The organism is Streptomyces sp. NPDC048269 (assembly GCF_040652395.1).
GTDB lineage: Bacteria > Actinomycetota > Actinomycetes > Streptomycetales > Streptomycetaceae > Streptomyces.
Genome location: NZ_JBEZLW010000033.1, coordinates 1 through 55,583, shown reverse-complemented (window position 1 = coordinate 55,583; position 55,583 = coordinate 1). Strand labels below are relative to the sequence as shown.

52 protein-coding genes and 4 pseudogenes (1 of these 56 running past the window's edge) are annotated in these 55,583 nt (G+C 73.0%); 21 read left to right on the top strand and 35 right to left on the bottom strand.

Features of this window, described 5'->3' with window-relative positions; genetic code table 11:
• The 5 genes and pseudogenes from AB0D48_RS27795 to AB0D48_RS27775 all read right to left on the bottom strand — a co-directional run.
• Nucleotides 1-920, bottom strand: partial view of an AAA family ATPase gene (locus AB0D48_RS27795; RefSeq protein WP_362402564.1) — the 5' portion only. It extends 280 nt beyond the left edge of the window; only the first 920 of its 1,200 coding nucleotides appear in the window; it begins with the start codon at nt 918-920; its stop codon lies beyond the left edge, outside the window.
• Entirely contained in the window at nt 917-2,599 is a 1,683-nt protein-coding gene (locus tag AB0D48_RS27790; RefSeq protein WP_362402561.1) for an ankyrin repeat domain-containing protein, read from the bottom strand. Before AB0D48_RS27790 ends, AB0D48_RS27795 begins: the two co-directional genes overlap by 4 nt.
• On the bottom strand, nt 2,596-3,741 hold the full coding sequence (locus AB0D48_RS27785) for a gala protein (RefSeq protein WP_362402558.1): 1,146 nt from the start codon (nt 3,739-3,741) through the stop codon (nt 2,596-2,598). Before AB0D48_RS27785 ends, AB0D48_RS27790 begins: the two co-directional genes overlap by 4 nt.
• Before the next feature lie 93 nt (nt 3,742-3,834).
• A pseudogene (locus tag AB0D48_RS27780) lies at nt 3,835-3,907 on the bottom strand.
• 80 nt (nt 3,908-3,987) lie between these two features.
• Nucleotides 3,988-5,109: a hypothetical protein gene (locus tag AB0D48_RS27775; RefSeq protein WP_362402555.1), complete on the bottom strand. Its 1,122-nt coding sequence runs from the start codon at nt 5,107-5,109 to the stop codon at nt 3,988-3,990.
• Between the two features lie 226 nt (nt 5,110-5,335).
• Here AB0D48_RS27775 and AB0D48_RS27770 point away from each other — a divergent pair, with 226 nt between their 5' ends.
• A complete protein-coding gene (locus tag AB0D48_RS27770; RefSeq protein ID WP_362402552.1) occupies nt 5,336-6,148 on the top strand; it encodes a glutamate ABC transporter substrate-binding protein in 813 nt (270 codons plus the stop codon).
• On the opposite strand, the gene AB0D48_RS27765 is transcribed toward AB0D48_RS27770, so the two are convergent.
• Nucleotides 6,132-7,154: a superoxide dismutase gene (locus AB0D48_RS27765; protein ID WP_362402550.1), complete on the bottom strand. Its 1,023-nt coding sequence runs from the start codon at nt 7,152-7,154 to the stop codon at nt 6,132-6,134. The genes AB0D48_RS27770 and AB0D48_RS27765 overlap by 17 nt on opposite strands.
• 168 nt (nt 7,155-7,322) lie before the next feature.
• Complete coding sequence (locus tag AB0D48_RS27760) at nt 7,323-7,889, bottom strand: DJ-1/PfpI family protein (protein WP_362402547.1); 567 nt, start codon at nt 7,887-7,889, stop codon at nt 7,323-7,325.
• Nucleotides 7,890-8,104: 215 nt separating this feature from the next.
• Between AB0D48_RS27760 and AB0D48_RS27755 the strand changes: the two genes are divergently transcribed.
• Together AB0D48_RS27755 and AB0D48_RS27750 are read left to right on the top strand one after the other, a co-directional pair.
• On the top strand, nt 8,105-8,947 hold the full coding sequence (locus AB0D48_RS27755) for an endonuclease (protein ID WP_362402544.1): 843 nt from the start codon (nt 8,105-8,107) through the stop codon (nt 8,945-8,947).
• 114 nt (nt 8,948-9,061) lie between these two features.
• The gene (locus AB0D48_RS27750; protein ID WP_362402541.1) at nt 9,062-9,361 is read left to right on the top strand and encodes a DUF3040 domain-containing protein; all 300 of its coding nucleotides are present in this window, start codon (nt 9,062-9,064) and stop codon (nt 9,359-9,361) included.
• A gap of 96 nt (nt 9,362-9,457) precedes the next feature.
• Here the strand turns inward: AB0D48_RS27750 and AB0D48_RS27745 are convergent.
• From AB0D48_RS27745 to AB0D48_RS27735, 3 genes and pseudogenes are all read right to left on the bottom strand, one after another.
• Nucleotides 9,458-10,069, bottom strand: a pseudogene (locus tag AB0D48_RS27745) (alkene reductase); the annotation flags it as partial.
• Between the two features lie 95 nt (nt 10,070-10,164).
• Entirely contained in the window at nt 10,165-11,778 is a 1,614-nt protein-coding gene (locus tag AB0D48_RS27740; protein ID WP_362402538.1) for a family 20 glycosylhydrolase, read from the bottom strand.
• Between the two features lie 98 nt (nt 11,779-11,876).
• Nucleotides 11,877-13,139: an MFS transporter gene (locus AB0D48_RS27735; protein ID WP_362402534.1), complete on the bottom strand. Its 1,263-nt coding sequence runs from the start codon at nt 13,137-13,139 to the stop codon at nt 11,877-11,879.
• Nucleotides 13,140-13,330: 191 nt separating this feature from the next.
• Between AB0D48_RS27735 and AB0D48_RS27730 the strand changes: the two genes are divergently transcribed.
• Both AB0D48_RS27730 and AB0D48_RS27725 read left to right on the top strand, forming a co-directional pair.
• On the top strand, nt 13,331-13,786 hold the full coding sequence (locus tag AB0D48_RS27730) for a MarR family transcriptional regulator (RefSeq protein ID WP_362402531.1): 456 nt from the start codon (nt 13,331-13,333) through the stop codon (nt 13,784-13,786).
• Nucleotides 13,787-13,996: 210 nt separating this feature from the next.
• The gene (locus AB0D48_RS27725; protein WP_362402528.1) at nt 13,997-14,239 is read left to right on the top strand and encodes a hypothetical protein; all 243 of its coding nucleotides are present in this window, start codon (nt 13,997-13,999) and stop codon (nt 14,237-14,239) included.
• Nucleotides 14,240-14,438: 199 nt separating this feature from the next.
• Here AB0D48_RS27725 and AB0D48_RS27720 read toward each other — a convergent pair whose 3' ends face one another.
• The 3 genes from AB0D48_RS27720 to AB0D48_RS27710 form a co-directional block, all read right to left on the bottom strand.
• Complete coding sequence (locus tag AB0D48_RS27720; protein ID WP_362402525.1) at nt 14,439-15,089, bottom strand: SigE family RNA polymerase sigma factor; 651 nt, start codon at nt 15,087-15,089, stop codon at nt 14,439-14,441.
• 8 nt (nt 15,090-15,097) lie between these two features.
• Nucleotides 15,098-15,541 carry an LAETG motif-containing sortase-dependent surface protein gene (locus AB0D48_RS27715; protein WP_362402522.1) on the bottom strand — a complete coding sequence of 148 codons (444 nt, stop codon included), beginning with the start codon at nt 15,539-15,541 and terminating at the stop codon, nt 15,098-15,100.
• 114 nt (nt 15,542-15,655) lie between these two features.
• The gene (locus AB0D48_RS27710; protein ID WP_362402519.1) at nt 15,656-17,128 is read right to left on the bottom strand and encodes a PLP-dependent aminotransferase family protein; all 1,473 of its coding nucleotides are present in this window, start codon (nt 17,126-17,128) and stop codon (nt 15,656-15,658) included.
• Between the two features lie 29 nt (nt 17,129-17,157).
• On the opposite strand from AB0D48_RS27710, the gene AB0D48_RS27705 reads away from it, so the two are divergent.
• Together AB0D48_RS27705 and AB0D48_RS27700 are read left to right on the top strand one after the other, a co-directional pair.
• Nucleotides 17,158-18,078: a DMT family transporter gene (locus AB0D48_RS27705; RefSeq protein ID WP_362402516.1), complete on the top strand. Its 921-nt coding sequence runs from the start codon at nt 17,158-17,160 to the stop codon at nt 18,076-18,078.
• Between the two features lie 32 nt (nt 18,079-18,110).
• Nucleotides 18,111-18,953, top strand: a complete 843-nt coding sequence (locus AB0D48_RS27700; protein ID WP_362402513.1) for an AraC family transcriptional regulator — start codon at nt 18,111-18,113, stop codon at nt 18,951-18,953.
• 11 nt (nt 18,954-18,964) lie between these two features.
• Here the strand turns inward: AB0D48_RS27700 and AB0D48_RS27695 are convergent, their stop codons facing one another.
• On the bottom strand, nt 18,965-19,591 hold the full coding sequence (locus tag AB0D48_RS27695) for a class I SAM-dependent methyltransferase (protein ID WP_362402510.1): 627 nt from the start codon (nt 19,589-19,591) through the stop codon (nt 18,965-18,967).
• Between the two features lie 121 nt (nt 19,592-19,712).
• Between AB0D48_RS27695 and AB0D48_RS27690 the strand changes: the two are divergent.
• Nucleotides 19,713-19,858: pseudogene (locus AB0D48_RS27690) on the top strand (IS5/IS1182 family transposase); the annotation flags it as partial.
• A gap of 89 nt (nt 19,859-19,947) precedes the next feature.
• Here the strand turns inward: AB0D48_RS27690 and AB0D48_RS27685 are convergent.
• The 7 genes from AB0D48_RS27685 to AB0D48_RS27655 form a co-directional block, all read right to left on the bottom strand.
• Nucleotides 19,948-20,688 (bottom strand): class I SAM-dependent methyltransferase, encoded by a 741-nt coding sequence (locus AB0D48_RS27685; protein ID WP_362402507.1) that lies wholly within the window; start codon nt 20,686-20,688, stop codon nt 19,948-19,950.
• A 180-nt stretch (nt 20,689-20,868) separates the two neighbouring features.
• Nucleotides 20,869-24,309 carry an endo-alpha-N-acetylgalactosaminidase family protein gene (locus AB0D48_RS27680; protein WP_362402504.1) on the bottom strand — a complete coding sequence of 1,147 codons (3,441 nt, stop codon included), beginning with the start codon at nt 24,307-24,309 and terminating at the stop codon, nt 20,869-20,871.
• Nucleotides 24,310-24,482: 173 nt separating this feature from the next.
• Nucleotides 24,483-24,857 carry a YbjQ family protein gene (locus AB0D48_RS27675; protein ID WP_362402501.1) on the bottom strand — a complete coding sequence of 125 codons (375 nt, stop codon included), beginning with the start codon at nt 24,855-24,857 and terminating at the stop codon, nt 24,483-24,485.
• A 52-nt stretch (nt 24,858-24,909) separates the two neighbouring features.
• A complete protein-coding gene (locus AB0D48_RS27670; RefSeq protein WP_362402498.1) occupies nt 24,910-25,581 on the bottom strand; it encodes a response regulator transcription factor in 672 nt (223 codons plus the stop codon).
• A complete protein-coding gene (locus tag AB0D48_RS27665; protein WP_362402494.1) occupies nt 25,556-26,782 on the bottom strand; it encodes a sensor histidine kinase in 1,227 nt (408 codons plus the stop codon). Before AB0D48_RS27665 ends, AB0D48_RS27670 begins: the two co-directional genes overlap by 26 nt.
• 220 nt (nt 26,783-27,002) lie before the next feature.
• Complete coding sequence (locus tag AB0D48_RS27660; RefSeq protein ID WP_362402491.1) at nt 27,003-29,174, bottom strand: bifunctional serine/threonine-protein kinase/ABC transporter substrate-binding protein; 2,172 nt, start codon at nt 29,172-29,174, stop codon at nt 27,003-27,005.
• Nucleotides 29,174-29,968 carry a hypothetical protein gene (locus AB0D48_RS27655; protein WP_362402488.1) on the bottom strand — a complete coding sequence of 265 codons (795 nt, stop codon included), beginning with the start codon at nt 29,966-29,968 and terminating at the stop codon, nt 29,174-29,176. Before AB0D48_RS27655 ends, AB0D48_RS27660 begins: the two co-directional genes overlap by 1 nt.
• 289 nt (nt 29,969-30,257) lie before the next feature.
• On the opposite strand from AB0D48_RS27655, the gene AB0D48_RS27650 reads away from it, so the two are divergent.
• A complete protein-coding gene (locus AB0D48_RS27650) occupies nt 30,258-30,722 on the top strand; it encodes an SH3 domain-containing protein (RefSeq protein ID WP_362402485.1) in 465 nt (154 codons plus the stop codon).
• Between the two features lie 100 nt (nt 30,723-30,822).
• Here the strand turns inward: AB0D48_RS27650 and AB0D48_RS27645 are convergent, their stop codons facing one another.
• The 6 genes from AB0D48_RS27645 to AB0D48_RS27620 all read right to left on the bottom strand — a co-directional run bounded on the left by AB0D48_RS27645 (nt 30,823) and on the right by AB0D48_RS27620 (nt 35,757).
• Nucleotides 30,823-31,173, bottom strand: a complete 351-nt coding sequence (locus AB0D48_RS27645; protein WP_362402482.1) for an NTP pyrophosphohydrolase — start codon at nt 31,171-31,173, stop codon at nt 30,823-30,825.
• Nucleotides 31,174-31,186: 13 nt separating this feature from the next.
• A complete protein-coding gene (locus AB0D48_RS27640) occupies nt 31,187-33,451 on the bottom strand; it encodes an AAA family ATPase (protein WP_362402479.1) in 2,265 nt (754 codons plus the stop codon).
• Nucleotides 33,452-33,513: 62 nt separating this feature from the next.
• Nucleotides 33,514-34,197 carry an epimerase gene (locus tag AB0D48_RS27635; protein WP_362402476.1) on the bottom strand — a complete coding sequence of 228 codons (684 nt, stop codon included), beginning with the start codon at nt 34,195-34,197 and terminating at the stop codon, nt 33,514-33,516.
• A complete protein-coding gene (locus tag AB0D48_RS27630) occupies nt 34,194-34,643 on the bottom strand; it encodes a VOC family protein (protein ID WP_362402473.1) in 450 nt (149 codons plus the stop codon). The genes AB0D48_RS27635 and AB0D48_RS27630 overlap by 4 nt, the downstream gene beginning before the upstream one ends.
• Before the next feature lie 9 nt (nt 34,644-34,652).
• Nucleotides 34,653-34,784: a hypothetical protein gene (locus AB0D48_RS27625; RefSeq protein ID WP_362402470.1), complete on the bottom strand. Its 132-nt coding sequence runs from the start codon at nt 34,782-34,784 to the stop codon at nt 34,653-34,655.
• Nucleotides 34,785-34,788: 4 nt separating this feature from the next.
• Nucleotides 34,789-35,757: a tellurite resistance/C4-dicarboxylate transporter family protein gene (locus tag AB0D48_RS27620; protein ID WP_362402467.1), complete on the bottom strand. Its 969-nt coding sequence runs from the start codon at nt 35,755-35,757 to the stop codon at nt 34,789-34,791.
• A 376-nt stretch (nt 35,758-36,133) separates the two neighbouring features.
• On the opposite strand from AB0D48_RS27620, the gene AB0D48_RS27615 reads away from it, so the two are divergent.
• On the top strand, nt 36,134-36,586 hold the full coding sequence (locus tag AB0D48_RS27615; RefSeq protein WP_362402464.1) for a DoxX family protein: 453 nt from the start codon (nt 36,134-36,136) through the stop codon (nt 36,584-36,586).
• Between the two features lie 4 nt (nt 36,587-36,590).
• Here the strand turns inward: AB0D48_RS27615 and AB0D48_RS27610 are convergent, their stop codons facing one another.
• Both AB0D48_RS27610 and AB0D48_RS27605 read right to left on the bottom strand, forming a co-directional pair.
• Entirely contained in the window at nt 36,591-37,307 is a 717-nt protein-coding gene (locus AB0D48_RS27610) for a response regulator transcription factor (RefSeq protein ID WP_362402461.1), read from the bottom strand.
• A complete protein-coding gene (locus AB0D48_RS27605; protein WP_362402458.1) occupies nt 37,304-38,527 on the bottom strand; it encodes a histidine kinase in 1,224 nt (407 codons plus the stop codon). The genes AB0D48_RS27610 and AB0D48_RS27605 overlap by 4 nt, the downstream gene beginning before the upstream one ends.
• Before the next feature lie 159 nt (nt 38,528-38,686).
• Between AB0D48_RS27605 and AB0D48_RS27600 the strand changes: the two genes are divergently transcribed.
• Complete coding sequence (locus tag AB0D48_RS27600) at nt 38,687-38,842, top strand: hypothetical protein (RefSeq protein ID WP_362402455.1); 156 nt, start codon at nt 38,687-38,689, stop codon at nt 38,840-38,842.
• Between the two features lie 131 nt (nt 38,843-38,973).
• On the opposite strand, the gene AB0D48_RS27595 is transcribed toward AB0D48_RS27600, so the two are convergent.
• On the bottom strand, nt 38,974-39,399 hold the full coding sequence (locus AB0D48_RS27595; RefSeq protein ID WP_362402452.1) for a DUF5997 family protein: 426 nt from the start codon (nt 39,397-39,399) through the stop codon (nt 38,974-38,976).
• A 58-nt stretch (nt 39,400-39,457) separates the two neighbouring features.
• Between AB0D48_RS27595 and AB0D48_RS27590 the strand changes: the two genes are divergently transcribed.
• From AB0D48_RS27590 to AB0D48_RS27580, 3 genes and pseudogenes are all read left to right on the top strand, one after another.
• On the top strand, nt 39,458-40,255 hold the full coding sequence (locus AB0D48_RS27590) for a LysR substrate-binding domain-containing protein (protein ID WP_362402449.1): 798 nt from the start codon (nt 39,458-39,460) through the stop codon (nt 40,253-40,255).
• 94 nt (nt 40,256-40,349) lie between these two features.
• Nucleotides 40,350-40,584 (top strand): annotated as a pseudogene (locus AB0D48_RS27585) (SpoIIE family protein phosphatase); the annotation flags it as partial.
• A 22-nt stretch (nt 40,585-40,606) separates the two neighbouring features.
• Entirely contained in the window at nt 40,607-40,978 is a 372-nt protein-coding gene (locus AB0D48_RS27580) for a VOC family protein (protein WP_362402445.1), read from the top strand.
• A 19-nt stretch (nt 40,979-40,997) separates the two neighbouring features.
• Here AB0D48_RS27580 and AB0D48_RS27575 read toward each other — a convergent pair whose 3' ends face one another.
• Nucleotides 40,998-41,363 (bottom strand): hypothetical protein, encoded by a 366-nt coding sequence (locus AB0D48_RS27575; RefSeq protein WP_362402442.1) that lies wholly within the window; start codon nt 41,361-41,363, stop codon nt 40,998-41,000.
• Nucleotides 41,364-41,533: 170 nt separating this feature from the next.
• On the opposite strand from AB0D48_RS27575, the gene AB0D48_RS27570 reads away from it, so the two are divergent.
• Complete coding sequence (locus tag AB0D48_RS27570) at nt 41,534-43,015, top strand: cellulose binding domain-containing protein (protein WP_362402439.1); 1,482 nt, start codon at nt 41,534-41,536, stop codon at nt 43,013-43,015.
• 30 nt (nt 43,016-43,045) lie between these two features.
• On the opposite strand, the gene AB0D48_RS27565 is transcribed toward AB0D48_RS27570, so the two are convergent.
• Both AB0D48_RS27565 and AB0D48_RS27560 read right to left on the bottom strand, forming a co-directional pair.
• On the bottom strand, nt 43,046-43,696 hold the full coding sequence (locus AB0D48_RS27565) for a hypothetical protein (RefSeq protein ID WP_362402436.1): 651 nt from the start codon (nt 43,694-43,696) through the stop codon (nt 43,046-43,048).
• Nucleotides 43,697-43,814: 118 nt separating this feature from the next.
• Nucleotides 43,815-45,896: a SpoIIE family protein phosphatase gene (locus AB0D48_RS27560; RefSeq protein WP_362402433.1), complete on the bottom strand. Its 2,082-nt coding sequence runs from the start codon at nt 45,894-45,896 to the stop codon at nt 43,815-43,817.
• Nucleotides 45,897-46,148: 252 nt separating this feature from the next.
• Here AB0D48_RS27560 and AB0D48_RS27555 point away from each other — a divergent pair, with 252 nt between their 5' ends.
• Together AB0D48_RS27555 and AB0D48_RS27550 are read left to right on the top strand one after the other, a co-directional pair.
• Entirely contained in the window at nt 46,149-47,402 is a 1,254-nt protein-coding gene (locus AB0D48_RS27555; protein ID WP_362402623.1) for a serine hydrolase domain-containing protein, read from the top strand.
• Nucleotides 47,403-47,519: 117 nt separating this feature from the next.
• Nucleotides 47,520-49,157, top strand: coding sequence for an AMP-binding protein (locus AB0D48_RS27550; protein WP_362402430.1), 1,638 nt, complete (start codon nt 47,520-47,522; stop codon nt 49,155-49,157).
• A 66-nt stretch (nt 49,158-49,223) separates the two neighbouring features.
• Here AB0D48_RS27550 and AB0D48_RS27545 read toward each other — a convergent pair whose 3' ends face one another.
• Nucleotides 49,224-49,871: a DUF305 domain-containing protein gene (locus tag AB0D48_RS27545; protein WP_362402427.1), complete on the bottom strand. Its 648-nt coding sequence runs from the start codon at nt 49,869-49,871 to the stop codon at nt 49,224-49,226.
• 72 nt (nt 49,872-49,943) lie between these two features.
• Nucleotides 49,944-50,357 carry a DUF6153 family protein gene (locus tag AB0D48_RS27540; RefSeq protein ID WP_362402424.1) on the bottom strand — a complete coding sequence of 138 codons (414 nt, stop codon included), beginning with the start codon at nt 50,355-50,357 and terminating at the stop codon, nt 49,944-49,946.
• A 179-nt stretch (nt 50,358-50,536) separates the two neighbouring features.
• Here AB0D48_RS27540 and AB0D48_RS27535 point away from each other — a divergent pair, with 179 nt between their 5' ends.
• From AB0D48_RS27535 to AB0D48_RS27520, 4 genes are all read left to right on the top strand, one after another.
• A complete protein-coding gene (locus tag AB0D48_RS27535) occupies nt 50,537-51,277 on the top strand; it encodes a carbonic anhydrase (RefSeq protein WP_362402421.1) in 741 nt (246 codons plus the stop codon).
• Between the two features lie 139 nt (nt 51,278-51,416).
• Nucleotides 51,417-52,526 carry an alpha/beta hydrolase-fold protein gene (locus AB0D48_RS27530; protein WP_362402418.1) on the top strand — a complete coding sequence of 370 codons (1,110 nt, stop codon included), beginning with the start codon at nt 51,417-51,419 and terminating at the stop codon, nt 52,524-52,526.
• Nucleotides 52,527-52,681: 155 nt separating this feature from the next.
• Nucleotides 52,682-53,737: a M4 family metallopeptidase gene (locus tag AB0D48_RS27525; protein ID WP_362402415.1), complete on the top strand. Its 1,056-nt coding sequence runs from the start codon at nt 52,682-52,684 to the stop codon at nt 53,735-53,737.
• 280 nt (nt 53,738-54,017) lie between these two features.
• On the top strand, nt 54,018-55,520 hold the full coding sequence (locus AB0D48_RS27520; RefSeq protein WP_362402619.1) for a M4 family metallopeptidase: 1,503 nt from the start codon (nt 54,018-54,020) through the stop codon (nt 55,518-55,520).
• Nucleotides 55,521-55,583: the final 63 nt, after the last annotated feature.

Genomic DNA, 55,583 nt, shown 5'->3' with positions numbered 1-55,583 from the left:
AGCACCCGGTCCGGGTCGGGCAGGTCGAGGTGTTCGAGGTACGAGAGCAGCTCGATCCCGGCGGCTTCGCCCACGGCGCCGGTGAGCGCGGCGGCCAGGGCCTCCCGGCCCGTCGAAGCCGCGTACCCGGTGGCCAGCAGCCGCAGGGCCATCTCCCAGGTACGCGGGGAGGGCCAGCCACGGCCGCGGGAGGCGGCCTCGGCGGGGATGTGGTGGACCAGGCCCGGCCGGGCGGTGAGGAAGCCGGAGACCACGCCGCGGGCGCGGGCGGCCGAGCCGGAGGCCTTGGCGGGATCGACTGCCGGGATCGCCACCTCCGGCCAGGTGCCGGCCATGCCGCGGGCCACGGTGCGGGGGTTGTGCGTCCAGTCGAGGTGGACGAAGCGGTTGGCAAGCGGGGGGCTGAGGTGCCAGCCGTCGGCCGCGCTGGCGGGCGGGTTGGCCGCGGCGACGATCCGTACCGCCGGGGGGAGTTCGAGGCTGCCGACCCGGCGTTCCAGGACCACGCGCAGCAGGGCCGCCTGCACGGCGGGCGGGGCGGAGGACAACTCGTCGAAGAAGAGCAGGCCGTGGCCGGTGCGGGCGAGGCGCACCGCCCAGTCCGGCGGGGCCATCGGGACGCCGGTGGTGGCGGGGTCGTCGCCGACGACGGGCAGCCCGGAGAAGTCGGACGGCTCGTGGACACTGGCGATGACGGTCTCCAGCTCCACCCCGAGCGCGGTGGCGAGCTGCCGCATGCCGGCGGACTTTCCGATGCCGGGCTCACCCCACAGCAGGACGGGCTGATTGGCCGTCACGGCCAGGGCCAGCGCCTCGAGTTGGGGGTCGGTGGCGGGTTCGCTCCGGGTGGTGCTCAGCCGCTTGCCCAGGGCGTCGGCGGCGGCCAGGGCCGGGGAGGGCTGATGCTGCCGGGTGCTCATGCCTCGTCGTCCTCGTCGTCCTCGTCGTCCTCGAATTCCTCGCGGTCCTCCACGTACTCGTCCCACCAGTCGGCACCGATGTCCGGGAACTCCTCGTCGACGCGCTGCCGCAGGAAGTCCAGGTCGGTGCGCTTGTAGCGGAGGATCTCCTGGGACAGCGACAGTTCCATCTCGTCGATGACGTCGATCCGGGAACCGGCCGCCAGCAGGGCCCTGACCAGGTCAGGCGAGCCGCCCCAGTGCACCGCCGACAGCAGCGGGGTGCGCTCGTGGCTGTCCCTCGCCTCCAGGTCGAGTCCGGCCGCGAGCAGCCGGGGCAGCAGCACTTCGTGGTCGAGGAGGTGGAGTTCGTGCAGCAGGCCGCGGCCGCGGGCGTCCCGGATCCGGGGGTCCGTGCCCGCGTCCAGCAGCGCCACCACACCCGGGGTGTCCCCGTGCTGGGCGCGCAGGAACAGCTCCCGCCGCTGGGCCCGCAGGGCGCGGGGCAGCCGGCCCTCGCCCGTGATCCAGGTCTGCTGCACGGCGAAGCACCCGGCGACCGCGCCGCCGAACGCCCGCATGGCTCGCTCCCGCTGCTGTTCCTCAGGGGTGTGCGGCAGATCGAGTACGCCGCCTCGCGAGCGCACCTCGTGCCACTCACCGCAGCAGCGCACCTTGACGGGCCCTGCGTCGGCGGGGCCGGGCGGGCCCACGGCCGGTCCGGCGCCGGGGAACAGTGCGGCGGCGACCAGCGGGTGCAGCTCACGCGGGGTGATCCGGCCGGTGCGCACCAGTTCGAGGTCGGGCAGCGGCTGCCAGACGTACCGCGGCAGGGGCGGGACGGCGAGTGCCTCGTCAAGCTCCATGAAGCGGGCCCGGAGCCGGTCGGGGCCGCCGGGTTCCAGCAGGAGGTAGGTGCGCCAGTCGGCCGTGATCCGGTACCTGTCCCCCGCGCCTGACGCCACGAGCCGCCCCACCTCCGGCACGAGCCGGGTGAGGTCGACCCGGACCTGCCCGAAGAGGGTCTCGGGGTCCACCGGACGCTGGTACGACTGGGGGGTGGGCACGGTCAGGTCCCGCTCGATGCCCGCGGCCTCGTACGCCGCGGCGACGTCCCCCCGCGCGTGCAGCAGGGCGATCCGCTCGGCGCGGCCGTCCGGGTCACCGAAGCGCTCGCCCAGCTCGGAAGCGCACCGGGCGTCCCAGAACGGCCGGACGGCGGTCCAGTCCTCCGGTACGAAGCCGCGCCCCGTGTACCGGTTCCACTTCACCGGGACGACCGGCGCGCACTGCAGACGCAGCCGCTGGGGGCCTTCTGCCATGAGGGGCGTGGTGACGGACAGGACCGGGGCGCCGGAGCCGTCACCGTACGAGGCGAGCAGGATCCGCCGCTCGGTGTCGATCGTGGTACGGCCGCCGAGCAGCCGGGGCACGTGCCAGCGCAGCAGGTCCGGGGCGAGGTGGCGGAGGTCGTCCTCCAGCGCCCCGGCGACGGAGGCGCCGTAGCGGGCCGCGAGCTCCGGCAGGTCGAAGTCGACGTCCACGGCGGCGACGGCGCAGGCCGCCCGCCAGTCACCGGCCAGGCGGTGCGCGGTGGCCTGCTCGATCATCCAGCCCGGCACGGCGTACCGGCGGATCCGCTGCCAGGCCGGGCCGTCCTCGGGCAGGAAGCCGCCGTGCAGTCCGGCGTACGGGCTCACCGGTACACGCTGCCGATGGCGCGCAGGTCGGGGTGGGCGGCCCGGGCCGGGCGGAGCCGTTCGGCGAAGGAGCGCTTGACCCGGCGGGGCAGGCCGGGGCCCAGGCCGACGTACTCCAGGGGGCTGTCGGCGGGCACCGCGGCGAGCAGGCTCTTCGCGCCGCGCCCGGTGAGGCCGGTGTGGCGCAGCTCCAGGCGGCGCAGGGGGCTGCCGGGGAGTGCGGCGGCCAGGGCGTACGCCCCTTCGTCGCCGGGGTCGTTGCCGGCGGATCCGAGGTTGCGCTCGGACATGGTCCGGCCGAGGTCCAGGACCTCGATGGAGCCGAGGGCGCCGGCCAGGGAGCGCGCTCCGGCGGCGCCGATGCCGTTGCCGCCGAGGCCGAGGCGGACGGGGCCGGCGGAGACCCCTGCCGCGCCGGCCAGGACGGCGGCGCCGTCGTCGCCGAGGTGGTTGGCCGGTACGTACAGCTCGCGCACCCCGGCCTCCCGGATCAGGGCGGCGAGCAGCGGGGCGGCGTCGGGGCCGAGGCCGTTGCCGCCGAGGAAGAGCCGTTCCAGGGGCTGCTCGCGCTCCAGCAGGGCGTCGAGGAGGAGGCGTACGCCGTCCGCGCCGATCCCGGTGTTGACCAGGTCGAGGGTGCGCAGCGCGGTATTGCGGCGCAGCAGCGCGGCGAGGGTGCGGGCGCCGTCCTCGAAGAGCGGGTTCCGCTTGAGCCAGAGGGCTCGGACGGTGGTGTCGTCGACGAGGGCGCCGACGAGGGCGGCCACCCCGTCGGGGCCGATCCGGTTGCAGCCGAGGTAGAGGGTGCGCAGCCCGTGCCCGTCCGCTGCGGTCGCCAGGCTCTCCGCCAGGGTGCGCGCGCCGCCGTCGCCGATGGCGTTGGTGCCGAGGAGCAGGTGGGTGGCATGCGCGGAGGCGGCGGCCGCGGGCAGCAAACGGGCCGCGCCGCCCGGGCCGAGTCCCTGCTTGCAGAGGTCGACACGGCCGTCGGTGCGCAGGGTCCCGAGCGGGAAGGCCTCGTCGGCCTCGACCGGACGGTCCGCCGCGAGCCGGGCGAGCAGCGGGTCGAGTCCCGCGGGGTCGGCCTGCGGCATGTCCGGGTGCTCGATCGCGGGGCACCGTACGGGTGTCGGCTGTGTCATCACCACTCCACCGGTTCCTTCGCCGGTGCCCGGCGTCCATCACGACTTGAAGACGTGAACATCTGAAGACAGCAAGAAGACAGCAAGTAGACGCAAGACCGGTCGGATTCGAACCGACGTCCTCCAGCTCGATGCGTGGGCGCGACGACCTCTGCGCTACGGCCTTGCTGCGGACGATCATACCGGCCCGGCGGCCGGAAATCGATCACCAGTTTGGGTGATCGATCCCCGACTGCCGGGTTTTGTCTACCAGTTGCCGTCTTGTACGGGTTTGCCCGGCCTCGGGGCGTTACCGAGCGGCTTGACCTGCGCGGGGCCCGGCTCCACCCAGGCGGCGTGGTCGTCGCCGATCCACTCCCCCACCGGCTTGACCCCGGCCAGCGCCTCCGAGGGCGCGAGGTCGGCGGCCGACTCGTCGTAGTAGTCGAACCAGGGCAGCCCGGCCTGGGTGTAGGCGGCCCGGTCCACCGGCGAGGGCGGCGCGTCCTCCCCGGTGATGCGGCGCCAGGCGGGCGGCGTCACCAGATGTACGAAGACCCGGGCGGCCGGCTCCCCCGCCCAGGCGGAGAGTGGCCGGTCGTCCTGGTAGACCTCCTGGCGCATGGAACCGCCGACGCCGAGCCCCATCGCCGGAGCTGCGGGCGGCGCACTACGGGCGGGCGGACACCCCGGAGCAGCCGGTGCCGCCCCCGGCGCCGGGATCCCGCCCGGCGCCGCCGCCATCGGCATGGGCACCGGGCCGCCGAAGCCCGCGAAACCGCCGGGCGCGGGCGGCGGGGTGGGGGGCAGCGGGGCCCCGTACGAACCGCGGGACTGCTCACGTGTCCGCTCCGACCGCCGCCACTCCTCCAGTACGGCCGGGGCCAGCGGGAACGCCTGGAGCTGCACTCCGCCGGTGGTCTCCTCACCGGTGACCTGTCCCTCGACCGTGGCACCGAGCCCGAGCGGTACGGCGACGAACTGGCGCACGGTCCCGTCGCCCGAGTTGATCCCGTCCAGCCACGGCTGCCGGGGCAGCACCACGTAGTTCTGCGGACCACGGGCGAGCCGGCCCGTCCAGCGCTCGCCCGACACCGCGCACACCTTGCCGACCCCGACCTGGAGCGCGGCGGGCTCGCGGGTCCCGGCGAAGCTCAGCCACATCGCCTCGCGCAGGTACACGGGCAGCATCACGCCGCCCTTCGCCAGCCACTCCGGCGGCACCGTGTCCGGGTAGTCCTCCACCCGCCGGAGCGGGAACTCCCCCAGCCCCGGCGGCAGGGCGTGCGTGCCCGATTCGGGCAGCCGCAGGGTCCGGATGAAGCGGACCTGCACCCCTTCCCCCAGTGGCAGCGCGTTCCCGTCGACCCGTACCGAACCTGTTCCCATACCCGCCCCTTCTCCCGCCTTCTCCCGCTCCGGTCCGGATCCGGCGCAGGATCTGCGGCCGGACCGGATCGTTATCCTCAAGTTTTGCTCAGATGTAGTGACGCTGCGGCCGCCACCTTCCTAGCTTCCTCGTACACGTGTCGTGACGTCCCCCCACGCATTCGCGGTTCCACGCGCCCCGGCGATCCCGGCGCGCGTCCCGCGTCACCGAGGAAAGAGTGCAGCAATGAAGGTTCCCCAGGCCGGCGCGGTCGCCGCAGTGATCGCCCTCGCCCTGACCACCTCCGGGTGCGGCGGTGACGACGAGGCCGCGGGGACCCTCTCCATCGGCATCAAGTTCGACCAGCCGGGCATCGGGCTGCGCGAGACCGGCGGCGTCTTCTCCGGTTTCGACGTGGACGTCGCCACCTACGTCGCCAAGGAGCTCGGCTACAAGCCGGACCGGATCGAGTTCAAGCAGGTCTACAGCAACGACCGCGAGCTGCTGCTCCAGTACAACGAGGTGCAGTTCGTCGCCGCGAGCTACTCGATCAACGAGAAGCGCAAGGAGAAGGTCGACTTCGCGGGCCCGTACTTCGTGGCCCACCAGGACCTGCTGGTCCGCGCCAGTGACACCACCATCACCAAGGCGGAGGACCTCAACAGCAAGAGGCTCTGTTCCGTCACCGGCTCCACCTCGGCGGAGAACATCCGCAGGGGCCTCGCCCCCAAGGCGAGCGTGCTGGAGCTCCCCGGCTACTCGGAGTGCCTCGTCGCCCTCCAGGACAACCTGGTCGACGCCATGACCACGGACAATTCCATCCTGGCCGGATACGCCGCCCACAAGGGCAACGAGGGCAAGTTCAAGCTGACCGGCCAGAACCTGAGCAACGAGAACTACGGCATCGGCGTCAAGAAGGGCAACAAGGAACTCCAGACCAAGATCAACGCCGCGCTGAAGAAGATGGTCGCGGACGGGTCCTGGGAAGCGGCCGTGAAGAAGAACTTCGGCGCCGACTACAAGTACGAGCCGGCACCGGCGATCACAACGGGCAGCTGACGATCGTCGAGGCGGTGGCCGGGTCCGACCAGTCGGCGTCGAAGCGGGCATTGACGACGTAGAGCCGGTCCCCGTACACCGCCGCCGTCGTCGGCTCGTCGAAGCGCGGGTCGGTGATCTGCCGGAGGAAGCGGGCCCGGCGGCCGTCGCCGCTCAGGGTGAAGACGTCCACGGCATAGCTCCAGTTGCGTACGACGTACAGCGTGCGGCCGTGGACCACGAGCCCGTCGCCGTTGACCGCCGACCCGCCGTCGAGCACGGTCCGGGTGGCGACGCCGCTGCCGGGGTCGATGCGGAAGAGCGCCTGCGCGGTGTCGTGCACCACCAGCAGGGCCCGGCCGTCGGGGGTCCGCTCGATGCTGTTGGCGCCCCAGTGCTCGCCGCCGGGCGGCACCGGCACCCATTCGCTGCCGATCCGCAGTGCGCGCGGGGCGGAGCCGGGGCCGGTGAGCTCGCGCCCGGCGGGCAGGAAGTACAGGACGTCGCTGAAGGAGTCGGTGAACCAGGCGCCGCCGCAACCGACGACGACGTCGTTGACGAAGGCGGTGCCGGTCACGGCCTGGTGCGCGGCGAGGACCCGGCCGTCGCCGGGGTGGACGACCCGGATCTGCCCGCTGGCGCCGCCCGCGACGAGCAGCCTGCCGTACGCGTCGAGCTTGAGCCCGACCGACTGCGGCCCCCGCCCCTGGGTGACGATCCAGCCGGTCCCGGTGGCGAGGTCGGCCCGGTAGACCGAGCCGTCGATCAGCGAACCGGTGTAAGCCACTCCGCGGGCGGAGACGGCTATGCCCTCGGGCTGGAAGCCCGGCGGGATCGCGACGGTGTCGGGCCACCGGGCGGCGGACGACGGAGCCCCGGACGAGGGGCCACCGGACGACGGTGTCCCGGACGACGGTGTCCTGGCCGGCCGGGCCTGGGCGAGCGGGGCGAGCGGACCCGCGAGCGCGGCGCCGCCGAGGGCCGCGGCCGCGCCGATGAACCTGCGCCGACCCAAGGGTCCGGTCACGATGTGTCCTTTCAACTGCCCCGTCATGAGCGTCGGTTGATGCCCACAGCTCAGCACACCGGGCCGTGCACCGGCGGTCCCGCATCCGGACACTTCACAAGGGAATGGGGAGGCTCCCCTTCACGGCTGGGGAGCCTCCCCTTAACGGCTGTAGCGGGAGCCGGCAGGTCAGGCCACCGGGGCCTTGCTCCGCAGCACCGTCAGGAACTCCCGCATCCAGCGCGAGTGGTCGGGCCACGCCCTTGCTGAAACCAGCGTGCCGTCGACCACGGTCTCGGAATCCTCGAACTCTGCCCCGGCTGCCTTCATGTCCAGCTCCAGCGCCGGATACGCGGTCACCCGACGGCCGGTCAGGCCCCCGGCCGCCGCGGTGATCAGGGGACCGTGGCAGATCTGGGCGATCGGCTTGTCGGCGTCGGCGAAGGCGGCCAGGATCCGCCGCACCTCGGGGTCGTTGCGAAGGTACTCCGGCGCCCGGCCGCCCGGGACGACCAGGGCCGCGTAGTCCTCGGTGACCACCTCGGTGAAGGCCAGATCGGCCGGCCAGGTGTAGCCGGGCTTCTCGGTGTAGGTGTCGAAGCCGTCCTCGAAGTCGTGGACCACGAACCGCAGCTTCTTCACCGACGGAGCGGCGATGTGGACCTCGTAGCCCTCCTCGCGCAGGCGCTGGTACGGATACAGGACCTCCAGCGACTCGGCCGCGTCACCGGTCACGATGAGGATCTTCACTGCCATGGGCTGCTCCAGGAAGGGCTGGTCACGGTCGGCTCGGCCCCACGGGGCCACCGCTACCCTGCCCGCGCCGCGTGCCCGGCACACCACAAGATCCGCACGCCGGACACATGGTTTTTACCTGTAGGGCACATGACAATGTGAGCCTCGCTGTGCCACCTGACACCCCGCCAATTCCCCGGGCGGGGACGGTGCGTTTGGAGAGGTACCCCCACGTGATGAGAATCTCGCGCCTGACTCCCTGGGCGGCCGGCCTCGCGGCTGCCGCCCTGTTCGCCGTACCGGCCGCCGCCTCGGCCGGCCAGCAGCGGACGGGGGATGCCCGGTCCGCAACGGCCCCGGGCACGGCAACAACCACGGCCACGGCCACGGCCACGGTGGACGATTACTACGCACCCGCCGCGGGCAAGACCGGAGCCGCGCTGAAGACCGCCCTGCACGACGTCATCAAGACCCAGTCCAAGGTGACCTACGACGGCGTGTGGAACGCGCTCAAGGTGACCGACCAGGACCCGGCGAACCCGAACAACGTCATCCTGGTCTATTCCGGCCGCTCCCAGTCCAAGTCCACCAACGGCGGCGACCCCGACGACTGGAACCGTGAGCACGTCTGGGCCAAGAGCCACGGCGACTTCGGCACCGCGACCGGCCCGGGCACCGACCTGCACCACCTGCGCCCCGAGGACGTCACGGTCAACAGCACCCGCGGCAACAAGGACTTCGACATGGGCGGCAGCCCGGTCTCCGAGGCCCCGGGCAGCTACACCGACGCCGACTCCTTCGAGCCGCGGGACGCGGTCAAGGGTGACGTGGCGCGGATGTTGCTCTACATGGCCGTGCGCTACGAGGGCGGCGACGGCTTCGCCGACCTGGAGATGAACGACAAGGTCAACAACGGCAGCGCCCCCCTCTTCGGCCGGATCAGCCTGCTGAAGCAGTGGAACCAGATGGACCCGCCGGACGCCTTCGAGCAGCGCCGCAACCAGGTCATATTCGACACCTACCAGCACAACCGGAACCCGTTCGTCGACCACCCGGAGTGGGTCAACTCCATCTGGTAACCGGACGGGGCGGCCAGGACGCCCTCCGGGGGTTGGGCCGCGGCGGGGCAGGGTATTCGCAGGCCAGAGGCTGCGGTCCGCGCCCGACGGGGCAGCCCACGGAGGTGCGTCGTCATGGACGGAGCGGGACTTTCCGATCGCGAGCAGCGTGCCCTTTCGGCGATCGAAGCCCATCTGAAAGGCGACCGGTCACTCGACCGGATCCTGCGGTCCGCGCACCGGCGTCACCGCGCCTTCGCGGCCTGCCTGCTCGGCGCGGTGACGGTGGCACTGCTCGTCGCGGCCTCCGTCACCGTGTCCCAGCCGCTGATCTGGGGCTTCTCCGCGGCGTGGATCCTGACGGTGGTCACGGCCCTGCCGCTGATCGGCCAGTGGGCCCGTCGCCGCTGGCAGCGCCGGGAGCGGCTGGGCTGAGCGGAACGGTCGTACCGCCGCGCGGAGCCCGCGGGCGGACGCGGAGCGGTGTACCGCCGCCGCGCGGAGCCGGCTGGACGGACCGGGGATCCAGCGGGCCGGATAGTCCGTGTAGCCGCGGGCGTCGCCTCCGAAGAAGGTGGAGGGGTCCGGGGTGTTGTACGGGCCCTCCGTGCGCAGCCGCTCCGGGAGGTCGGGGTTGGCCAGGAACAGGGCCCCGTAGGCGAGCAGGTCGGCGGTGCCGTCCTCGATGAGCGTCAGCGCCCGGTGGTCGGTGGATCCCTCGGTCGCCGGGTTCAGCACGAGCGGGCCGGTGAACTGCTTGCGCAGCGCCAGAGTGATCTCTCGCGTCGCTTCGAGCCCGTGCTCCATGATGTGCAGGTACGCCAGCCCGAGTCCGTCGATCTCCTTGGCCAGGGCCTCGTAGGCGGGCAGCGGGTCGGGCTCGGAGATGTCGTTGACCGGGTTCCCGGGCGAGACGCGCAGCCCCGTGCGCTCGGCGCCGATCGCGGCGGCGACCGCCTTGACCACCTCCACGGCGAAGCGGATCCGGTTCTCGGTGGTGCCGCACCATTCGTCGGTGCGGCGGTTGGTACCCGGTGCGAGGAACTGGTGGATCAGGTAGCCGTTGGCCCCGTGCAGCTCCACGCCGTCGAAGCCGGCCTCCACGGCGTTACGGGCGGCCCGGGCGTAGTCGGCGATGGTCGCCATCCCTGCTGACGGGCAGGGGAGCGCGATGCGGCTGAGGGCCCGGCGTCCTCCGGCGCGCGACGGCTCGCGGCGGACCTGCGCCCCGCGCCGTGTCAACCCGGCGGGTCCAGGCGGTCGGCGAGGGCGGTGAAGCCGGTCCACGGCAGGACCGGGGTGCGGGCGTCCCAGACCTTCTGGGAGAGCGCCGCGAGCGGCATCCGGATGCCCGCCGCCACCTGGGCCTGGGTCTGCGCGCCGGACAGGTCGGACCAGACGGCGAGGCGCCCGCCCAGGATCTGGTCCGCGTACTGCGCCGGGACGGCGGTGGTGCCGCGCAGGACCAGCGGGGTCCACTGTTCGTAGATGCGCCGGCCGGTGGGGTACGTGAACTGGTTGGGCTCGCCCAGCACGTAGTACAGGTACTCGTCGTTGAGGTTCACGACCTTGCGGCCCTCGCGCAGGTACTCCAGCGGCGGGCGGGCGCCGATCTCCTTGCCGGTCCAGTACTCGACCTGGATGTCCTTGGCCGCGCTCGCGACCCCGCCGCGGAAGAAGCCGTCGTTCCAGGCCTTCAGCGCCTTGCCCGAGGGCCGCACCGTGTCCGCGCGGTCGTTGAGCCAGCCCGTGGCCAGGTCCTGCACGCGGGCCGTGGGCCCGTACCGCTGCCGCGCCGCGCTCGCGAGCTGCGGGAAGGAGGCTTCGGGATCGCGGACCACCAGCGCCTGGTATTCGTCGGCACCCAGGTGCCAGGCCCCGCCGGGGAACAGCGGCAGGTACTCGCGCAGCAGTTCGTCGACGAGCTTCGCGGACGCGGGGTTCGCTATGTCCACCGCGCCCTTCACGGCCCTGCCCTGTACGTCGCGCAGTTGCAGGTTTGGGTGGGCGCGCAGCACCGCGCCGAGGTGTCCGGGAGAGTCGATCTCGGGGACGACGGTGATGTGCAGGCGGGCGGCGAGTGCGGTGATGGCGCGCACCTGGGCCTTGGTCAGGTGCGGGGTGGAGACGATCTCGGGGTGGCTGTCGGACTCGATCCGGAAGGCCTGGTCGTCGGAGAAGTGCAGGCCGAGCCGGTTGAGCTTGAGGTCGGCCATCTCGCGCAGCCGGTCCTCGATCCAGTCGGGGGTGAAGTGCTTGCGCGCTATGTCGAGGTTGAGCCCGCGCTGGGGCTTGGCCGGGCCGTCGCGCACGGTGCCCTCGGGGGCCGAACCGGCGCTCCGCACGGCCTGTTTGAGGGTGCGGGTGCCGTAGAAGACCCCGGCCTCGTCGGGGCCGGCGATCCGGACGCGGCCGTCCTTGACGTCGAGGGTGTACGACTCGGCTGGGCCGGATCCCTTGGCACCCAGGGCGAGTTGCACGTCTCCGGTGCGCGGCTCCCCCGACTCGGCGTATCCCATCCGCAGTTCACCGGCGAGCAGCCTGCCCTCGTCGGACAGGGCCGCTTTGTCGCCCGGCGCGACGACCACGCGGGCCTCGGGGGCGGGCTTCCACCCGGGGCCCCGGGCGGGTATGTGTTCCCGTACGGCCGGGATGGTGCGCGGGGCGGCGGACAGGGCGTACGAGCGCGTCGGGGACGGCGCGGCGTCGGTGGGCGCCGGGGAGGGGGCCGCCGAGCCGGCCCGGGCGGTGGCGCCGGGCGTCGGGGCAGCGGGGGCGCGGGCCTCGTCGGAGGCGGCCGTGCAGCTCGGGACGGCAAGGGTGACGAGGGCGGCGACCGTGGCCGTCGCCATGACGTGGCCTCTCACATGGAACCTCGGAATTCGCATCATGCGCCCGTCTCCCCCGTACCAACCTGGCACGGAGGAGACGGGCGCGCGACCCGGAGGCCTCAGACCAGGGCTTTCAGCGCGGTGGCGGCGAGACCGTGGTCCTGGCCGGGGGCCCCGCCGCCGACACCGCGGGCCCCGGCTGCAGCCACCCGGCCGGTGCGGTCCGCGGGCCCGGCCGTACGGCGCTCCAGCGCGCCGGAGACCACGGCGAGGACCAGGGCGGAGGCGGCCAGCGCCGCGCCGACCCAGTTCGGGGCGGTCCAGCCGAGGCCGGCGGCGATCACCAGGCCGCCGAGCCAGGCGGCGAGGGCATTGCCCAGGTTGAAGGCGCCGATGTTGACGGCGGAGGCCAGGGTCGGCGCGCCCGCCGCCTGGTCGAGGACCCGCTTCTGGAGCGGGGGTACGGTCGCGAAGCCGAGGGCGCCGATGAGCACGAGGGTGACGGCGGCGCCGGCCTTGGTGTGGGCGGTCAGGGTGAACACGGCCAGCGTGACGGCGAGCGCGCCCAGGGACACGTACAGCATCGGCATCAGCGCACGGTCGGCGTACCGGCCGCCGATGAGGTTGCCGGCGACCATGCCGAGGCCGAAGAGGACGAGGAGCCAGGTGACGGACGAGTCGGCGAAGCCGGCGACGTTGGTCATCATCGGGGTGATGTAGGTGATCGCGGCGAAGACGCCGCCGAAGCCGAGGACGGTCATCGCCATCGCGAGCAGCACCTGGACGTTGCGGAAGGCGGCCAGTTCGCGGCGGATCCGTACGCCGCCTTCGGGGCGCGGCAGTTCGGGTACCAGCCGGGCGATGCCGAGCAGGCCGAGGACGCCGAGCCCGGCGACGATCAGGAAGGTGACGCGCCAGCCGAGGGTCTGCCCGACGAGGGTGCCGAGCGGGACGCCGACCACGTTGGCCACGGTCAGGCCGGTGAACATCATGGCGATGGCTCCGGCCTTCTTCTCGGGCGCGACGAGTTCTGCGGCGACGACGGCGCCGATGCCGAAGAAGGCGCCGTGGGCGAGGGAGGCGACGACCCGGCCGGTCAGCATGACCCCGAAGGCGGGGGCGAGCGCGGAGAGCACGTTGCCCGCGATGAAAAGGCCCATGAGCACCATGAGCATCCGCTTGCGGGGGATGCGGGTTCCGAGGACGGTCATCAGCGGCGCGCCGAGGACCACGCCCAGGGCGTAGCCCGTGACCAGGAATCCCGCGGTCGGGATGGAGACGCCGTAGTCGCCTGCGACCTCGGGGAGCAGGCCCATGATCACGAACTCGGTGGTGCCGATCCCGAAGGCCCCGATGGCGAGGGCGAGGAGTGCGAGAGGCATGAGGGGAGGTGCCCTTCAGGGGAGGGGTGGAGCGGTTCGCGGCCTGCGGCCGCCGGAGCGAGGCGTACGTTGCTGTCGCTGCTTACGTGCGTCCACATTAATTGCACACGCGGGATATTTGCAAGCGCGGGCTATTGCAGGGGTGTCCTATCCTGGTGGGCACACGCAGCACACGCTTCGAAGGAGGAGCCATGACGGCCACGGACAGCGCGCTCACCGCCCTCTCCCAGGGCTGGTGCGCCCTCTCCCTCCTGCACGGGCGGATCGAGGCGCACATCGAGCGGGCGCTCCAGTCGGGGCACGGCCTCAGCGTGCGCGAGTACTCGCTGCTCGACGTCCTTAGACGCCAGCACAGCGGGCCGGGCGGGCACCTGCGGATGCACCAGGTCGCCGACTCGGTGGTGCTCAGCCAGAGCGCGACGACCCGCCTGGTCAGCCGGCTGGAGGACCGCGGCCTGCTGAACCGCTACATCTGCGACACCGACCGCCGGGGCATCTACACCGACGTGAGCGAGGCGGGCCTGGCCCTGCTGGCCGCGGCCCGGCCGACGAACGACACCGCCCTGCGCGAAGCGCTGGACGAGGCCGCGCGTAACCCCGAACTGGCCCCGCTGGTCGCCGTGGTCGAGAACACCCGGTCCAGCTGAGGGCTGTCCCGAAACCCCGGCGGGTCAGCGCACGGCGCCAGATGTGGAGCATGCAACGCGGAGGGGCGCCCCCATACCGTGCGTATTCGGGCGTTCCGACAACGCAGCGAGGTGGCGTAGCCGGCGTCGTGCGCCCGCCGGGGATTACGGGACGGGTCTCAGGGCTTTGACGGGCTCGGGGACGCCGACGGGGGCACGGAGCGGGAGCTCGTGGGCGGCGGGGACGCCTGCGGGGGCGCGGACTTCGACGGTGAGACCGGGACCCCCGTGCGGGACGGCATCGCCGAGGGTGTGGCGCTCGGGGCCCGGCCCGGCGCGGAGCTCGGCCCCGGCACGACGGACGGAGTCGGCGACAGCGACGGAGTCGGCGTCGGCGTCGGGGACCCGATGTCGGGCGGCGCGGCGGGCGGCGCCGGGCGGACCGCCGGCGGCTCCGGAGCGAGCACGAGGTAACCCACCACGGCGGCCGCCGCCGCGGCCAGGCCGGCCAGCGGCAGCCCTAGGCTCCGCAGCCGCGCCACGGGGAGCGCGGGAAACCGCCGGACGTGCGGTCCCGGCGGATCGGCGGGGCGCAGCTCCCGGACCGTGACACCGGCCGCGCGCGCGTCCAGGGCCGCCCGCAGCCTGCGTTCGACGGGGCGTTCGCCGTAGGTCATACCCGTCCCTCCAGAATCCGTTCCAGCGCGTCCAGGGCCCGGCTCGCGTTGGACTTCACCGCACCCCGGCTGATCCCGAGGGTGGTCGCGATCTCCGCCTCGCTGAGCTCGGCCCAATAGCGCAGCACCAGGACCTGGCGTCGGCGCGGGCTCAACCGGCCGAGCGCGGCGAGCACTTCGCGGTGCGCCTCGTCGAGGACCACGTACGTCTCCGCCGAAGGCACGTCGGCCGCCGCGGGCGGGGTCCAGGCCCGAGCGGTCCGCCTGCGGCGCAGGACCGAGCGCGAGGTGTTGACGACGGCGGTGCGCAGGTAGCCCAGCGCGTTGTCCACCTCGGTGATGTGCTCACCGTGGCGGCGGTACAGCGCGGTGAAGGCGTCCTGGACGACGTCCTCCGCGGTGGCCAGGTCATCCACGAGCAGCACCGCGAGACGGACCATGCGCAGCCGGTGCGCGTGGTAGAGCGCGGTGACGGTGGGCGGCGGGTCAGCCGGTCCGCCGGTGGTGCCGAAGCCGTACGGGTCCGCGTACGGCCTCGGTTCCGCCGCCGGGGCGGAACGGTCGCGGCGCAGCAACGACCACAGGCCCCGCCACCCCCGGCCGAAGCCGGGCGTGAGGGGGCCGACGGGTGGTGCGAGGTGGAGCACGGGATTCCTCAGCCGTTGGCGCGGCGCCGCACGGCGTACAGGGTCCCGGCGCCGGCGGCGATGAGGACGGCGGCCCCGGCCCCCAGCGCGGTGGTGGTCGCGGAGGAGCCAGTATGCGCGAGCTCGGACCCGGAGGGCGAAGCCGAGGGCTGCGGGGCGCCGCCGGGAACCTCGTTCGGAACCGCGCTGGGGGTGGCGCTCGGAACCGCGCTCGGTGCCGCGCTGGGGGTAGCGCTCGGGGCCGCACCGCCGGGCACGCTGACGGACGGGCTCGGCGGCACGCTGGTGACGGCCGTCTTCGGCGCGGCACTCGGCGACGCGCTGGACGCGGGCGTCGGCGAGGCGGAGCCCCCCGCGGCGAAGGCCGGTCCGGCGAGAGCGACGACCGCCCCTGCGGCGGCAGCGGTTACGGCAGCCCGGCGGACAGTGCGGGGGACGCGCTTCAGGTTCATCACGGTGGTTCTCCACGGTCGGGTGAAGGGCGCGGGATCGCACCCTTCACCCCCGCACGACGCGCGAACCCCGCCGAGGTTGTCGCTCTTCCGGAGAAAACTTTTCACCTGTTCCTACGGCAGGCCTCTCAGAGCCGTGCCCAGCGTGGCGATGCCCTCCTCGATCTCGCCCGTCGAGCCCGCCGCGTAGCCGAGGATCAGGCCGGGCGGGCCCGGGGTGAGACGGTGCCAGGTCAGCGGGTGGGTCTTGACTCCGAGAGCGAGGGCCGCGGTGGCGAGGTCGGTGTCCGCGAAGTCCGCGCCGTCGAAGGTGACCATCAGGTGCAGGCCGGCGGCCGCGCCGTGCACCCGGGCACCCGGCAGCCGTTCCGCGACGGCCCGGAGCATGGCGTCCCGGCGGCGGCGGTGACGGCGCCGGACGAAGCGCAGGTGACGCTCCAGTTCGCCGGAGTCCATCAGCCGGGCGAGGACCAGCTGGGCGAGGACCGGGTTGCCGAGGTCGGCGTAACGCTTGGCCTCGGTGACGCCCTCGCGCAGCCGCGGGGGGACCAGCAGCCAGCCGAGGCGCAGGGCGGGGGCGAGGAGTTTGGACACGCTCCCGGCGTAGCAGACGCCCTCGGGCAGCAGGGCGCGCAGCGCGGGGACGGGGGCCCGGTCGTAGCGGTGCTCGGCGTCGTAGTCGTCCTCGATGACCACTCCCCCGGCGGCAGCCCAGCCGAGCAGGTCCCGTCGCCGCTCACCGTCGAGCACGACCCCGGTCGGGAACTGGTGCGCCGGGGTGAGCAGCACGGCGCCGGCCCCGCTCGCCCGGAGCGCGGCCACGTCCAGTCCGGCCCCGTCCACCCGTACGGGCACCGTCTCCAGCCTCCCGTACTCCAGTTGCTGCCGGGCCCCGAGCGACCCGGGGTCCTCCACCGCGATCCGGCGCACTCCGTGCTCCCGCAGGACCTGCGCCAGCAGCCCCAGGGCCTGGGCGACGCCCGCCACGATCACCACCTCGTCGGGGTCGGCGCGGATCCCCCGGTTGCGGGCCAGCCAGCCGACGACGGCCTCGCGCAGCGCGGGCGCGCCCTGCGGGTTCCCGTAGCCGAAGTCGGCGGGGGTGAGTCCGGCGAGCACCCGGCGCTCGGCCTGGAGCCAGGCGGTACGGGGGAAGGCGGTCAGGTCGGGCACCCCGGGCGAGAGGTCGATCCGGCAGGGTACGGCGCGCAGGGCGTCGACGAGCCCGCCTCGCGCGGGGGCCGCGGTGGGACCGGTCGCCGGGGGCGGGGCGGCGACGACGACCGTGCCGCCCCGCCCCCGGCCGGACACCTGGCCGGTCTCCGCGAGCCGCTGGTATGCCTCCGTGACCAGGCCCCGGGACACGCGGAGTTCGGCGGCGAGCACACGGGTGGCGGGGAGCCGGCTGCCGACCGGCAGGGTGCCGTCGGCGATGGCGGCGCGGAGCCGGCCTGCCAGCCAGTCGGTGCGGCCGCCCGGCGGGGCCTGGCCGATGTCGAGCTGGAGGAAGTCCGATCCGCTTTTGGACCCCTGGACCCCTCGTTCGCTTTTGGACCCCTGGACCTGGCCTTCATTGGACCTGCTCATCGGTCCATTGTGCCGCGAGGCTGGACGGCATGAAGACGAAGACCCCGTCCACCGCCTTCCGGGACCTGGCGCCCGGTATCGCCGGGATGGCGCTGGTCGGCAGCAGCGTCACCGTCTCCCGCTCCCTCGTCGACGCCCCGCTGTTCGCCGTCCAGGCCGTCCGGTACGCGGCCGCCGCGCTGCTGCTGCTGGCACTGGCCCGGGCGGCGAAGGTGCCCGTCCTGCGGCCGCGCGGCCGGGAGTGGCTGTGGCTGGCCGGGATCGCGGCGACCGGGCTGGTGCTGTTCAACGTGGCCGTCGTGCGCGGGGTCGCGCACGCCGAACCGGCCGTCATCGCCGTCGCGGTGGCCTCCGTACCGATCCTGCTGGGTCTGATCGGCCCGTTCCTGGAGGGGAGGCGGCCAAGCCGTCAGGTGCTGCTGGCGGCTCCCGTCGTCGTGGCCGGGGCCGTACTGGTCGAGGGGACGGGCCGGACCGACGCGGCCGGGGTGGCCTGGGCGGCGCTCGCGCTGGGCTGTGAGGCCGGGTTCACCCTGCTCGCCGTACCGGTGCTGCGCCGGCACGGCGCGTGGGGCGTGTCCGTGCACGCGGTGTGGATGGGGGCGCTCGTGCTGGCGGGGCTCACGGTGTGTACGGAGCGGCCCTCGGACCTGCTGAAGGTCGGCACGGCCCAGTGGGCGGCCGCCGGGTACCTCGCCGTCATGGTGACGGCCGTGGCGTTCCTGCTCTGGTACCGCACGGTGGCCGCCGTGGGCTCCGGCCGGGCCGGGCTGCTGACGGGGGTCGCCCCGCTGGCCGCGGCGGCCACCGGGGCCCTCACGGGCGGAGGTGTCCCGGGCCGGGCGGTGTGGCTCGGCCTGGCCGTGGTGGTCGCCGGACTCGCCGCGGGTCTTCGGGCGCCGCGGCACGCGCCCTCGCCGCTTCCGCTCCGGGAGTCGGCGTCCCCTTGAGGGCGCCGGGCCTCGTGGATCACAATCCGCAGATGGCGACGCCCCCGTACAGCAGCTGGATGCGGTACTTCTCCCCCACCGCCAACCACCGCAGGCTCGGCCTGGTCTGCCTCGGCGTGGGGGTGCAGCAGGGAGAGCTGCCGGTCGTGGGGCCGCGCGCGCTCGACCATCACGTCGCCGTGGTCGTCACCCGCGGCCGGGGCTGGTTCAGCCACGGCGGCCGGCCGCCCCAGCTGGTGACCGCGCCCGTGCTGCTGTGGCTGGTGCCGGGGGTGGAGCACCACTACGGGCCCGATCCGCGCACCGGCTGGGACGAGTGCTTCGTCGACTTCACGGGTCGCAGTGTGGAGGCGTACACCGACCTCGGCTACGTGACCCCGGACCGGCCGCTCGTTCCGCTGAGCGGGACGGCCGGGGTGCAGCACGTGGTCGACGGGATCGTACGGGCCGCCCGGCGCGGCGGCCCGCTGCTGGAGGTCGAGGCCGCCGCAGCCGTGCACGCCCTGCTGGTGGCCCTGCGCTACGCGCGCGCCGAGGTGTCCCGGCACGGGGACACCGTGATGGACACCCTCGCGCGCGACGCCCTGCTGCCGATATCGGTGGCCGAGCACGCCGCGCGGCTCGGTATGCCGCTGCCCCAGCTGCGCCGGGCGGTGCGGCGCAGTACCGGGGAGGGGGTCAAGGAGTACCTCCTCGGGATCAGGCTGAGCCGGGCCAAGGAGCTGCTGGCCCGCACCGATCTGCCGGTCGCCGGCGTCGCCCGGCGGGTCGGTTACGAGGATCCGGCCTACTTCAGCCGGCTGTTCAGCCGCCGGGTGGGCATGGCGCCCGTACGGTTCCGGGCCCAGCAGTCGGTGCGGGGCCCGGGCCGCTGACTCGGCCCGTGTCAGGGCCGCCGGGCGTAACAGAAGAGGTGTTCCTCGGGGCCGGCGAGGGCGTCGGCGGGACGGAAGGGGGCGGTGTGGTGGTGCAGCACCTCCAGGCCGCGCTCCGTCAGCCTGGCCAGATGGTCCTCGGTGGACAGGCTGCTGACGGTGACCTCGTGGCCCATCCACTCGATGTCGAGTCCCCGGATGTCGCCCGGGACCGTCGCCATCACGAAGTACCCGCCCGGTGCGACCCAGGACGCCATCCGGTCCAGCGCCGCCGCGACCTCCGGCTGGTCCATCACGAGCAGCGGGAAGAAGGCGCACACCGCGTCGAACCCGGCGGGCTCGGGCGTGTAGGTGCGCACGTCGGCCTGTTCGAACCGTGCCTGCGGGACCCTGGCGCGGGCCAGTTCGACCATGGCCGCCGAGACGTCGATGCCGGTCACGGCGCAGCCGGCCCGGACCAGTGCCTCGGCGGCCGGCCGTCCGGTGCCGCTGCCCACGTCCAGCACCCGGGCTCCGCGGGGCAGCCGGGCGGTCAGCCAGTCGAGGGCCTCGAGCTGACCGGGCACCCGCCCGAACACCTCCTCGTAGCGCTCCCCCAGCTCGTCGAACACCTCTGCCGCCGACTTGCGTTGACCCATCGGACCGCCCCTTCGTCTTCGGGCAACCACCGTACAAGGGCCGGGAAAGCGCTTAGAACTCCTAACGAAATGATCTTCAAGGTGGTTGGATCACTCCGGGACTGATGATCCGGGGGTTGGGGTGGCTCGGCCGAAGCCGTGGGAAGTCGACGACGAGCTGGGGGCGGTGATCGAGCCGCTGCTACCGAAGGTGGAGCGTCGGCCCTGCATCCCGGGCGTAGGCGGCATCCGGATCGGCTTGTGTTCCAGGGCATCCTGTTCACCCTCGGATGCGCACTGATCTGCTGGCGGCGCCTCAACTCGCGATAGGAGTTCCAGGACGGGCACGGCTTACGTTGACGGCCCGGTGGCCGACCTCAGGTTGGCTTGCGCCACACGGAGATGTGCTTCGCGGAGTCCTGGGCGAACGGCGCCCCGTCCCAGTCCGCGACGCGACGTTCCAGCTCGAGCCCAGCGATCCGTGCCATCAGGTCGAGCTCTGCCGGCCAGGCGTACCGGTGCCGGGAGTTGCCGCGACGGTAGCGGCCGTCGTCGCCGTCGCGGGTGAAGTGGTGCGAGACGAGAATCTGTTCGACCAGGTCGAAGGTGTCGAAGCCGAGATGCTGATCGGAGACATCGAACGGCACCGCGACCTGGCCGGGCGGCAGGAACCGCAGCGGCGGCACGCCCAGCTCGATGACGAATCGGCCGCCGGGCTCCAGATGACGTGCGGCGTTGCGGAAGCACTCGACCTGCTCGTCCTGCGTGAGCAGGTTCGTGATGGTGTTGTACACGAGATAGACGAGGGTGAACTCGCCGGGAACGGCGGTGGTGGCCATGTCCCCGATGGTTATCGGGAGCGTGCGCTCGTCGATCTTGCGCCGCAGCACCGCTGCCATGTGCTCGGACAGTTCGATGCCCACTACCGGCACGCCGCGTTCCCGGAGCGGGACGCCCACTCGTCCGGTTCCGATGGCGAACTCCAGTGCCCGGCCGTCTCCGGCGAGCTCGGCGAGGAAGGCGAGAGTCGGTCCGAGAACGGCGGCCGAGGACGTCTCGGTCTCCTCGGCGTCGTAGCGCTCGGCGGTCGCACGGGTCCACAGCTCACTGCTCGTCACGGGCGGCCACTTTGCCGGGTACCGAGGGGCGCTGTCGACGTATTTACGTTCTCCTCGGCGCAGCGTGCACCGCCCACAGCTCGTCGTCGCTTCCCACAGCTTCGGCCGAACCACCCCGCACCCCGGATCATCAGTCCCGGAGTGATCCAGCCACCTTGGAGATCATTTCGTTGGGAGTTCTTAGGGGAGATAGCCGATGTTGAGCTCCGCGACCGCGGTCCACGGATTGCCGTCCACCTCCTTCGTGGCCTTGAGCCTGACGTAGCGCGCGGTGCGGGGCGGGAAGGAGACGTCCTGCTGGGCAGTGGTGTTCGGGAAGGTCCCGGAGGCCGCGGCCGTCCCCCAGTTCACCCCGTCCGTGGAGGTGAACACCTGGTAGTCGGCGATGCGTCCGTTGGGCTGCGTCTGCCGGGGCAGGCAGTGCAGGGCGGTGACCTCGTACGGGGCGCCGAGGTCGAGAGTGATCTCGTGGGGCATGGGCGCGGTGGCGGCGTACCACTGGGTGTGCCAGAGGGTGGAGCCGTCGCCGTCCAGGACGTTGACGGCGCTGCCGTTCTCGCCGGCGGTTTCCTGGCTGTCGACCGCATTCACGCTCATCTGGCCCTGGGGTACGAGGAGTTCACCGCCGCCGCCGGAACCGAGGTCGTCCACGGTCAGGTCGTCGAGGATCAGGTCGGCCTCGTTGTGGGAATCCTCGGGCGTGACCTTCCGTACGCCGATCCAGGCGTCGGCCCCGGCGGTGAAGGTCTTGGTGAAGGTGGTGGGCGTACGGGCCTGGTTCAGTGCGGTGGCGGTCTCGGTGGAGCCGGATCCGGTGACGAACTGGTAGTCGCCGCTGAAGCCGGTCTCGTAGGTGAAGGCCACTTTGTACGAGCGCCCCTGGGTCAGCCGCAGGGTCTGCGGGAGGGTGCGGTACACCAGCCCGGTCCGCTCCTCGTGCGACTTCAGGGAGTTCTGGCCGCCGATCACGTCGTCGACCAGCTTCCCGCTCCACCCGGCCTGCGTGTACGGAGCGTTGCGCTGGGCGATGTGGGTGCGCGGATCGGTGGCCGGGCCGCCCGCACCACCGAAGGCGAAGGGCCCCCAGCCGGCATCGGCGTTCTCGAAGTCCTCGGCGAACCAGTGCCCGCCGAGCGGGGTGCGGGCGGAGCGGACCACGCGTACGTCGTCCAGGTGGACGGTGCCCGGTCCGGCTGCCGCGGACAGCTTGAGGAGGGCGGTGGACTGCCCGGACGGCACGTCGAAGAGAACCTTCATGCGCTGCATCGTGGTGCCGTTCTTCTCGCTGCCGCCGAGGCTGTTCGTCAGGGGTGAGGAGTCGGCGTACACGGAGGCGGCGGTGCCGCCGGACGGGGCGGCGGTGAGGGTGGCGGCCCGGCCGGCCGGGGTGGAGACCCAGACGGATGCCGCGTAGGTGCCGGGGGCCAGGCCGGTGAGCCGCTGGGAGACGGCCGGGGCGCTGCCGGGGGCGAAGGTGAGCTCGTTCTGGCCCTGGGTGTTGCGGGTGACGGCGGCGCCGGTCCCCGTGACGGTCCAGGCGTTCAGGTTCCCGGCGTAGAAGGAGGGGTCCTTGACCGGAGTGCCCTCGCCCCACTTGGGGTCGGCCTGGGCGGGCGCCGCTCCGTCGGTGACCACGTACGCGGTGCGGGCGGCGGCGTCGATGGTGACCTGGCTGCCCGCACCGACGGCGAGGTCGCCGACCAACCGGCGGCCCGTGTCGGTGAGTTGGTACAGCCTGGGGGCGGACCAGCCGGCGGGGAGGGTCCAGGTGGTGGAGCCCGCCTTGTCGTTCCAGTGGTAGAGCTTGCCGTCGCGGGGCAGCAGGTAGGCGTCTCCGGACAGGACGGTGCGGCCGCCCGTGGTGATCCGGCGCTTGTTGCCGGCGGTGGTGACGGTGGTCCCGTCGGCGAGGGTGACCGTGTCGGCGGTCCACTTCACGATCGGGGATTCCTGGAGGTACTTGGTCGGCAGGTTGACGCCGAAGGTGGTGTTCAGGAAGGCGGTGAAGTCCTTCTTGCCCTGCCAGCCCTCGTAGGCGGTGACCTCGGCGCCGCCGAGCAGCGGGCTGCGGGCGATCCAGTCGTCCTTGGCGTGGTTGGCGATGAACCGGGCGATGGTGGAGTTGATGCCCTTCAGGTCGCTGCCGCCGTAGTTGACGTCGGCGGCCCAGTGGTGCCAGAGGGACTGTTCGGTGAGGGTGTTGGGGAATTCGGTGGCCAGTTGGAAGCCGAGGCCGCCGATCTCGCGCTGGAGCTTGCGCGAGACGTAGCCGTCGCCGTACCAGACGTCCACGTAGAGGAAGTCGAGGCCGGGAGCGGCCGCCTTGAGGTCGTGGAGCCGCTTCAGCCGCAGGCCGGACTGGCCGTCCCTGCGCGTGTCGACGTAGTACGACTGGTCGAGCCAGTCCCAGCCGAGGCCGCCGCTCTGGTGGGCCGGGTCGAAAGTGGCCGAGACGGGGTACTCCTCGGTGGCGTTGATGTGCACGCCGAAGTCCGCGTTGTAGGCGTGGCCCGCGGTGGTGAGGGCGTTCAGGTCGACGGCGCCGCCGAGTTTGGCACCGACGTTCTTGTAGTCCATGTGCGCGGAGTCGTGGCCCTCGGAGGCGTATCCCTTGAGCAGCACGAACTGTCCCAGGCCGTCGGTGGCGAGGCCGACCCGCCTGGTCTCGTCGAGGGTCTGCGCGAAGGGGTGGGTGGCCTGGGAGGCGAAGTTGAAGGGGATCCGCTGCACGACCCGGTCGGCGGTGTCCTGCCAGCCGGTGGGCGGGGTCCAGATGTCCCGGTAGGCGACGGCGGCGTCCTGCCAGTCGACGACGGAGTCCGCGTTGCGGTCCGCTGTGATCGCGACGCGGGCGTACGGCAGCGGCTCGGTGTCGGTGTCGGCCGCTCCCGCAGCCCGGTGGAGCCAGGCGCCGCTCCACAGGCCGGCCCGGCGGTAGGAGCCCTTGTCCGTGACCCGTTTGCTGATCCGGCCGTTCTCCCGGGCGGTGCCGCCCGAGGGCGTGTCGTAGAGGGAGTTGGAGTCGATGGCGGCGGCCAGCTTGCCGGTGTTGGCCAGGCCGTACATGACGGTGGTCGCGGCCGGGTCCACGGGGGTGCTCGCGGTGACGGGGGTGAAGGTGTCCCCGGTGCCGCTGGTGGCGGTGTGCATGGTCGCGGTGGAGAGTGCGGCGCCCTGCTGGTCGCTGCGGACGCTGACGAGGTTGTGGTCGGGGACCGCGAGGCTGCGTACGCGCAGGGCGGGAGTGTCTTCGATGGCGGTGACCTTGAACTCCACGACCGAACCGGTCACGGAGAGCCGGGACCTGATGGTCACTCCGGAGAAGGCGAGCGCGTAGTCCACGGCCGAAGCGGAGGTCGTCGAGGTCACGGTGGGGGTGTAGCCGGTCCCGTTGACGAGGAGGGTGCTCAGCCGGTCCTCGTTGCCGTGCAGGACGTCGCCGGTGGCCCGGCGGGTGTAGCCGATGACGCGGGGGAAACCGCCGTCCACGCTGACGGACAGCTCGGGCGAGGTGATCGTCACGGGTGCGGCCGCCGCGGCGGGGGCGGCGGGCGCGGCCGTGACCAGGGTGGCGACCAGGCCGGCCACCGCGGCTGCGGCCGGCCAGAGGGGGGTGCGCATCGGACCTCCGGGAGTCGGCTCTTCCTCGGCGGAAGACCGCTCGGCACGCAGGCCCGAGCGGTCCGCTCACTGACCTGACAGCTTGCGGACCGGGGCCGGGCAGGCCCATGGACAAAGCGGAGCGCCGTCCTGGACTTACGTGGGGAGGCTGGGGACCAAGCGGACGAAGGGGATCAGGTGGAGGCGGGTACGAGGACGACCGCCGTCCCGTAGGCGCACACCTCGGTCCCGACGTCGGCGGCGTCGGTCACGTCGAAGCGCATCATCAGGATCCCGTTCGCGCCCCGCGCCTTCGCGTGGTCGATGAGGCGGTCCATGGCCTGATTGCGGGTCTCCACCAGGGTCTTGGTGAGGCCCTTCAGCTCTCCGCCGATCATCGACTTCAGGCCCGCGCCGATCTGGCTGCCCAGGTGGCGGGAGCGCACGGTGAGGCCGAACACCTCGCCGATGACCTGCTCGACCCGGTAGCCGGGGACGTCGTTGGTCGTCACGACGAGCACGCCGGTCTGCTGGGCGCCGGGGCCGCCGCCGTAGTCTTCGATACCCATGGCACCCACTCTCGCCCGGGCCGCCGCCGCCCGCATCCGGAGGCGGGCGGCGTCAGGGCATTCGGGCGGCCAGGCCGAACTCGTGGGCCACCACCACGGCCTGGGCGCGGCTGGACAGCCCCAACTTGCTCATGCAGCGGTGCACGTGCGTCTTGACGGTCGCGGCGCTGAGGACGAGGCGCTCGGCGATGTCGGCGTTTGCCAGCCCGGCGCCGACGAGTCCGAGTACTTCGCGCTCGCGCGGGGTCAGCGCGGCCAGGCCCGGGTGGGAGGCGCGGGCGACGGGGGCGGCGTACGTGTCGATCAGTCCGCGCAGGGCTCCCGGGCTGAACAGCATCTCGCCGGCGTGCACGGTGGCGATGGCGGCGAGCAGCCGTTCGGGCGGGGTGTCCTTGACGAGGAACCCGCTCGCGCCGACCCGCAGGGCCCGGAAGACGTACTCGTCGGAGTCGAAAGTGGTGAGTACGAGCACCTTGGGCCCGTCGCTGCCGCCATCGTCGTCTCCGCGTGCGGCCACGATCCGCTCGGTGGCGGCGATCCCGTCCGTGCCGGGCATCCGGATGTCCATGAGGACGACGTCGGGACGGGTTTCGGCGGCGAGCCGGACGGCCTCCTCGCCGTCCGCCGCCTCGCCCGCGACCTCGTACCCCGGCGCGGCGGTGAGGAGCGCGGTCAGCCCGGACCGGATCAGGAACTGGTCATCGACGACGAGTACGGACGGCATCCGCGTCATCCCCTCCCGGTCGGGGCACGGGAATCCGCAGGCTGACCGCGAAGCCGCCCTCGGGGGCGAGCCCCGCGGTCACCGTGCCGTGGTAGATCGTCGCCCGCTCGCGCATGCCGATCAACCCCTGACCGGCCGTTCTTCCGGGGCCGGCCGGCGCATGGGCCGGTATGCGACCCCTGCCGTCGTCGTCGACGCGTACGCGGACCTCGTCCGCACCGTAGTGGACCCGGACGGTGGTGTGCGCCCCCGGGGCGTGCTTGATCACGTTCGTCAGGGCTTCCTGGACCACGCGGTAGGTGCACAGGTCGATCCCTGGCGGCAGGTCGTACGGCGTCCCCGTGACCTGCACGCGGACGGGCACCCCGGCCTCGCCGACCCGCTTGACCAGCTCGTCGAGCCGCCCGAGCCCCGCCACCGGGCCGTGGTGCTCCTCCGGGGCGGGCTGCGGTCCCTCCTCGCGGAGCACCAGCAGCATCCGGCGCATCTCGGCCAGGGCCTCGCGGGCGCTGTCCCCGACGGTGTCCAGGGCCTTGCGGGCGGTCGGGGGGTCGGAGGAGAGCACGTAGGAGGCCAGCCCGTTCTGGACGGAGATCACCGAGACGTGGTGCGCGATCACGTCGTGCAGTTCGCGGGCGATCCTGATCCGTTCCTCCACGACGGCCCGGCGGGCCTTCTCCTCCTGCTCCAGCCGGAGTTGGCGGGTGAGCCCGCGCAGCCTGCGGGAGCCGTCCCCGGCGACCCAGCAGACGACGGTGGCGACGGTGACGAAGGCCATGCTCATCGGTACGACGCCCGGCTCGGCGAGCCGGGTGCCCCACAGGAGCACGACGAGCGCCCCGGCCGCGGACTTGGCCGAAACCCTGCGGGGGCAGAGGGACGCCACGGTGTACAGGGCGGTGGCCAGCCCGCACGCGGCGACCACGTGGTAGTAGCCGAGGGTGAAGTAGACGCCGGCCCAGAGCCCGGTGTTCACCAGAATCGCCACCGGGTAGCGGCGGCGCAGCACGAGCGGCAGGTAGATCACGGCGAGCAGGGCGTAGGCGAGCCCGTCGGTGTCGCGCCAGTAGTCGTGGGGGTCGGGCCAGTTGTGGAGCAGCGTGGACGACATCCACATCGAACCGGCGGCCCATACGATCTCGCCGACGGCCGGAAGCGCGGCGCGGATCCGGGCCACCGCCGGATGTGCTGACAACTGCACGTCACCCCCCTTGTGTACACCCTTGGTTGTACAGGGTCGCCACCCAAGGGGGTAGGCCGGTTTCAACCCGTGGATGGGCGCGGCCGGTGCTCACCCGCCCGTAGATTCGCCAGCGCCGGTTCACCGGCCGGCACGGCCTCTCCCCCCGGGGCCCCCGCCGCGAGGCCGTGCCCGTTCGGGGGCGGGCACGGCCCCGCACGCGCGTCGGCTTGGATCGGGATCAGGCGGGCCAGGCGGCGGAGCTGTTGCCGAGGAAACGGAAGCGGCCCGAGGCGACCTCGTAGAAGAACAGGCCGTCGCCCGTGTAGGTCCCGTTGGTCCGCTCGAAGGCATAGGTCTTCGAGACGCCCTCGTACGTGGTCCCGCGCAGGGTGGGCACGAGGTCGCCGCGGCCGACCTGGGCGCGGCCCAGGTCTTGTGCGCACCGGGCCAGGAGGTGGACGGCGTCGTAGGCCTCGGCGGCGTACGGCGGGGCCGGGGCCCGGTGGCGGGCGCGGAAGGCCGCGTCGAAGCCGCGGGCCGCGGGGGCCGCGGCGGGGTCGACCGCGGTGGAGACCAGCAGCCAGCCCTCGGCGCCCGCGCCCGCCTCCTGGAGGAAGCGGGGGTCGTGGACGGCCTGGGTGGCGATGGTCCGGCCCCGGTAGCCTGCCGCGGCCAGGGCCACGGCGAGGCGGGCCGCGCCGGAGGGTCCGCCTCCGTACAGCACGGCGCCCGCGGCGGCCCGTACGGCTTCGCGCGCGAGGTCCGTGTGGTCGGCGTCCGCGGCCACCGTGGCCGGGGTCATCGGGCTCTTGCCCGCGCGCAGTGCCTCGCTGAGGAAGCGGGTGGTCTGCCAGCCGTACGGGGTGCCGTCGTCCACGACCAGGGTGGTGCCGCGCTCGCGCCCGGTCAGGTACGTGACGACGGGCCGCATCTGGTAGGCGTCGTTGGGGCGCAGGCAGGTGTAGACGCGGTTGAGGTGGGTGGTGTCGCCGTCGCTGACGGTCAGGACGGGCAGGCCGGCCTGGTCGTAGCGGGACAGGACCGCCGTGACGGCCGCCGCGCCGGTGGCGGCGAGTACGGCGACGACGGAGGTGTCGGCGGCGAACGCGGCTGCGGCGGTGGCCGCCGGGCCGGCCGCTCCCCGGTCGTCGGCCTCGGCGAGCCGGAAGGCGAAGGGCAGGTCCGCGCGGGACGTGAGCTCCTCCACGGCCAGCAGGGCGCCGTCGCGCTGGGCCTTGCCCACGGCCTGACCGGGGCCGCTCAGGTCGGCCTGGAGGCCGATGGCCAGGGTGGGGCGGACGGGAGCCGGGCCGGAGCCCTTCCCGTCGGGTCCGGCCTCCTTGTCCCGCAGCAGCCAGGCGGTGGTGCCTCCGCCGCCCGCGACGAGGGCGAGGGCGCCGCCCGCGGCGAGCAGGGTCCGGCGGCGCGGCCGCGCGGGTACGGGGACGGGTACGGGTGCCTGCCCGGGAGGGGGATCCGCGGGAGCCCCCGGCGCGGTCGGCGCCGTCGGCGCCGTCGGCCGGGTCGGTTCGATGTCGGGCAACTGGAGCATCTGCGCCGAGCGTTCGGCGATCATCTGGAGGAGTCCGCCGGGCAGCCAGGGGCCGGGGGTGTCCTGGGCGAGGGCGTCCCGCAGCTGCGCGGCCGTCGGGCGGTCCCCCGGCGCCTTGGCCAGGCAGGACGTGATCGAGCGCAGCAGCCCGTCGGGTATCCCGGCCGTGTCGGCCGTGTCGTGCACGGTGCGGAACAGCATGGCCTCGGCCGGGCCGGAGCCGAACGGCCGCCGCCCGGTGGCCGCGTACGCGAGCACGCACCCCAGCGAGAACACGTCGCTCGGCGGTCCGACGTGGCCGCCCTGTGCCTGCTCCGGCGAGAGGAAGCCGGGCGAGCCGATCACCACGTCGGTGGCGGTGAGCACGGTGTCGTCCAGCGCCCGCGCGATCCCGAAGTCGATCAGCCGGGGCCCGTCGGTGGCGAGCAGGACGTTCGCGGGCTTCACGTCGCGGTGGACCAGCCCGGCTTCGTGCACGGCGTCCAGCGCCTCGGCGAGCCGCGACCCGAGGAAGCGGACGCCGTCCGGCGGGAGCCCGCCGGCCCGTGCCACGGCCTCGCTCAGCGGCGGCCCGGGCACGAACTCGGTCGCCAGCCACGGCGCGGGGGCCTCCGTGTCGGCGTCCACGACCGGAACGGCCCAGCGGCTGCGGACCCGGCGGGCCACGGCCGCCTCCCGCCGGAAGCGCACGCGGAAGGCGGGGTCGTCTGCGTACTCGGCCCGGACGAGTTTCACGGCGGCCAGCGCCCCGCCGGCGGACCGGCCGAGCAGGACGACGCCCATGCCGCCCGCGCCGAGCCGGCCGAGAACGCGGTAGCCGCCGACCCGCGCGGGATCGGTGGCGTGCAGCGGCTGCATCAGCTCTTCAGCTCCAGTTCGACGCGGTACAGCGCCTTTGCCGCGCCCTCGGCGGCCACCATCAGCAGGTCCCTGGTCTCGTACCCCTGGGCGCCCTTGACGGAGAGGGCCATCACCACGGAGCCGATCCGGGACTTGGTCCACACGTAGCCCTGCGGGCCGCCGGATTCGGGCGAGGTGAACTTTCCCGCCTCGAACAGGGAGGCGTCGGCGTTGAGGACCGACTCCTTCGGCTGGTGCATCGACAGCAGGCCCTGGAGGGACTGACCGTCGCCCAGATCCTGGTCGGGACAGCGGAAGCTCTGCTGCACCGTCTCCTGCATGTCGCGGTCCGCGGCCGCCGCGTCGCGGTGCACGGTGAGGGTGACCGAGCCGAACACCCGGCCCTTGCCGTCCTTGGCCGGGACGTCGATCTTCCGGGTGTAGCTGTCCAGTACGCCGTCGGGCAGCCCGGCGCGCGACCAGGAGCAGTCGGCCGCGAGCACCGGCCAGTCGCCGGCGCTCTCGTACGGATCGTGCGCCACCATGCCCGCCGACCAGGAATCCGGGTCCAGGGCGGCGGCCCGGGTCAGGCGCCGGGCCTGTTCGGGGGTGTGCGGGACGCGGGCCGGGTCCGGGGTGAAGGTGTACGCCGTCGGCAGGGTGCCGGGGGCGGTGGAGACGGAGGGCGAGGGGGCCGGTCCCGTGACCGCGGCCGACGCCGACGCCGTGGGACCGGGCTTCGGCTTCGCCGTGGTGTCCCCGCCCGATCCGCAGCCGGCCAGGGCCAGCATCGCGGCCAGTGTCCCGCTCAACGCCCCCGCCAAAAACGCCCGCCCACGCCGCATTCCCGCCCCCTGAGACTTCGCGAACCCCCGTGTGCCCCATACCGTAGCCGCCACGGGCGTGGAGGTCATGAGTACGGGAACCGAGCGGCCCGAGCATGAACAGCAGTGGTACGGATTGGGCATATCGGGCTATACGGCGGTGCGCCGACGGCCCGGACCGGCCCGCCCTCGCCATAGTCGTCGGTGGCAACCGCATGGTTGCCGTCCCGGGCCGCGCGAAGCGGCCGGGCGGATGTCTTCGTAGAGGAGCCGGCTCATGCTGAAGCCCACCAGGACCATCCTCGCCCTCGCCACCGGAAGCCTGGTGCTCGGCCTGGTCGGGGCCGGGGCCGCGGTCGCCGACGCGGCCCCGACGACCGACACCGCGTCGCGGCGTACCGCGGCGGCCGCCGACGGTCGGCACGCGATCGGCAAGGTCGTCTCGAAGGGCTCGCTGAAGGTCCGCAGCAAGCCCACCACGCGCTCGCAGAGCGTCGGGCAGCTGAAGCCGAACCGCAGGGTCGAGATCGAGTGCAAGAAGTACGGGGAGTCCGTCGACGGCAACCGCATCTGGTACCGCCTGTACGACGAGGACGGCACCGGCGAGAACGGTGACTGGCAGAACGGTGACCAGAACGGCGGCATGGGCGGCCGCGGGGAGAGCGACAAGGCGTACGGCAAGGAGCGCTGGGTCGCGGCCCGTTACGTCAAGAACCTCAGCACCGTCCACTACTGCCGCTGACCCGCGGCACGGGCCGGAGCCCGGGCCGGGCCCAGGCCCGAGATCGGGCCCCGGCCCACGGTCGGGCCCCGGCCCAGGGTCGGGCCCGGGGAGGCCCAGGTCAGCGGTCCGGGCGTACGGCGCGCGGCCCCACGCACCGCGCGCCGTACGCCCGGACCCGTTCGCGCAGTTCGCGGTCGGCCGTCACCACGACGCAGTCGCGCCCGGCGTGGGCAGCGGCCAGCTCCACGATCCGGTCGTCGCCGCTCCCGGGCGCCGGATCCACCCGTACGCCGGGTACGGACTCGACGCCCCGGGCGGCGCCTTCGACCACGAGGATGATCTCCTCGTCCCCGCCCCGCGCCGCCAGCCGGTCGCGCAGCCGCTCGGCCGCGCCCCGCCGGTCCCGCCACCACCCGTCCGGTACCGAGCCGACGACGTTCGCGGCATCGACGATCAGCACGTCCGGCACGACGGCCACACCCCTAGAAATCGCCGTAGTTGACCTGCCAGGTGGGCATGCCCATCCGGCGCCAGACCGCGACCACCCGGTCCCGGTCGTCGAGCGACACCCGGACCGCGTACCGGTGACGCACGTGTGCGTCGAAGAGCTCCGCCTTCACCAGGTCGTCGCGCCGGGTGTCGCCCGCCGCGCGCATCCACAGCTCGTCGTACGGGACGTGGTGCCGCCGCAGCCAGGACTCCGTCTGCGTGCGGTGCTCCTCGCTGCGCCCCGACAGCAGCACGATCACGTCATCGGCCCGCCGGAAGGCGTCCAGCGCGTGCCGCACCGGCTCGTTGAGCAGGTCGAGCTCGCAGCGCGAGAAGTCGTACGGCCCGCGGTCGCCGGTCAGGGCGAGCGTGCCGTCGATGTCGCACATGACGGCGGCGGGCAGCGCCGGGTCGGCGGTGTACTCCCGCACCGGCGGCACGGCCATCCCGCCGGAGGTGCCGTTCAGCCACTCCGCCGTCAGCCGCCAGCCGCCCTTGCGGGCCTTTTGGTGCTTGTCGGCCAGGACTCGGATGATCTCCTCGCCGACCTGGTTCTCCCGGGCGGCGTCCCGGCGCAGGCACTCCTCGAGCGGGACGTCGGTGAAGTCGTGCACGACGAAGGTGGCGAGTCCGCCGACGGCCGCCTTGAGGCGCTTCGGGATGTGCTGGGTCAGGTGGGTGTTGTCGACGACCACGTCGAATCCGCCGTCGACGGCCGCGCGGACCGCCGCGTCCTGGACGGCCAGTACGGTCTGCTCGTGCGCCCAGGAGCGGCCCCGCTCGGGGTCCGGCAGGTCGAGCATGCTCCGCAGGTCGTCCAGGTTGACGCGGCGCATCCGACCGCCGGACTGTGCCTGGAGGGCGCGTGCCGCGGTCGTCTTGCCCGAGGCCGGCAGACCCGTCATGACGTGTACGACCGGGAGCGGGGGCTCCGGCGGGCCGCCGTCCGCGGGCCGGGCCGCGGCCGGTGCGGGCACGCGCGGGGCGGCCTCGCGCGCGGGTGCGCGCACCTCGGCGGGCGTGCTGTCGGGCACTGCTTCGGACACGGCCGTGGACTCCTCGTCGGTGACGTAAGGGTCGGCCGTCTCCGGCCGCACGTGCCGCCAGGTGGTGAGCTCCGTCGGCCGGCCGTCGAGCCGCATGAACATCGCGGCGCGGATGTTCCGGTCGCCCAGTTCCTTGACCGCGCGGGCGAACGCGCCCCGGTCGGCGGCCAGGTGCGCGAGGCCCGCGTATGCCTCGTCGACGGCACGTTCGTGGCGGGCCGCCTCCTCCTCCAGACGGGCGATCACCTCGCGGACCCAGGTGTCGAACTCGTCGGGCACCTGCTCCAGCAGCGCGTCGAGCGGCTTGCCGCCCGAGGCCTCGATGTCGGAGACCGTGCAGTTCAGGCCCTGGGCGAGCTGCTTGGCGGGCACCCCGGCGAACCGCTGGATTCCGTGGCTGCGCCAGATGTCCCGTTCGGTGACGCCGGTGAGCACCTTGTGGAGGCGTACGTACTCGGACAGCTTCGCCTTGGCGCGCACCCCCGAGGCGAAGCGCAGTACGAAGCCCTCCGCGTCCATGCCGCTGGCCCGGGCGCCGCCGGGCAGGGTGTTGGACTCGGTGAGCGCGATCAGCTCGTCGAGGGGCATGGCGGGCCAGACGGTGACGACCGAGCCGATGCCCTCCCAGTGGGGCGCGGCCTCGGCGAGCGGCACCTCGGTGCCGTCCGCCCCGAACGCGGCGAGCAGGACGAGGTCCCGGCGGTCGCCGTAGTCGACGACGATGCGGTTCTGCGGGTACAGGATCTCGGCGAGGTACGTGGTGCCCGGGCGCAGGGCCGCGGTGTCCCTGGTGTCGAGGAGGCGCTGGGCCCAGGTGGCCTGGGCGCTGACGAAGGAACCCTTGGAGGCGACCCGCCAGCGGTCCGCGTAGTGGAAGACGACGGCGAGGCTGCCGTCGACCTTGTCGTACACCTCGAACGGCTCGTCCGGGAGGGCGGGAGCGTAGGGCTGACCCGACTCGTGCTCGCCGACGTTGAAGAACTTCGGCAGCGGCAGCGCGACGATCACGCCCGTGGTGTCGTCGGCGACGAGTCCGCGGCAGCGCGTGGTGACCTGGTTCCAGACGCGCTCGTACTGGGCCGTCCGCGTGTACGTGTAGATGGACAGCGGCAGTTCGGGGTGCGACTTGCGCGTCACGTACCCGGCGTCGATCGAGTCCGCCAGCGCCTGAGCGGGCAGCAGGTCGTGCAGAGTCAGGTGGTCCTGGCTCATGGGGTTCCTCCCAGTTCGAGATGCTGCATTCTCGCCCGCGGAAGGGGCTGCCCGGTACTCGATTACGCCTGGTCGCGCACCGTGCCCAGGCGGTTGATGTCCTTCGGGCGCAGGACGTGGCCGGTGATCTCGGTGCCGGGTGTGGCGACGGCGATCATGGCGAGGCCCAGTGTCTCGCTGGTGATGACGAGGTCCGGCGCGATCCGGCGCAGCAGCGGGATCAGCGGTGCGGTGACCGCGTAGAGGGTCCGGTAGAGCCGGGTCCTGGAGGGGGCCCCACGCACCGGCTGGATGATTCCGGGGCGGAACATGTAGGCCTGGATGGGAAGTTCGAGCAGGGCGTTCTCGGTCCTGCCCTTCACCCGGGCCCACATGGAACGGCCCCGCTCGGTGCTGTCCGTGCCCTCGCCGGACACGTAGACGAAGGTCAGGCGGGGGTTGGCGGCGGCGAGCCGGCGGGCCACCGCGAGCGTCAGGTCGTAGGTGACGCGCCGGTACGCCTCCTCCTTCATGCCGACAGAGGAGACGCCGAGGCAGAAGAAGCAGGCGTCGTACGCGGCCAGGTCGAGGTCCGGTGCGGTGAGGTCCGACGGGTCGTCCTGGACGCGCTCGCGCAGTTTGGGGTGGGTGACGCCGAGCGGGGTGCGGCCGACGGCGAGGACGCCGGTGACGGTGTCGTCGCGCAGGCATGCGCGGAGCACGCCCCGGCCGATCATTCCGGTGGCGCCGAAGAGGATGACGTTCACGCGAAGTCCGCTTGGTGGGTGATGCAGAGCTCGTTGCCCTGCGGGTCGGCGAGGGTGGTCCATGCCGAGGGGCCCACCCGGCCGTCGTGGAGGAAGACCGCTCCCTTGGCGAGCAGCCGGTCGACGACGGTCTTGGGGTCGTCGGAGCCGATGCGGACGTCCAGGTGGATGCGGTTCTTGACCGTCTTGGGCTCGGGAACGAGCTGGAACAGGATCCGCGGGGCGCGCTCCAGGCCTTCCGGGTGGCGGATGGCGGCGCCGATCTTCCACACGAGGGTGCCGTTGTGGGTGGTGGTGTCGGCCTCGCTCGCGTGGCCCGCGGCGATCAGGCCGCGGATGAAGTCCTCGTCGCTCGGCTCCACCTCCCAGCCGAGGGCGTCGGCCCACCAGTCGGCGAGCGGGTGCGCGTCGTGGCAGTCGATGGTCACCTGGAACGTGTAGGCCATGCCGGGACCCTACTGACCGGGCCCGGCCGCCGCCACAGGAGCGGGCGCGCAGCGGGAGCCGGCGGCGGGCTTGCCCGGTGTGGCCGCGGCCGCCGAGGAGCGTTCCGGCCCGTGGACGGCGAGCAGGTGAGGTGCCGTCATCCGGTCATCGTCCCCGGGGGGCCGCGTCGTCGTGCCGGAGCGCGGCCCGGTGGGCGGCGAGGAACGTGACGAAGGTCAGCAGCCAGGCGGCGACGGCGATCCAGAGCAGTACCTCGCCGAGCGGGCTCAGCCAGGGCACCCCGGCCGGGTCCGCCGCGGAGAGGCAGGCGGTGGCCGTCATGCCGAGCGGGAAGACGGTGGCCCAGCGCCGGATGTCGTAGTGCGGCCGGGGGTGGCGCAGTTCGGCGCCGAGGAGGACGGCGTACCAGACGAGGGAGAGGGCGAGCGTCACCAGTGTGGCGATCCGCAGGGCCGTGTGCGTCCCGCCGGTCCAGACGGGAGACGCCGTGAGCTTGGAGCCGGCCAGGGCGGAGATGGACAGCGCGCCGCCCGCCACCCAGTGGTCGCCCGCGCCGCCCACGATCTCGCGGAGGTCGAAGCGGACCAGGGCCGCGACGTAGAGCAGCAGTCCGAGGCAGAAGGCGGCCAGCGCCGCCCGGGCCAGCCAGTCGTGGTGGCCGGCCGCGGCGAGGGCGGCGGCGAGTACGGCGAGCCCCTGGGTGGCGACGCAGACGAGGAACGCCGCCCCCGGCATGCGCCGCCGCCAGTGCCGTACGACGTGCAGCAGGAGCCCCGGCCAGATCACCGCGGACAGCGCCAGCAGCGCGGCGGCCGCGCTCTGCCAGCCGAGCAGCGAGAGCCGGGTACCGAGCACGGTGGTGGCGGCCACGGCGGTCAGCGCGGCGGGGGTGTCCGCCTCGGCCCGGAACCGCCCGCGGTCCCGCAGCAGCCGGGACGCGAAGTCGGCGGCGAGTACCAGCCACAGCGCCGCGGCGAGGACCAGCGCCACCAGCGAGACCACCTGGTGCCCGGTCAGGTGCAGGCCGACGGAGAGGATGCCGGCGGCCATGACGGCGGCTCCCGCCGCCGGCGGCAGTCCGGCCCACCAGTCGCGACCAGGAAGAGCACTCACCTCTCCAGCGGACCCCACCGGCCCGCGCCCCGCCAGCCGACACGCCTGGGCGCGTCCCTACGGGGGCGCGTGAGGCACCCGTGCGACCGGGGCCCCGCTCCCCTGGGCTCGGGGTGAGACCGGGCCTGCCGGTCCGTCACAGGGGACGGACGGGTGGATTCCGCGTGCCGTCGGCGTCGGGTTCCGGCGCCGGGGTAGCGTCGCGACCGCTCGGCCGATGGCCGGAACTCGATCTTGTCAGGGCGGTTAGGCCTACCTAACCTTGGCTCGCCCGTTCGGGCGCTCCCCCTCCCGCACTTCACACCCGTACCTCACGCCTCGCCTTTCACCCATCGGCACGACTTCGGGACTCGTCCCCGACCGAAGGAGTCTCCCCATGACCACGCATCTCGACAGAAACCGGCCGTACGCCGTCGGCCTGTTCCGTATCGTCACGGGACTGCTGTTCGCCTGCCACGGCGCCGCCTCCCTCTTCGGCGTCCTCGGCGGCGCACACGGCGGCGGCACGGTCGCCGTCGGCACCTGGCCCGGCTGGTACGCCGCCGCGATCCAGCTGGTGGCAGGCGCCCTGATCCTGCTGGGGCTCGGCACCAGGGCCGCGGCCTTCGTCGCCTCCGGCTCGATGGCGTACGCGTACTTCACCGTCCACCAGCCGGGCGCCCTCTGGCCGTTGCAGAACGGCGGCGAGTCCTCGGCGATGTTCTGCTGGGCCTTCCTCCTGCTGGTCTTCACCGGCCCGGGCGCATTCGCGGTGGACGGCCTGTTCGCCTCCCGCGCCTCCGGTCGCCGGTCCGATGACGAGCGCAGCCCGGAGGCCGTGGCCGCCTGAGGTCCTACCGCGGCGGCGTGACCAGGCCCATCTCGTAGGCGGTGATCACGAGATGGACCCGGTCGCGCGCACCGAGCTTGCTGAACAGGCGCGCCACATGCGACTTGGCCGTGGCCGCCGAGATGAACAGCTCGTCGGCTATCTCCGTGTTGGACCGGCCCCGCCCCACCAGGGTGAGGACCTCCCGCTCGCGCCCGGTGATCCCCGCGACCGGACGGAAGCCGCCGTCCGTCGCCGCGGGGCCGGCACCCGGCCCGGGGCCCCGGACGATGTCCGCGATCAGGCGGCGCGTCACCCCCGGCGCGATGAGGGCGTCTCCCGCGGCGACCACCCTGATCGCCGCGAGGATGTCCTCCAGGGCCATGTCCTTGACGGCGAATCCGCTCGCGCCGGCGCGCAGCGCCCCGTAGACGTGTTCGTCCTCGTCGAAGGTGGTCAGGACCAGCACGCGGACCGTATCCGTCGCCCCGGTGATCAGGCGGGTCGCCTCGATCCCGTCCATGCCGGGCATCCGGATGTCCATCACCACGACGTCCGGGCACAGTTCACCGGCACGGCGGACCGCTTCGGCGCCCGTGCCCGCCTCGCCGACGACCTCCAGGTCCGTGGTGTCGGCGATGAGGACGCGCAGACCGGACCGGACCAGCGGCTGGTCGTCCACGAGCAGGACGCGGACCGCCCGTGCCTCGGCTGCCTCGGCTGCCTCGGCTGCGCCGGTCATCGGGCTTCCTCCAAGGCGCCCGCGGCGAGGGGCAACGGCAGGACCGCCTCGACGCGGAAGCCGCCGTCGGAGCGCGCACCGGCGCTGAACCGGCCGTGCAGCAGGGCGACCCGCTCGCGCATCCCCGTGATGCCGAATCCCGTGCCCCCGGGGCCGCGGGGCGTGCCTCGCCCCTCGTCGACGATCTCCAGCGTCAGCTCCCCGGCCCCGTGGCCGATGGTCACCCGGCAGTGCCCGGTGCCCGCGTGGCGGACCACGTTGGTCAGCGCCTCCTGCACGATGCGGTACGCCGACAGGTCGATCTCCGGAGGCAGTTGACGCTCCTCCCCCTCGCGCCGTACCTCGACCCGCACCCCGGCGTCGGCGGTCTTCGCCACCAGCGCGTCGAGATCCGCGAGTCCGGGGGCGGGTCCCAGCGGCGCCTGCCCGTCGGCCCCGTCGGCCCCGTCGGGCTGGGCCTGGCGCAGGGCGACCAGCGTACGGCGCAGGCCCGACAGGGTCTCGCGGCTGGTGGCCTCGATGGCCCGGAGCGCCGCGCGGGCCTCGGCCGGCTGGGTCTCGATGACCCGGCTGCCCACACCCGCCTGGATGGCGATCACGCCGACGCTGTGGGCGACCATGTCGTGCAACTCCCGGGCGATGCGCAGCCGTTCGGCGGTCACGGCCTCGGACACCTCCTTGGAGCGCAGCTCTGCCGTGTGCTCCCGGCGTTCGCGGAAGACGACCCCGGTCATGTAGACGGCACCCAGCGACAGGAGGGCGATGAGGCTCGTGCTCATCATGTCGTAGGGCCCCGTCGTCACCAGCGCGACGGCCGGGCATTCCACGACCAGCACCATGGTGGCGGCGATGACCGCGGCGCGGCGCGGGCGGGTGGCGACGATGAGACCGAGGACGAGGTCCGACGCCAGGAAGACGAGGAACCGGCCCGGACTGTGGTCCCTGGCCGCCCCCGCGACGAGCACGCCCGCGAACAGGGTGAGTCCCAGCGCCGCCAGGGGCCGGTGCCGCAGCAGCGCGCTGAGCGGGGTGAGGGCGAGCAGCAGCACCGCTGCCAGGAGCGGGCCCGCGGCGTACGGGACCCCGCCGATGAGCAGGCCGACGACGACGAGGTAGAGCCCGGCTCCGCCCCACGCCTTGAGGGCCGTCCCGGGTTTCGGCGTCGCGATGCCCGCGCCGCCCCCTCCACCGCTGTCGTTCGTGTTCACTGAATCGTCCATGCCGTGACCGTAACCAGCTACCCCGGGCCCGGACATCGGCCCCCGGATGTACACCCCCGGGCCGGTGCGCATGCGGCTTTGCCCTCCCCCGTCCGATGTGCGGCAACGGTCCTCCCCGGCAGGACGGGCGCTCGGACACCAGCGGTTAGCCTGAGCCGCATGGATGAACTCGACGGGGTGGAGATCGTCGCCTTCGCGAACGCCGCGGCGTTCGAGAGCTGGCTGGCCGGGCACCACACGCGCCAAGAGGGCGTGTGGATCAAGATGGCCAAGAAGAAGTCCGGCATCCCGTCCTGCCGCTGCTCCAGGCGCTGACCCCGGAGTCCCGGCAGGCCCGGCTGGAGAAGGCCGTGCACCTGCTCGCGACCGGCGGACGACCGGGCTGAGACGATCAGGCCCGGCCCCCCGAGGGGGAGCCGGGCCTGATCACCGGAACCGGGTGGACGTCAGGAACGCGGACCGCGGTCCTGCTCGGCGCGCTCCGCGTCCTTCGCGGCCTTCTCCGCGTTCTTCTCCTTGATCCGCACCGCTTCCTTGCGGACCTCGGCCTGGGTGGTGCGCTCCCGCTGCAGCCACTCGGGGGATTCCTGCTTCAGTGCTTCGATCTGCTCGGTGGTGAGCGGCTCCGTGACTCCGCCGCGGGCGAGGCCGGCGATGGACACGCCCAGCTTCGCCGCGACCACGGGGCGGGGGTGCGGGCCGTTGCGCCGCAGTTCCTGCAGCCACTCGGGCGGGTCGGCCTGCAGCGCACTCAATTCATTGCGCGAGACGACACCCTCCTGGAACTCGGCGGGGGTGGCCTCGAGGTACACGCCCAGCTTCTTCGCCGCGGTCGCGGGCTTCATCGTCTGGGTGCTCTGGTGCGACGTCATGCTGTCAAGAGTATCGATCGTGTGCGCTACCTCCGACCACGACCGGTAACCTGGCGGGGTGACAGGCTCGGAAGTACCCCATTCGTTCCGGCTCGCTTACGTCCCCGGGGTGACACCCACCAAGTGGATCCGGATCTGGAATGAGCGACTGCCCGACGTCCCGCTGACCCTCGTGGCGGTGTCGCCCACCGAAGCCTTCGGCGTGCTGCGCGACGGCGGCGCCGACGCCGGTTTCGTACGGTTGCCGGTGGACCGTGCGGATCTCAGCGCGATCCCCCTCTACACCGAGACCACGGTCGTCGTGATCCCCAAGGACCACCTCGTGGCGTCGGCCGAGGAAGTGTCCACGGCGGATCTGGCCGATGAGATCGTGCTGCACCCCCTCGACGACACCCTCGACTGGGAGCGGCTGCCGGGACAGCCCGCGATCGAGCGCCCCGCGACGACGGCGGACGCCATCGAGCTGGTGGCCGCGGGGGTGGGCGTGCTTGTCGTCCCGCAGTCCCTCGCCCGCCTGCACCACCGCAAGGACCTCACCTACCGGCCCGTCTCGGACGCCCCCGAGTCGCGCGTCGCGCTCTCGTGGCCGCAGGACGAGACCACCGATCTGGTGGAGCAGTTCATCGGGATCGTCCGCGGGCGGACCGTCAACAGCACCCGGGGCCGCCCGGCGGCCGCGGAGCAGCCCAAGGCGACCGCCAAAGCCAAGGCGAAGGCGAAGGCGAAGCGTCCGGATGCGCACGGCGGCGGCGCGCAGCGCAAGCCCGCAGCCGGAAAGCCGGCCGGCAAGAGCGCCCGCGGTGGTGCGGGCGGACCCAAGGGCGGCAAGGGCGGCAAGCCCCGCCGCCGGTCGTAGCGACGGCGGGCAGGCGTAGGCCACCAGCCCCGGCAGGCCGGCCTCCTGGTGGGCGGCCGCTGGCCTGGCCGGGCTGGGGGATTCGGCGGTCACCGCCGAGAGCTTCGCCTTCGCGGCAGGAGACGTCCTGCTCCTGTACACGGACGGCGTCCTGGAGGCGCGCGACCGGGCGGGGGCGTTCTACCCCCCTCGCGGACCGCGCGGCCGCCCGGTCGGGCCTGCACCCCCGTGCCCTCCTGGACCGGCTGTGCGAGGACCTGCTCGCCCACGCGGCCGGCAGCACCCTGGGCGACGACGCCGCGATGGTGGCGATCGAACGGCTCGCCTGACGATGTCCGGCAGAATCGGATCATGCTGAATATCGGAACGATCGTCATGGGCGCCGAGGATGTCCGGCGGGCGGCGGAATTCTGGACGCGGGCGCTCGGATACGTCCCCCGGGACGGTGAGGTGGACGCCGACTGGACCGTTCTGGTCCCCGCCGACGGCCGGGGCCCCGGCTTGGCCCTCGGCCGCAGCACCTCGCCCGTACAGGAACACCCCCGCGTCCACTTCGACCTGTACACGGCGGACGCGGCGGAGCAGAAGGCCGAGGTCGCGCGCCTGGTCTCGCTGGGCGCCCGGCACGTCGACTGGGACTCCTACCCCGAAGACCCGGACTTCGTGGTCCTCGCCGACCCCGAAGGCAACCCCTTCTGCGTCATCGACACCACCCACGGCTGAGCCCTCGCCGGACGGTGGTTCATTCGCCCTCGTCGTAGACCCCTGCCTCCACTTCGAGTGCGAGTTGCTGCAGGACGTCGAGAGCGGTGAGATCCGTCCGGCCGCCGTCGTGCGCCATGGCCAGGCTGGTGAAGGCCAGGCTGAACCCGGCGACCATGGTCTGCAGGGCGGGACCGAGCGCCTCCGCGACCAGACGGGCCACCTGCTGGGGCGAGGATTCGGCCGGCACGCTGATGGAGGGCAGCATCTCGTTCAACAGCTTGGTGACGACCCCCGCATCGCGGTCGGGGACGTCGTCGTCCTCGCCGGCTTCCGCCGCCCGACGGATCTCCTGGGCTTCCGTGAGAATGCCGATGACTCGCTTGAGAACCTCTGCGCGCTCCATCTCCGGAGCGTAGCTCCGCAGCCCCGCTTTCTGATCCAGTCCTTACCGCTTCCTTAAATGGAACCTAAGGCTCGTGGGTGGCGCCCCGAAACGAACGGATGTCCGCTTCGGGGCGGCTAGCGTGCTGCCTCGTCCTCCCAACTCCCCAGTAATACAGAGGCAGGCACGCGATGAGCAGGACAGGTGGGCACCGGCGCACGACGAGCCGGGCGGCGAAGATCACGGGCGCGATCGTGGCGGCGGCGGTGATCGGTGGCGGGGCCTTCGCACTGACCGGAACCGCACAGGCGAGTTCCGTCGGAGCGGTGTACACGAAGTCCAGCTCCTGGAACGGCGGCTACACCGGCCAGTACGTCATCACGAACAGCACAGGGCAGGCCCAGTCCGACTGGACGCTCCAGTTCGACCTGCCGGCGGGCGTCAAGGTCGACTCCCTGTGGAACGGCGTCCACACGGTCGACGGACAGCACGTCACCGTGAAGCCCGCGAGCTGGAACAGGCAGTTGGCGCCGGGGGCCTCCGTCACCGTCGGCTTCGTGACGAGCGGATCCGGCGCCCCGGGCGACCCGAGCGGCTGCCGCATCAACGGGCTGAAGTGCTCGGTGGACCAGGGCGCGACGGCCGGTCCGAGCGGGCGGCCGACCGTCCGTCCCACGTCCGCGCCCACCCCCGCGCCCACGGCCACGGCCACCGCCACGGCCACCGCGGCCCCGACCCGGACCACGTCGCCCGCCCCCACCGCGCCCGCCCCCGCCACCCCCGGCGCCCGCTTCGCCCCGTACGTGGACACCTCTCTGTACCCCGCGTACGACCTGGTCGACACGGCGACGAGGACCGGCGTGAAGGAGTTCCACCTCGCCTTCATCACCTCCGGCGGCGGCTGCGCACCCCTGTGGGGCGGTGTCACGGACCTCACGAGCGACAAGGTCGCCGCCCAGATCGGCGCACTGCGGGCCAAGGGCGGCGACGTCCGCGTGTCGTTCGGCGGGGCCGCCGGGCACGAACTCGCGCTGAACTGCTCCACCGTCGACGAACTGGCCGCCGCCTACGGGAAGGTCGTCGACCAGTACCGGCTCACCAAGGTCGACTTCGACATCGAGGGCGCGGCCCTGCCGGACACCGCGGCCAACGCGCGCCGCGCCCAGGCCATCGCCCGGCTCCAGAAGTCCCACCCGGGCCTGGACGTGGCGTTCACCCTGCCCGTGATGCCCGAGGGGCTGACGCAACCGGGGGTGGCGCTGCTGGCCGACGCCCGGAAGAACGGCGTGCGGGTCGACGCCGTCAACATCATGGCGATGGACTACGGGCCCGCGTACAGCGGGGACATGGGGCAGTACGCGATCCAGGCCGCGACGGCCACCCAGGCTCAGCTCAAGGGCGTGCTCGGGCTCTCCGACGCGGCGGCCTGGAAGGCGGTCGCCGTCACACCGATGATCGGTGTCAACGATGTCGCGACCGAAGTCTTCACCGTCGCGGACGCGTCCCAGCTCGTGGACTTCGCTGCGGCGAAGGGGATCGGACGGCTGGCGATGTGGTCCTCGGCCCGTGACCGGCAGTGCGCGGCCGGGGCCGTCAACTACGCCGACGCCACGTGCAGTTCCATCCTCCAGGAGCCGCTGGCCTTCACCAAGGCGTTCGCGGCGTTCAAGTAGCCGACCGGGCGCGGGAGTCCGGGGGAGCCGCTAAGCGAGGACGCCCGCGCGCGCCGCGAGTGCGAGGGCCGCGTCGAGCCGCGGGGCGGGCCCGTCCCCGGTGAGCGCCGGCGCCAGCAGCGCCGCCACCGCGGCCTCGTCGGCCTTGCGCTCCCGCGCCCGTTCCACGAACCGCTCGACGGCCTCGGTCAGCACGCGCTTCCGGTCGTACGGCAGATCGTACGAGGCCACGGCGAGATCGACGAACTCCTCGTGCGAGCCGACCCAGGGCGCGGCGCCGTCCAGCCCGTCCTCCCGCACCTCGTCCGGGTACGGGATGCGGTGCCACGCGCCGTCCTGCCACCAGTAGACGAAGCCGAAGAGGTTGCCGGCCGCGTCGTCGCGCAGGACGTCCCACGGAAGCCAGTCGGGGCCGCCCGCCAGGAAGTCGATCTGCTCGCCGCCGACGTGGGTGTGGCTGCCGTCCGGGTCCTGGCCGCAGAAGACGGCCCGTCCGCCGCCGTCGAGGACGGTCAGGCGCCACCAGCCGCCCGCGCCGGTGGCGTGGCACCACACGCCGTCGTCGTCGACGGCGTACTCGGTCCGGACAGAACAGGCGGCGTCGATCACGGCCAGGGTCACGGCCCGGGCCCGGAGCAGCCCGGGAGGTTCGAGGTCGTCCGGCCGGCTCGGCGTGTGCATGGTGTGGGTCCCCTCCGGTGTGCCGGGCTGTGCCGGTCCTTTGCTCGGGACCAGCCTCGCACGACCCGCGGCGGCCTCGCCCTCGGTGCGGGCCGGTGCCCGTGGCACCAGGGCGGGCTCACCCGCCTCGCGGACGGCCGGGCGCGCGGCTGACCTGGGCCAGGACCAGGACCGTGTCGTCGGCCGGGCTGGCCGGGAGCAGGTTCGTGAGGATACGGTCGGCGGCCGCCTCCATCGTGCCCTCGGCCTGCCGCAGTTGCTCGCGCAGGGCGTCCATGCCCGCTTCGATGTCGCGGCCCCTGGCTTCGATGAGGCCGTCGGTGTACAGCGCCAGGGTGGACCCTTCCGGAAGCTCCAGCTCGGTCGTCGGGAACGGGAACCCGCCCACTCCCAGCGGCACGGCCGTCTCCGCTGCCACCGTGTCGACGGTGCCGTCGGGGCGGCGGACCAGCAGCGGCGGATGGCCCGCGTTGGCCATCCGGGCCCGCCCGGTCGCCGGGTCGTACAGGAGGTAGAGGCAGGTGGCCAGTTCGATCCCCGCCTCGTGCGCGCAGCCGTCGAGTTCGGCGAGCAGCGCACCGGGATCCGTGTGGTGCCGGGCCAGTGCCTTGGCGGTGATGCGCAGCCGGCCCATCGCCGCCGCCGCCGACACCCCGTGGCCCATCACGTCGCCGACGACGAGGGCCACCCGGTCACCGGGCAGGCTGATCACGTCGTACCAGTCGCCGCCCACCTCCGTGACGTGGCCGGCCGGCAGGTACCGGTGGGCCACCCGCACGTACGGCCCGGCCCCGGTGGCGCTGGGGAGCAGGGCCCGCTGCAGGGTGAGCGCGATGTTCCGGACCCTGCCGTAGAGGCGGGCGTTGTCCAGGCACAGCGCCCCGCGGGAGGCCAGCTCCGAGGCCAGGGCGACGTCTTCCTCGGTGAAGGCGGGGCGGGCGGCCGACCTGCCGAACATGGTGATGCCCTGGACCGTTCCCCTGGCGATGAGCGGGGCGATCAGGATGCACGCCAGCCCGCTGCCCCGCAGCAGCTCGGCGCGCTCCTGGTGGGCGACGGTCCGGGTCACGAAGTCCTCGTTGACGGGCACCGAGAGCGGGCGTCCGGTGCGCAGCACGGCGTGGATGCTGGAACCCGGCGGGTAGGTGACGCGATCCAGCCCGCCGACGAGTTCGTCGGCGGGCGGGGGCAGGCTGGTCCCGGAGGCGATGCGGCGGGTGATCAGCGGCCGCTCCGGGTCGAAGACCTCGGCCTCGTCCATCCACTCCACGAGTTCCACGACGGAGCCGTCGCAGAAGTCGGGGACCATCGTCTCGACCAGTTCCCGCGCGGTGACGTTCAGGTCCAGGGTGGTGCCGATCCGGGCTCCGGCGCGGTCCAGCAGGGCGAGCCGCCGGCGGGCCGCCGTCGCCTCCAGGATGGCGTGCTCGCGGTCGGTGACGTCCACCAGCAGCCCGCCCACACCGGGGCGCGTGTCGCCGGCCTGGCTGAGCGCGAAGAGGCTCACGGACCGGACCTGGTCGCGGTCGGGGCGGCCCGGTGTGCGCAGGCCCACGAGGGCCCCGACCACGGGGCGGCCCTGCTCGGCGACGGTCCGTAGCGTGCGCTCGTACTCGCCCTCGTCGGAGGTGAGCATGATCTCGGTCATCGGCCGGCCGAGGTGTTCCGCGATGGGCATGCCGTCCATGTCGGCCAGCGCCTGGTTGAGGTGGACGTACCGCAGCTGTTCGTCGAGCATGACCAGGCCGATGGGGCAGGTCTCGAACAGTGCGTCGAGGAAGGCCAGGTTCGTCTTCACCCGGTCGAGTTCCTCGCCCTTGCTGGCCAGGCCCATGACCACGGAACTGCCGCCGGGGCCCGCGACGGGGAAGACCCGGAACCCGCAGTCGAAGACCGTCCCGTCGCGGTGCGCGGCGGGCATGCGGACCCGCCAGTAACCCAGGGTGCGGGCGCGCTCCGCCAGCTGCGCGGCCGCGCCGGGGCGGCCCCGGGGCGGTTCGGGGAACAGGACGTCGGCCGATCCGGCCAGTACGGCCTCCGGCGGGTGTCCGAAGAGGCTTTCGGCGCCGGGTCCCCAGTACCGGACGCGGCCCTGGTCGTCGAGGCCGAACACCGCGACGGTGACGTGTTCCAGCAGCGTGCCCGGCTCCGACCTCAGGAGGCCGGGAGACCGCTCGCCCCCTGGCGGATCCGTCGGCACCAGACGCCCCCTTTCGGGCTTCCCGGCTTCCCGTCAATTCTGCCCCTTCCTCGTCCGGCGGACCTCCCCGCCGGGCACGGGGCCCGGCCGGGCCTTGGCGGGGCAGGCCCCGACGGCCTGCTGCCTTCCGCGCCGGCCCCGTCGGTCGCGGATGCCGCTGTCGATCTTCCGTAAGGTCGGACCGCCTCCGGCCCACGGCCGTGTGCGCCCCTCCCCCATCCGGTACCGACCGAGTCGAGGAACGCCGTGCTCCTGCCCTTGAACCGACGTCTGGCCCTCGGAGCCGCCCTGCTGGCCGTGGTGGCCGCCGCGGCCCCGGTGAGCGCCGCCCCCGCCGCCGCCGGGGCGGCTGCCCTGGTCACGCGGTCCGAGAAGGCGGCCCCGCCCGCCCCACCCGCCGCCGACCTGCAGGCCCTGGTCCAGGCGCTGCGGAACACGACCGCCGCCGGGGCGCCGGGCGCGGTGGCCAGGATCACCGGCCCCGGCGGCGTCCGGAGCAGGGCGGTCGGCGTACGGGACAGGGCCACGGGCGCGCCCATGGACGCCGGGTCCCGCTTCCGCATCGGCAGCGTCACGAAGACGTTCTCCGCCGTGGTGCTGCTGCAACTCGTGTCCGAGGAGAAGATCCGGCTGGACGCCCCGGTCAACCGCTACCTGCCCGGTCTGCTGCCCGACGACCGGATCACCGTGCGCCACCTGCTGAGCCACCGCAGCGGGCTGCCCGACTACACGGACGCCATGTTCGCCCGGACCGTGCCGGGATTCGAGGCCGTGCGGACCAAGGTGTTCAGCTACCGCGACCTCGTGAACCTCTCGCTGAAGGAGCCGAGGACGACCGCGCCGGGCGCCGCGTACGCGTACTCGAACACCAATTTCGTCGTCGTCGGCATGCTCATCGAGAAGGCCACCGGGCACTCCGTGGCCAAGGAGTACGAACGCCGCGTCATCAAGCCGCTGGGCCTGCGCAACACCTCCTACGTCCACCCGGCCACCCGGATCGAGGGACCGCACGCGCGCGGCTACCTCCACCCCGACGAGGCGGGCGCGCCGCTGGTCGACTCCACCGAGCAGACCGTCTCCTGGGCGCAGTCCGCCGGGGCGGTGATCTCCGACCCGGCCGATCTGAACACCTTCACCTCCGCGTTGCTGGGCGGCAGGCTGCTCCCGGCCCGGATGCTGGACGCCATGCTCACCATGACCCCGGCCGACACCACCCGGACCCGCTTCTACGGGCTGGGGCTGCGCCGCTACGACCTCTCGTGCGGCACGTCGGTGTACGGCCACACGGGCACCGTCCAGGGCTTCTACACCTACGCGTTCGCCACCCGTGACGGCCGCCGCAGCCTCGCTGCCATGGCGAACACCTCGAACAGGGGTGCGGCGAACACGGCCCTGGGCGGCACCCTCGAAGCCGCCTTCTGCGGCAAGTTGCCCGCGCCGGCCGGCGCGCGCGGCTTCACCGTCGCCCCGGCCGACGCCGATCTGCGCGAGCGCGACGCGCGCTGAGCGTGCCCGCGTACCGCCGCCGGTCCGGGGGGTAGCCCGCGGACCGGGCGGCGGGGATCATGAGGGGACGCCGGCCCGCCGGGTCCCGCGCCCCGTCACCGAGTCCAGGAGTTACGTGTGTCCTCCGCGTCGAGTTATGCGTCCGGTGTCTGCGACGTGCCCCTGCTGGGCGACACGATCGGCGAGAACCTGGACCGCACCGTCCGCCGGTTCCCGGGGCGCGACGCCCTGATCGACATGGCCGCCGGGCGCCGGTGGACGTACGCGGAGCTGGCCGCCGACGTCGACGCCCTCGCGCTCGGACTGCTGGATCTGGGAATCGCCAAGGGGGACCGGGTCGGGATCTGGGCGCCGAACCGCGCCGAGTGGACGCTGGTGCAGTACGCCACCGCCAGGATCGGAGCCGTCCTGGTCACGGTGAACCCGGCCTACCGTTCCCATGAGCTGGAGTACGTCCTGCGGCAGTCCGGGATCCGGCTACTGGTCGCGGCGGAGCGCTTCAAGACCTCCGACTACGCGGCCATGATCGAGGAAGTACGGCCGCGCTGCCCGCAACTGGAATTCACCGTCCTGCTGGACGGGCCCGGCTGGACCTCCCTGCTGGAGCGCGGCCGCCGGGGCGACCCCGCCGACCTCTCCCGGGCGCAGGCCTCGCTCAGCCCGGACGACCCGATCAACATCCAGTACACCTCGGGGACCACGGGCTTCCCCAAGGGCGCGACCCTCTCGCACCACAACATCCTCAACAACGGCTTCTTCGTCGGCGAGTTGTGCCACTACACCGAGCAGGACCGGGTCTGCATCCCGGTGCCCTTCTACCACTGCTTCGGCATGGTGATGGGAAACCTCGCGTGTACGAGCCACGGCGCGGCCATGGTGATCCCGGCGCCGTCGTTCGAGCCGGCGGCCACCCTGGCCGCGGTCGAGGCGGAGTCGTGCACCTCGCTGTACGGGGTTCCCACCATGTTCATCGCCGAGCTCGCGGACCCCGGCTTCGGTTCGTACGACCTGTCCACCCTGCGGACGGGGATCATGGCGGGCTCGCCCTGCCCGGTCGAGGTGATGAAGGAGGTCATCGACCGGATGGGCATGGCCGAGGTGTCCATCTGCTACGGGATGACGGAGACCTCGCCGGTGTCGACTCAGACCCGCGCGGACGACTCCGTCGAGCGCCGGGTGTCGACCGTGGGCCGGGTGGGGCCGCACCTGGAGGTGAAGGTCGTCGATCCGCAGTCCGGGCGGACGGTGCCGCGCGGGGAGCCGGGCGAGCTGTGCACCCGCGGCTACTCGGTGATGCTCGGCTACTGGGGCGAGCCGGAGCGCACGGCCGAGGCCGTCGACGCGGCCCGCTGGATGCACACGGGCGACCTGGCGGTCATGGACGAGGACGGCTACCTGAGCATCACCGGCCGCATCAAGGACATGGTCATCCGTGGCGGGGAGAACCTCTACCCGCGCGAGATCGAGGAGTTCCTCCACACCCACCCGGACATCCTCGACGTCCAGGTCATCGGCGTACCCGACCCGAAGTACGGGGAGGAGCTGATGGCGTGGGTGCGGATGCGCGAGGGCGCCGAGCCGCTTACCGCCGCCGGTGTACGGGCGTACTGCGAGGGCCGGCTCGCCCACTTCAAGATCCCCCGCTACGTCCACGTCGTGGAGGAGTTCCCGATGACGGTCACCGGGAAGATCCGCAAGATCGAGATGCGCGAGGCGGCGGCCCGCCTGCTGGGCCTCCCGTCGGAGGGGGTCTAGAGAGTGTCGCCAGCCAGACGGGACTTTGACGACACGACCTGGACGGACCGCCGCCCGCGCCGCGGGTCAGCGCTTGCCGAGCAGACCGTTCATCCTGTCGATCTCGGCGGTCTGCGAGGTGATGATGGCCTCGGCCATCGTCTTGGCCTCGGGGAAGGCGCCTTGGCCCTGCTCCGTCCTGGCCATCGCGACGGCGCCCTCGTGGTGCTTGATCATGAGTTCCGTGAAGGCGGTGTCGAACGCCTTGCCGGAGGACTTCTGCAGCCCGGCCAGCTGCTCGGCGGTCATCATCCCGCCGCCCGCGCCGTGGCCCGAGTGGTCCGTGGCGCCCTCGGCGGGCGCCTGCTCGCCCCACGAGGCCAGCCATCCTGAAAGGGTCCTGATCTCCGGGTCCTGGGCCTTCTCGATCTCCGCGGCGAGCTGCTTCACCTCGGCCGACTCCGCCCGGGAGGCGGCGAGGTCCGCCATCTCCACGGCCTGGCGGTGGTGGGGGATCATCCCCTTGGCGAAGGCGATGTCGGCGGCGTTGGGCCGGCCCTGCGCGGCGGACGACGAGGCGGACGGCGACTTCGTCGCGGCGGGGGCCGCTTCGTCGGCCGAGCCGCAGGCGGCGAGGACGAACGAGGCTGTCCCGGCGACCACGACCGCGGCGGTACGGCGGATCGCGCTACGGCTGATCGCGGTACGGCGGGACAGGGAACGGTTCTTGCTCATGGTGATGCGACTCCTGGGTGCGTGAGGACATGGTGGAGCGCGGCGGCCCGTGCGGGTGCCGTGCGGGCCGCTCTAGATCCGCAGGAGTTGCAGTTCCGCCAGGTCGGGCGGCGCCCGCCCGCTCTCGGCCGACGTCGGCGCGCGGGTGGCGGGCGGCGCGGCCGGGGACGCGCCCCGGAGCGCGGCGGCGAGCGCGGGCGGCGCGTACGCCGTGACGGTCCCGGTGGCGGCGCAGGTGGCGTCGGCGTGGTGCACGTGCCCCTGTCCGCCGGCGGTGTGCGAGCAGTCCGCGCCCGCCCGGTGCCCGGACTCCTCGTGGGTCAGCACCGCGCCGTGCGCGCCGGAGGCAGCCGTGTGCGCCCGCGCGGTCATCCCACCCGCCCCGAGACCGTGCATGGCCAGCACACCGGCCAGGACCGCGAGCACCAGCAGCAGACGGCCGGGCCCGGCAGGGCGGCGACGCGTCGGCTGGGGTGCGGTGATCACGCGCTCATCCTACGACCGGGCTCCGGGCCGGCCCCGGCGGGCTCGCCGAACCGCGCCGCGCCTGGCCGTGCCCGCATGATGAGATCATCCCGATCCCATCCGGCCTGCTGCCGAGTGGATCGCGCCATTGCGCCCGTCACGTCAACTTGCTTCCGGATATGGCGGGTTACGGTCCGGCCATGGATTCGAACACATGGAGACCGACTGCCCCCCACAGCCGCCGCACCCTGCTGCGCACCGCCGTGGCCGGTACGGCGGCCGCCGGGGCCGGCCTGGTCCTCGGCCCGGCCTTCCCCGCCTCGGCCGCCACCCGGGAACCGGAGCCCACGGACCGCCCGCTCACTCCCGCGCAGGCGCTGCGCCGGCTGGCGGCCGGTAACGAGCGCTGGCGGACGGGGGACCAGGAGCACCCGCACGAGTCCGCGGCCCTGCGCCGCCGGCTCGTCCAGGGACAGCACCCCTTCGCGGTCGTGCTCGGCTGCATCGATTCGCGGGTGCCCCCGGAGCTGGTCTTCGACCAGGGGCTGGGCGATCTGATGACGGTACGGTCCGCGGGCGAGGTGCTCGACGAGGCGGTGCTGGGGAGCATCGCGTACGGGGTCCTCGAACTGCACATACCGCTGGTCCTCGTACTGGCCCACCAGTCGTGCGGAGCGGTGGCGGCGGCGGTCCACGCCGACGAGACCGGTGAGCCGCTCCCCGCCCACATCCAGTACCTGGCCGACCAGATACGGCCGTCCATCGATCACGGCCGGCACGGCGAGGCACGCGTGGACGCCACGGTGAACGCGCACGTGCGTCACGTCAGCCGCCGGCTGGCGGCCGAGCCGGACCTCGCCGCGAAGGTGGCCGCCGGCGAACTGGCCGTGGTGGCCGCCCGTTACGAGCTGCGCGACCAGCGCGTCCGTACGCTGTCCTGACGACAAGACGTCCGGAAGCCGAACGGCCCGTCGGGCAACGGATCGCGTCGCAGGGCGCTCTATCCGGATGTGCACCCCAGGACGGTGCCGCCCCGGCGTACCGTCCGGGCCCAGACGTGACAGAGAGTCCTCCTGATCCATGAGTCTGACCAGTACCACGCTCCTCGTCTCCGCCGTGCTCTGCACGGCACTGGTGTTCGCCGCCACGGTGTGGGTGTGGCCGCGGCTGGCACGGCGGAGCGGGCGCGCCGTCCTGGGCCGGATCGGGCTGATCCTCACCGTTCAGGTCCTGTTGTTCGCCTCGGTCGGCCTGACCGCGAACCGGAGCTTCCTGCTCTACGGGTCGTGGTCCGAGCTGTTGGGCAGGAAGAGCGCGCCGTCGCTCCTCTCCCAGGACTCGGGCGATCCGGTCGTGAAGGTCCTCGGCAGGCAGCGGCCGAAGGTCCCCGGCAGTGGGGCGCCCCCGTCGAGCGGTGAGATCGAGAAGGTGATGGTGCAGGGCCGGCTGTCCAAGGTCGCCACCCCCGCCTACGTGTACCTGCCGCCGGAGTACTTCCAGAAGGGGAACGAGAAGCGGACCTTCCCCGCCGCCGTCGTACTGACCGGCTTTCCGGGGATGGCGGAGAACCTGCTGGAAAAGCTCCCGTACCCCAAGACCGCGTGGACGCAGGCAAAGCAGAAGAAGATGCAGCCGATGATCCTGGTCATGATGCGGCCCACGGTCGAGCCGACGCGCAACACCCAGTGCGTGGACGTACCGGGCGGACCGGCCAGCGAGACCTTCTTCGCCACCGATCTGCCGCGGGCACTGTCCGGCACCTACCGGATCGCCGCTTCGCCCCGCGGCTGGGGCATCATGGGCGATTCCACCGGCGGCTACTGCGCGCTGAAGGTCGCGCTGGAGCATCCGGAGAGCTACGCGGCCGGTGTGGGCCTGTCTGCGGACTACGAGCCGGAGCTGGACAAGTACTCCGGCGACCTCTTCCACGGCGACAAAGGCGAGGAGAAGCGGGCAGATCTGCTCTGGAGCCTGGACCATCTGCCGCAGGGCAACTCCTCGTTCCTGGTCTCCACGTCCCTGCAGGGCGAGGAGAACTACCGGCCGACGCAGAAGTTCATCGAGAAGGTGAAGGCTCCCGCACGCGTCTCGTCGATCACCCTCGACCACGGCGGCCACAACTTCCTCACCTGGGGACGGGAGATCCCGCCCAGCCTGGAGTGGCTCAGCGGCCGTCTCTCCGCCGAGTGAAGAGCCGGCGGCCGCCGGGGCGGCGCGTGAAAACAGGTGTGACCGGATAGCGGCGACTGGTGACGAACTGCCCGGTACATGGGCCTGGCGCACGTGGGCCGGGGTGCGCGAGGATCACGCCTCACCCGCACCCATCCCGTCACAGGAGGATGCCCATGCCTCGCCGCACACCCCGCGGCCTCACCGCCGCGGCCACCGCCACACTGGCGCTGGCCACCCTGACCTGCCTGGCCGGACCGGCCACGGCGTCCGGGACGGCCGCTACCGCTCCTCTGCCCCAGGGCCGCATCTTCATGGTCAACCCCGTCCAGTCCTCGGGGGACCAGACCCTCGCCGACGCCAAGGACTCGGCCGGCGCCGTCCCCGCCTCGGCGTACGCCACGGCCCCGCTGCGCAACCTCGACGGCAGCGGCCGGCTGTCGGGGAAGTGGGCGTACGTCAGATCGGACACCGGCGCCTCGGCCAACCTCGCGGACGCGCGCGGCTACAACCGCACCGACGACCAGTTCGAGCAGGTCATGGCCTACTTCTGGGTCAACGAGGCCCAGGAGTACCTGCAGGGCCTGGGGTTCGGGACCGAACTGCCCGGGGCCAACGACCGGGCCCAGCCGGTACGCATCAACCAGTGGGGGGCAGACAACTCCTTCTTCACCGACAAGAAGGACGAGATCCGCTTCGGCAAGGGCGGGGTCGACGACGCCGAGGACGCCGAGGTCATCGTCCACGAGTACGGCCACGCGGTGCACAACGCGCAGGTCCCCGGCTTCGGCACCTCCCCCGAAGCCGGTGCGATAGGCGAGGCCTTCGGCGACTACCTGGCCGTGGCCGTCGGGTCGCACGCGGCCGCCTCCTACGGCTGGCCGCAGCGGGCCGACCTGGCCTGCGTCGCCGACTGGGACTCGATCGCCTACAGCGCCGCCCCGCACTGCCTGCGCCGCGTCGACGGGAACAAGGTATACGGCGACCTGGAGGGTGAGGTCCACGCGGACGGCGAGATCTGGTCCCGCGCCCTCTTCGACATCCGCGGGGCCCTGGGCGCCCGGACGGCCGACCGCGTCATCGTCAACGCGCAGTTCGGCTTCGCACCCGACACGTCCTTCCAGGACGCGGCACTGACGACCGTCGCCACCGCCCAGCGCATGTACGGCAAGGGCGCCGCGGACGCCGTGCGCGCCGCGTTCAAGGCCCGTCAGATCCCCGGCATCCAGTAACAGCCGGCCGCTTCCCCGGACTCGGCACACGCCGCGTCCGGGGAAGCGGAATGTTCCATTTTTGGTCGCTGAGCGAACATCGATCCCCCCTCTCCGGACAACAGCTGGTCAAATCCTTGTTGCATACCTGTCAATCGGACGCTCTTTCCTGGCAAGGTCAATCGCCTAGCCCCCCACGGCAATTGAAGGAGCACGAGTGACCCTCCCCACGTCCTCATCCCGCACCTCCCGCAGCCGCACCCGAGCGCTGCGCGCCGCCGCCGTCGTCGCCTCGGCGGCCATGGTCGCGATCTCCGTCCAGAGCGGCTCCGCCAGCGCGTCGGCCGAGCGGGAGGCGGGAGCCACCGCTCTCGCCCTGAACGCCGACGCGCGCGCCCAGGCGATCAGCGCGGCCCAGAACACGGCGGCCGACACCGCGCGGGCCATCGGCCTGGCCGACGAGGAGCGCCTCGTGGCCCGCGATGTGATCAAGGACGCCGACGGTACGGTGCACACGCGCTACGAGCGCACCTACGCCGGAATGCCGGTCCTCGGCGGCGACCTGGTGGTCCACCAGAAGAAGGACGGCAGCCGCAAGACCACCAAGGGCGTCGAGGCCCGAATAGCCCCGGCCGCGGCCCGCACCTCTCTCAAGGCCGCGCCCGCCGGTGCCCGACAGGTCGTGTGGGCCGCGAGCGGCAAGCCGGTCTTCGCCTACGAGGCAGTCGTCACCGGCACCCAGCAGGACGGCACGCCCAGCGAGCGCCACGTCATCACGGACGCCGCCACCGGCGCCGAGCTGTACGCCTACGAGGCCATCGACACCGGCACCGGTACGAGCGGATACTCCGGCACCGTCACGCTGGGCACCACGCAGAGCGGGTCGTCGTACAACCTGACCGACGGCGGTCGCGGCGGCCACAAGACCTACGACCTGAACGGCGGCACCACCGGCACCGGGAGCCTCTTCACCGACGCCGACGACAAGTGGGGCGACGGACTGCCCTCGAACCGTCAGACGGCCGCCGTCGACGCCCAGTACGGCGCTGCCGTGACCTGGGACTTCTACAAGTCCGAGTTCGGCCGCAACGGCATCGCCGGAGACGGCAAGGCCGCCTACTCCCGCGTCCACTACGGCAACGCCTACGTCAACGCCTTCTGGTCCGACAGCTGCTTCTGCATGACCTACGGCGACGGCGCCGCCAACCAGAAGCCGCTCACGTCCCTGGACGTCGCCGGCCACGAGATGAGCCACGGCCTGACCGCCGCCACGGCCAAGCTGAACTACAGCCGCGAGTCGGGCGGGCTCAACGAGGCGACCAGCGACATCTTCGGCACCTCGGTGGAGTTCTTCGCCGGCAACTCCACCGACGTCGGCGACTACCTCATCGGCGAGAAGATCGACATCCGCGGCGACGGCTCGCCGCTGCGCTACATGGACAAGCCCAGCAAGGACGGCGCCTCGGCCGACTACTGGTCCAAGAACGTGGGCCGGCTCGACGTGCACAACTCCTCGGGCGTCGCCAACCACTTCTTCTACCTGCTGTCCGAGGGCAGCGGCGCGAAGACCGTCAACGGCGTCTCCTACGACTCGCCCACGTACGACGGCTCGACGGTCACCGGCATCGGCCGGACCAAGGCTTACAAGATCTGGTACAAGGCGCTCTCGACCTACATGACGTCCACCACCAACTACGCGGGGGCCCGGACCGCGACCCTGCAGGCGACGGCCGACCTGTACGGTTCGACCGGTGCCGAGTACCAGCAGGTGGCGGCCGCCTGGAAGGCCGTCAACGTCAAGTGACGCACACCGTCGGCCACCGCTCCCGGACGTCCCTGCAGGGTCGCGGTCCGGGCCCCCGCGTAG

Bases quoted from the DNA above. Each gene is read 5' to 3' on its own strand.
- AB0D48_RS27710 (WP_362402519.1), bottom strand. From the start codon at position 17,128: ATGAGCAGGTCCAATGAAGGCCAGGTCCAGGGGTCCAAAAGCGAACGA.
- AB0D48_RS27570 (WP_362402439.1), top strand. From the start codon at position 41,534: ATGAGCAGGACAGGTGGGCACCGGCGCACGACGAGCCGGGCGGCGAAG.
- AB0D48_RS27535 (WP_362402421.1), top strand. From the start codon at position 50,537: ATGGATTCGAACACATGGAGACCGACTGCCCCCCACAGCCGCCGCACC.
- AB0D48_RS27785 (WP_362402558.1), bottom strand. From the start codon at position 3,741: ATGACACAGCCGACACCCGTACGGTGCCCCGCGATCGAGCACCCGGAC.
- AB0D48_RS27770 (WP_362402552.1), top strand. From the start codon at position 5,336: ATGAAGGTTCCCCAGGCCGGCGCGGTCGCCGCAGTGATCGCCCTCGCC.
- AB0D48_RS27530 (WP_362402418.1), top strand. From the start codon at position 51,417: ATGAGTCTGACCAGTACCACGCTCCTCGTCTCCGCCGTGCTCTGCACG.
- AB0D48_RS27525 (WP_362402415.1), top strand. From the start codon at position 52,682: ATGCCTCGCCGCACACCCCGCGGCCTCACCGCCGCGGCCACCGCCACA.
- AB0D48_RS27600 (WP_362402455.1), top strand. From the start codon at position 38,687: ATGGATGAACTCGACGGGGTGGAGATCGTCGCCTTCGCGAACGCCGCG.
- AB0D48_RS27730 (WP_362402531.1), top strand. From the start codon at position 13,331: ATGACGGCCACGGACAGCGCGCTCACCGCCCTCTCCCAGGGCTGGTGC.
- AB0D48_RS27520 (WP_362402619.1), top strand. From the start codon at position 54,018: ATGGTCGCGATCTCCGTCCAGAGCGGCTCCGCCAGCGCGTCGGCCGAG.
- AB0D48_RS27610 (WP_362402461.1), bottom strand. From the start codon at position 37,307: ATGACCGGCGCAGCCGAGGCAGCCGAGGCAGCCGAGGCACGGGCGGTC.
- AB0D48_RS27735 (WP_362402534.1), bottom strand. From the start codon at position 13,139: ATGCCTCTCGCACTCCTCGCCCTCGCCATCGGGGCCTTCGGGATCGGC.
- AB0D48_RS27595 (WP_362402452.1), bottom strand. From the start codon at position 39,399: ATGACGTCGCACCAGAGCACCCAGACGATGAAGCCCGCGACCGCGGCG.
- AB0D48_RS27670 (WP_362402498.1), bottom strand. From the start codon at position 25,581: ATGCCGTCCGTACTCGTCGTCGATGACCAGTTCCTGATCCGGTCCGGG.
- AB0D48_RS27615 (WP_362402464.1), top strand. From the start codon at position 36,134: ATGACCACGCATCTCGACAGAAACCGGCCGTACGCCGTCGGCCTGTTC.
- AB0D48_RS27575 (WP_362402442.1), bottom strand. From the start codon at position 41,363: ATGGAGCGCGCAGAGGTTCTCAAGCGAGTCATCGGCATTCTCACGGAA.
- AB0D48_RS27705 (WP_362402516.1), top strand. From the start codon at position 17,158: ATGAAGACGAAGACCCCGTCCACCGCCTTCCGGGACCTGGCGCCCGGT.
- AB0D48_RS27545 (WP_362402427.1), bottom strand. From the start codon at position 49,871: ATGAGCAAGAACCGTTCCCTGTCCCGCCGTACCGCGATCAGCCGTAGC.
- AB0D48_RS27755 (WP_362402544.1), top strand. From the start codon at position 8,105: ATGAGAATCTCGCGCCTGACTCCCTGGGCGGCCGGCCTCGCGGCTGCC.
- AB0D48_RS27605 (WP_362402458.1), bottom strand. From the start codon at position 38,527: ATGGACGATTCAGTGAACACGAACGACAGCGGTGGAGGGGGCGGCGCG.
- AB0D48_RS27630 (WP_362402473.1), bottom strand. From the start codon at position 34,643: ATGGCCTACACGTTCCAGGTGACCATCGACTGCCACGACGCGCACCCG.
- AB0D48_RS27760 (WP_362402547.1), bottom strand. From the start codon at position 7,889: ATGGCAGTGAAGATCCTCATCGTGACCGGTGACGCGGCCGAGTCGCTG.
- AB0D48_RS27625 (WP_362402470.1), bottom strand. From the start codon at position 34,784: ATGACGGCACCTCACCTGCTCGCCGTCCACGGGCCGGAACGCTCCTCG.
- AB0D48_RS27695 (WP_362402510.1), bottom strand. From the start codon at position 19,591: ATGGGTCAACGCAAGTCGGCGGCAGAGGTGTTCGACGAGCTGGGGGAG.
- AB0D48_RS27660 (WP_362402491.1), bottom strand. From the start codon at position 29,174: ATGCAGCCGCTGCACGCCACCGATCCCGCGCGGGTCGGCGGCTACCGC.
- AB0D48_RS27680 (WP_362402504.1), bottom strand. From the start codon at position 24,309: ATGCGCACCCCCCTCTGGCCGGCCGCAGCCGCGGTGGCCGGCCTGGTC.
- AB0D48_RS27715 (WP_362402522.1), bottom strand. From the start codon at position 15,541: ATGAACCTGAAGCGCGTCCCCCGCACTGTCCGCCGGGCTGCCGTAACC.
- AB0D48_RS27580 (WP_362402445.1), top strand. From the start codon at position 40,607: ATGCTGAATATCGGAACGATCGTCATGGGCGCCGAGGATGTCCGGCGG.
- AB0D48_RS27700 (WP_362402513.1), top strand. From the start codon at position 18,111: ATGGCGACGCCCCCGTACAGCAGCTGGATGCGGTACTTCTCCCCCACC.
- AB0D48_RS27775 (WP_362402555.1), bottom strand. From the start codon at position 5,109: ATGGGAACAGGTTCGGTACGGGTCGACGGGAACGCGCTGCCACTGGGG.
- AB0D48_RS27750 (WP_362402541.1), top strand. From the start codon at position 9,062: ATGGACGGAGCGGGACTTTCCGATCGCGAGCAGCGTGCCCTTTCGGCG.
- AB0D48_RS27640 (WP_362402479.1), bottom strand. From the start codon at position 33,451: ATGAGCCAGGACCACCTGACTCTGCACGACCTGCTGCCCGCTCAGGCG.
- AB0D48_RS27565 (WP_362402436.1), bottom strand. From the start codon at position 43,696: ATGCACACGCCGAGCCGGCCGGACGACCTCGAACCTCCCGGGCTGCTC.
- AB0D48_RS27675 (WP_362402501.1), bottom strand. From the start codon at position 24,857: ATGGGTATCGAAGACTACGGCGGCGGCCCCGGCGCCCAGCAGACCGGC.
- AB0D48_RS27740 (WP_362402538.1), bottom strand. From the start codon at position 11,778: ATGGCGACGGCCACGGTCGCCGCCCTCGTCACCCTTGCCGTCCCGAGC.
- AB0D48_RS27650 (WP_362402485.1), top strand. From the start codon at position 30,258: ATGCTGAAGCCCACCAGGACCATCCTCGCCCTCGCCACCGGAAGCCTG.